Annotated in this window: 59 protein-coding genes, 1 tRNA gene and 5 pseudogenes (2 of these 65 running past the window's edge); 37 read left to right on the top strand and 28 right to left on the bottom strand. The window is 70.9% G+C overall.

Annotation, left to right across the window (positions count from 1 at the left end; translation table 11 throughout):
• The 5 genes from ACQPW6_RS34635 to ACQPW6_RS34655 form a co-directional block, all read left to right on the top strand.
• On the top strand, positions 1–713 hold the 3' portion of the coding sequence (locus ACQPW6_RS34635; RefSeq protein ID WP_433893677.1) for a helix-turn-helix domain-containing protein. It extends 112 nt beyond the left edge of the window; 713 of the gene's 825 nt are visible here — the last part of the coding sequence; the start codon falls outside the window, past its left edge; its stop codon occupies positions 711–713.
• Between the two features lie 3 nt (positions 714–716).
• On the top strand, positions 717–956 hold the full coding sequence (locus tag ACQPW6_RS34640; RefSeq protein ID WP_433893678.1) for a DUF397 domain-containing protein: 240 nt from the start codon (positions 717–719) through the stop codon (positions 954–956).
• 14 nt (positions 957–970) lie between these two features.
• Positions 971–1,789 carry an SAM-dependent methyltransferase gene (locus ACQPW6_RS34645; protein ID WP_433894755.1) on the top strand — a complete coding sequence of 273 codons (819 nt, stop codon included), beginning with the start codon at positions 971–973 and terminating at the stop codon, positions 1,787–1,789.
• 84 nt (positions 1,790–1,873) lie between these two features.
• Complete coding sequence (locus tag ACQPW6_RS34650; protein ID WP_433893679.1) at positions 1,874–2,479, top strand: helix-turn-helix domain-containing protein; 606 nt, start codon at positions 1,874–1,876, stop codon at positions 2,477–2,479.
• A complete protein-coding gene (locus tag ACQPW6_RS34655) occupies positions 2,476–2,688 on the top strand; it encodes a DUF6126 family protein (protein ID WP_433893680.1) in 213 nt (70 codons plus the stop codon). The genes ACQPW6_RS34650 and ACQPW6_RS34655 overlap by 4 nt, the downstream gene beginning before the upstream one ends.
• Before the next feature lie 18 nt (positions 2,689–2,706).
• Here ACQPW6_RS34655 and ACQPW6_RS34660 read toward each other — a convergent pair whose 3' ends face one another.
• Positions 2,707–3,219, bottom strand: coding sequence for a GNAT family N-acetyltransferase (locus ACQPW6_RS34660; protein ID WP_433893681.1), 513 nt, complete (start codon positions 3,217–3,219; stop codon positions 2,707–2,709).
• Positions 3,216–4,244 (bottom strand): saccharopine dehydrogenase family protein, encoded by a 1,029-nt coding sequence (locus tag ACQPW6_RS34665; RefSeq protein WP_433893682.1) that lies wholly within the window; start codon positions 4,242–4,244, stop codon positions 3,216–3,218. Before ACQPW6_RS34665 ends, ACQPW6_RS34660 begins: the two co-directional genes overlap by 4 nt.
• Positions 4,245–4,346: 102 nt before the next feature.
• On the opposite strand from ACQPW6_RS34665, the gene ACQPW6_RS34670 reads away from it, so the two are divergent.
• From ACQPW6_RS34670 to ACQPW6_RS34680, 3 genes are all read left to right on the top strand, one after another.
• Positions 4,347–4,604 (top strand): DUF5302 domain-containing protein, encoded by a 258-nt coding sequence (locus ACQPW6_RS34670; RefSeq protein WP_433893683.1) that lies wholly within the window; start codon positions 4,347–4,349, stop codon positions 4,602–4,604.
• Between the two features lie 166 nt (positions 4,605–4,770).
• Positions 4,771–5,748 carry a GNAT family N-acetyltransferase gene (locus ACQPW6_RS34675; RefSeq protein ID WP_433893684.1) on the top strand — a complete coding sequence of 326 codons (978 nt, stop codon included), beginning with the start codon at positions 4,771–4,773 and terminating at the stop codon, positions 5,746–5,748.
• 105 nt (positions 5,749–5,853) lie between these two features.
• The gene (locus ACQPW6_RS34680) at positions 5,854–7,161 is read left to right on the top strand and encodes an MBL fold metallo-hydrolase (protein ID WP_433893685.1); all 1,308 of its coding nucleotides are present in this window, start codon (positions 5,854–5,856) and stop codon (positions 7,159–7,161) included.
• Here ACQPW6_RS34680 and ACQPW6_RS34685 read toward each other — a convergent pair.
• Together ACQPW6_RS34685 and ACQPW6_RS34690 are read right to left on the bottom strand one after the other, a co-directional pair.
• Positions 7,137–7,766 carry a GNAT family N-acetyltransferase gene (locus ACQPW6_RS34685; RefSeq protein ID WP_433893686.1) on the bottom strand — a complete coding sequence of 210 codons (630 nt, stop codon included), beginning with the start codon at positions 7,764–7,766 and terminating at the stop codon, positions 7,137–7,139. The genes ACQPW6_RS34680 and ACQPW6_RS34685 overlap by 25 nt on opposite strands.
• Entirely contained in the window at positions 7,763–10,864 is a 3,102-nt protein-coding gene (locus ACQPW6_RS34690; RefSeq protein WP_433893687.1) for a glycoside hydrolase family 2 TIM barrel-domain containing protein, read from the bottom strand. The genes ACQPW6_RS34685 and ACQPW6_RS34690 overlap by 4 nt, the downstream gene beginning before the upstream one ends.
• A gap of 329 nt (positions 10,865–11,193) precedes the next feature.
• Between ACQPW6_RS34690 and ACQPW6_RS34695 the strand changes: the two genes are divergently transcribed.
• Entirely contained in the window at positions 11,194–12,012 is an 819-nt protein-coding gene (locus ACQPW6_RS34695; RefSeq protein ID WP_433893688.1) for a hypothetical protein, read from the top strand.
• A 363-nt stretch (positions 12,013–12,375) separates the two neighbouring features.
• On the opposite strand, the gene ACQPW6_RS34700 is transcribed toward ACQPW6_RS34695, so the two are convergent.
• Positions 12,376–13,278 carry a transketolase family protein gene (locus ACQPW6_RS34700; RefSeq protein WP_433893689.1) on the bottom strand — a complete coding sequence of 301 codons (903 nt, stop codon included), beginning with the start codon at positions 13,276–13,278 and terminating at the stop codon, positions 12,376–12,378.
• Between the two features lie 193 nt (positions 13,279–13,471).
• Positions 13,472–14,188 (bottom strand): transketolase, encoded by a 717-nt coding sequence (locus ACQPW6_RS34705; RefSeq protein WP_433893690.1) that lies wholly within the window; start codon positions 14,186–14,188, stop codon positions 13,472–13,474.
• Between the two features lie 56 nt (positions 14,189–14,244).
• Here ACQPW6_RS34705 and soxR point away from each other — a divergent pair, with 56 nt between their 5' ends.
• Positions 14,245–14,709, top strand: a complete 465-nt coding sequence (soxR, locus tag ACQPW6_RS34710; RefSeq protein WP_433893691.1) for a redox-sensitive transcriptional activator SoxR — start codon at positions 14,245–14,247, stop codon at positions 14,707–14,709.
• Positions 14,710–14,862: 153 nt separating this feature from the next.
• On the opposite strand, the gene ACQPW6_RS34715 is transcribed toward soxR, so the two are convergent.
• Positions 14,863–15,153 (bottom strand): YiaA/YiaB family inner membrane protein, encoded by a 291-nt coding sequence (locus ACQPW6_RS34715; RefSeq protein WP_433893692.1) that lies wholly within the window; start codon positions 15,151–15,153, stop codon positions 14,863–14,865.
• 183 nt (positions 15,154–15,336) lie between these two features.
• Between ACQPW6_RS34715 and ACQPW6_RS34720 the strand changes: the two genes are divergently transcribed.
• Positions 15,337–15,410, top strand: a tRNA-Pro gene (locus tag ACQPW6_RS34720).
• A gap of 197 nt (positions 15,411–15,607) precedes the next feature.
• Here ACQPW6_RS34720 and ACQPW6_RS34725 read toward each other — a convergent pair.
• Complete coding sequence (locus ACQPW6_RS34725; RefSeq protein WP_433893693.1) at positions 15,608–15,973, bottom strand: hypothetical protein; 366 nt, start codon at positions 15,971–15,973, stop codon at positions 15,608–15,610.
• A gap of 97 nt (positions 15,974–16,070) precedes the next feature.
• Positions 16,071–16,145, bottom strand: a pseudogene (locus tag ACQPW6_RS34730) (hypothetical protein); the annotation flags it as partial.
• A 241-nt stretch (positions 16,146–16,386) separates the two neighbouring features.
• Here ACQPW6_RS34730 and ACQPW6_RS34735 point away from each other — a divergent pair.
• Positions 16,387–16,863 (top strand): hypothetical protein, encoded by a 477-nt coding sequence (locus ACQPW6_RS34735; RefSeq protein WP_433893694.1) that lies wholly within the window; start codon positions 16,387–16,389, stop codon positions 16,861–16,863.
• Between the two features lie 10 nt (positions 16,864–16,873).
• On the top strand, positions 16,874–18,208 hold the full coding sequence (locus tag ACQPW6_RS34740; RefSeq protein WP_433893695.1) for a carotenoid oxygenase family protein: 1,335 nt from the start codon (positions 16,874–16,876) through the stop codon (positions 18,206–18,208).
• Positions 18,209–18,257: 49 nt separating this feature from the next.
• Here the strand turns inward: ACQPW6_RS34740 and ACQPW6_RS34745 are convergent, their stop codons facing one another.
• The 3 genes from ACQPW6_RS34745 to ACQPW6_RS34755 all read right to left on the bottom strand — a co-directional run bounded on the left by ACQPW6_RS34745 (position 18,258) and on the right by ACQPW6_RS34755 (position 20,342).
• Entirely contained in the window at positions 18,258–18,896 is a 639-nt protein-coding gene (locus ACQPW6_RS34745) for a TetR/AcrR family transcriptional regulator (RefSeq protein ID WP_433893696.1), read from the bottom strand.
• Between the two features lie 121 nt (positions 18,897–19,017).
• Positions 19,018–19,569: a carbonic anhydrase gene (locus ACQPW6_RS34750; protein ID WP_433893697.1), complete on the bottom strand. Its 552-nt coding sequence runs from the start codon at positions 19,567–19,569 to the stop codon at positions 19,018–19,020.
• Positions 19,570–19,583: 14 nt separating this feature from the next.
• A complete protein-coding gene (locus tag ACQPW6_RS34755) occupies positions 19,584–20,342 on the bottom strand; it encodes an alpha/beta fold hydrolase (protein ID WP_433893698.1) in 759 nt (252 codons plus the stop codon).
• A gap of 79 nt (positions 20,343–20,421) precedes the next feature.
• Here ACQPW6_RS34755 and ACQPW6_RS34760 point away from each other — a divergent pair, with 79 nt between their 5' ends.
• Together ACQPW6_RS34760 and ACQPW6_RS34765 are read left to right on the top strand one after the other, a co-directional pair.
• The gene (locus ACQPW6_RS34760; RefSeq protein ID WP_433893699.1) at positions 20,422–20,985 is read left to right on the top strand and encodes a TetR/AcrR family transcriptional regulator; all 564 of its coding nucleotides are present in this window, start codon (positions 20,422–20,424) and stop codon (positions 20,983–20,985) included.
• Positions 20,986–21,333: 348 nt separating this feature from the next.
• On the top strand, positions 21,334–21,531 hold the full coding sequence (locus ACQPW6_RS34765) for a hypothetical protein (protein WP_433893700.1): 198 nt from the start codon (positions 21,334–21,336) through the stop codon (positions 21,529–21,531).
• 8 nt (positions 21,532–21,539) lie between these two features.
• On the opposite strand, the gene ACQPW6_RS34770 is transcribed toward ACQPW6_RS34765, so the two are convergent.
• Both ACQPW6_RS34770 and ACQPW6_RS34775 read right to left on the bottom strand, forming a co-directional pair.
• Entirely contained in the window at positions 21,540–22,880 is a 1,341-nt protein-coding gene (locus ACQPW6_RS34770) for a GDSL-type esterase/lipase family protein (protein ID WP_433893701.1), read from the bottom strand.
• Positions 22,881–22,999: 119 nt separating this feature from the next.
• Positions 23,000–23,668: a LuxR C-terminal-related transcriptional regulator gene (locus ACQPW6_RS34775; protein ID WP_433893702.1), complete on the bottom strand. Its 669-nt coding sequence runs from the start codon at positions 23,666–23,668 to the stop codon at positions 23,000–23,002.
• 502 nt (positions 23,669–24,170) lie between these two features.
• Here ACQPW6_RS34775 and ACQPW6_RS34780 point away from each other — a divergent pair.
• Positions 24,171–24,530, top strand: coding sequence for a nuclear transport factor 2 family protein (locus ACQPW6_RS34780; RefSeq protein WP_433893703.1), 360 nt, complete (start codon positions 24,171–24,173; stop codon positions 24,528–24,530).
• Positions 24,531–24,574: 44 nt separating this feature from the next.
• Here the strand turns inward: ACQPW6_RS34780 and ACQPW6_RS34785 are convergent, their stop codons facing one another.
• On the bottom strand, positions 24,575–25,423 hold the full coding sequence (locus tag ACQPW6_RS34785; RefSeq protein WP_433893704.1) for a helix-turn-helix domain-containing protein: 849 nt from the start codon (positions 25,421–25,423) through the stop codon (positions 24,575–24,577).
• 370 nt (positions 25,424–25,793) lie between these two features.
• Here ACQPW6_RS34785 and ACQPW6_RS34790 point away from each other — a divergent pair, with 370 nt between their 5' ends.
• The 6 genes and pseudogenes from ACQPW6_RS34790 to ACQPW6_RS34815 all read left to right on the top strand — a co-directional run.
• Complete coding sequence (locus tag ACQPW6_RS34790) at positions 25,794–26,342, top strand: class I SAM-dependent methyltransferase (protein ID WP_433894756.1); 549 nt, start codon at positions 25,794–25,796, stop codon at positions 26,340–26,342.
• Between the two features lie 620 nt (positions 26,343–26,962).
• Positions 26,963–27,268, top strand: coding sequence for a hypothetical protein (locus ACQPW6_RS34795; protein ID WP_433893705.1), 306 nt, complete (start codon positions 26,963–26,965; stop codon positions 27,266–27,268).
• Positions 27,255–27,782 carry a sigma-70 family RNA polymerase sigma factor gene (locus ACQPW6_RS34800; RefSeq protein ID WP_433893706.1) on the top strand — a complete coding sequence of 176 codons (528 nt, stop codon included), beginning with the start codon at positions 27,255–27,257 and terminating at the stop codon, positions 27,780–27,782. Before ACQPW6_RS34795 ends, ACQPW6_RS34800 begins: the two co-directional genes overlap by 14 nt.
• Positions 27,783–28,370: 588 nt before the next feature.
• Positions 28,371–29,336 carry a hypothetical protein gene (locus ACQPW6_RS34805; RefSeq protein WP_433893707.1) on the top strand — a complete coding sequence of 322 codons (966 nt, stop codon included), beginning with the start codon at positions 28,371–28,373 and terminating at the stop codon, positions 29,334–29,336.
• Between the two features lie 85 nt (positions 29,337–29,421).
• Positions 29,422–30,372 carry an SAM-dependent methyltransferase gene (locus tag ACQPW6_RS34810; RefSeq protein ID WP_433893708.1) on the top strand — a complete coding sequence of 317 codons (951 nt, stop codon included), beginning with the start codon at positions 29,422–29,424 and terminating at the stop codon, positions 30,370–30,372.
• An 80-nt stretch (positions 30,373–30,452) separates the two neighbouring features.
• Positions 30,453–30,640, top strand: a pseudogene (locus ACQPW6_RS34815) (GNAT family N-acetyltransferase); the annotation flags it as partial.
• Positions 30,641–30,649: 9 nt separating this feature from the next.
• Here ACQPW6_RS34815 and ACQPW6_RS34820 read toward each other — a convergent pair.
• Positions 30,650–30,805, bottom strand: a complete 156-nt coding sequence (locus ACQPW6_RS34820) for a hypothetical protein (RefSeq protein WP_433894809.1) — start codon at positions 30,803–30,805, stop codon at positions 30,650–30,652.
• Here ACQPW6_RS34820 and ACQPW6_RS34825 point away from each other — a divergent pair.
• A pseudogene (locus tag ACQPW6_RS34825) lies at positions 30,795–31,104 on the top strand (IS701 family transposase); the annotation flags it as partial. The gene ACQPW6_RS34820 and the pseudogene ACQPW6_RS34825 overlap by 11 nt on opposite strands.
• A gap of 135 nt (positions 31,105–31,239) precedes the next feature.
• Positions 31,240–32,250, top strand: a complete 1,011-nt coding sequence (locus ACQPW6_RS34830) for an aldo/keto reductase (RefSeq protein ID WP_433893709.1) — start codon at positions 31,240–31,242, stop codon at positions 32,248–32,250.
• A gap of 83 nt (positions 32,251–32,333) precedes the next feature.
• On the opposite strand, the pseudogene ACQPW6_RS34835 reads toward ACQPW6_RS34830, so the two are convergent.
• Positions 32,334–32,762 (bottom strand): annotated as a pseudogene (locus ACQPW6_RS34835) (SDR family NAD(P)-dependent oxidoreductase); the annotation flags it as partial.
• 936 nt (positions 32,763–33,698) lie between these two features.
• On the opposite strand from ACQPW6_RS34835, the gene ACQPW6_RS34840 reads away from it, so the two are divergent.
• The 6 genes from ACQPW6_RS34840 to ACQPW6_RS34865 all read left to right on the top strand — a co-directional run bounded on the left by ACQPW6_RS34840 (position 33,699) and on the right by ACQPW6_RS34865 (position 38,456).
• Positions 33,699–34,925, top strand: a complete 1,227-nt coding sequence (locus tag ACQPW6_RS34840; protein WP_433893710.1) for a cytochrome P450 family protein — start codon at positions 33,699–33,701, stop codon at positions 34,923–34,925.
• Between the two features lie 247 nt (positions 34,926–35,172).
• The gene (locus tag ACQPW6_RS34845) at positions 35,173–35,565 is read left to right on the top strand and encodes a hypothetical protein (protein WP_433893711.1); all 393 of its coding nucleotides are present in this window, start codon (positions 35,173–35,175) and stop codon (positions 35,563–35,565) included.
• A 331-nt stretch (positions 35,566–35,896) separates the two neighbouring features.
• Positions 35,897–35,986: a hypothetical protein gene (locus ACQPW6_RS34850; RefSeq protein WP_433893712.1), complete on the top strand. Its 90-nt coding sequence runs from the start codon at positions 35,897–35,899 to the stop codon at positions 35,984–35,986.
• 121 nt (positions 35,987–36,107) lie between these two features.
• Positions 36,108–36,887 carry a class I SAM-dependent methyltransferase gene (locus tag ACQPW6_RS34855; RefSeq protein ID WP_433893713.1) on the top strand — a complete coding sequence of 260 codons (780 nt, stop codon included), beginning with the start codon at positions 36,108–36,110 and terminating at the stop codon, positions 36,885–36,887.
• Between the two features lie 11 nt (positions 36,888–36,898).
• Positions 36,899–37,537, top strand: coding sequence for a TetR/AcrR family transcriptional regulator (locus tag ACQPW6_RS34860; RefSeq protein ID WP_433893714.1), 639 nt, complete (start codon positions 36,899–36,901; stop codon positions 37,535–37,537).
• Positions 37,538–37,916: 379 nt separating this feature from the next.
• Positions 37,917–38,456 carry a sigma-70 family RNA polymerase sigma factor gene (locus ACQPW6_RS34865; protein WP_433893715.1) on the top strand — a complete coding sequence of 180 codons (540 nt, stop codon included), beginning with the start codon at positions 37,917–37,919 and terminating at the stop codon, positions 38,454–38,456.
• Between the two features lie 178 nt (positions 38,457–38,634).
• Here ACQPW6_RS34865 and ACQPW6_RS34870 read toward each other — a convergent pair whose 3' ends face one another.
• Together ACQPW6_RS34870 and ACQPW6_RS34875 are read right to left on the bottom strand one after the other, a co-directional pair.
• Positions 38,635–38,901: a hypothetical protein gene (locus ACQPW6_RS34870; RefSeq protein WP_433893716.1), complete on the bottom strand. Its 267-nt coding sequence runs from the start codon at positions 38,899–38,901 to the stop codon at positions 38,635–38,637.
• A gap of 2 nt (positions 38,902–38,903) precedes the next feature.
• The gene (locus ACQPW6_RS34875; RefSeq protein ID WP_433893717.1) at positions 38,904–39,329 is read right to left on the bottom strand and encodes a MarR family transcriptional regulator; all 426 of its coding nucleotides are present in this window, start codon (positions 39,327–39,329) and stop codon (positions 38,904–38,906) included.
• Here ACQPW6_RS34875 and ACQPW6_RS34880 point away from each other — a divergent pair.
• Together ACQPW6_RS34880 and ACQPW6_RS34885 are read left to right on the top strand one after the other, a co-directional pair.
• Positions 39,232–39,681, top strand: a complete 450-nt coding sequence (locus ACQPW6_RS34880; protein WP_433893718.1) for an MFS transporter — start codon at positions 39,232–39,234, stop codon at positions 39,679–39,681. The genes ACQPW6_RS34875 and ACQPW6_RS34880 overlap by 98 nt on opposite strands.
• 169 nt (positions 39,682–39,850) lie before the next feature.
• Entirely contained in the window at positions 39,851–40,468 is a 618-nt protein-coding gene (locus ACQPW6_RS34885) for an MFS transporter (RefSeq protein WP_433893719.1), read from the top strand.
• A 97-nt stretch (positions 40,469–40,565) separates the two neighbouring features.
• Here ACQPW6_RS34885 and ACQPW6_RS34890 read toward each other — a convergent pair whose 3' ends face one another.
• The 3 genes from ACQPW6_RS34890 to ACQPW6_RS34900 all read right to left on the bottom strand — a co-directional run bounded on the left by ACQPW6_RS34890 (position 40,566) and on the right by ACQPW6_RS34900 (position 43,220).
• Positions 40,566–41,387, bottom strand: coding sequence for an SDR family NAD(P)-dependent oxidoreductase (locus ACQPW6_RS34890; RefSeq protein WP_433893720.1), 822 nt, complete (start codon positions 41,385–41,387; stop codon positions 40,566–40,568).
• A 68-nt stretch (positions 41,388–41,455) separates the two neighbouring features.
• Entirely contained in the window at positions 41,456–42,421 is a 966-nt protein-coding gene (locus ACQPW6_RS34895; protein ID WP_433893721.1) for a LamG-like jellyroll fold domain-containing protein, read from the bottom strand.
• Positions 42,422–43,076: 655 nt separating this feature from the next.
• Positions 43,077–43,220 carry a hypothetical protein gene (locus ACQPW6_RS34900; RefSeq protein WP_433893722.1) on the bottom strand — a complete coding sequence of 48 codons (144 nt, stop codon included), beginning with the start codon at positions 43,218–43,220 and terminating at the stop codon, positions 43,077–43,079.
• 140 nt (positions 43,221–43,360) lie between these two features.
• On the opposite strand from ACQPW6_RS34900, the gene ACQPW6_RS34905 reads away from it, so the two are divergent.
• Positions 43,361–44,641: a ScyD/ScyE family protein gene (locus ACQPW6_RS34905; RefSeq protein WP_433893723.1), complete on the top strand. Its 1,281-nt coding sequence runs from the start codon at positions 43,361–43,363 to the stop codon at positions 44,639–44,641.
• Positions 44,642–45,040: 399 nt separating this feature from the next.
• On the opposite strand, the gene ACQPW6_RS34910 is transcribed toward ACQPW6_RS34905, so the two are convergent.
• Entirely contained in the window at positions 45,041–45,730 is a 690-nt protein-coding gene (locus tag ACQPW6_RS34910) for a DUF4232 domain-containing protein (RefSeq protein WP_433893724.1), read from the bottom strand.
• A gap of 279 nt (positions 45,731–46,009) precedes the next feature.
• Complete coding sequence (locus ACQPW6_RS34915) at positions 46,010–46,363, bottom strand: hypothetical protein (protein ID WP_433893725.1); 354 nt, start codon at positions 46,361–46,363, stop codon at positions 46,010–46,012.
• Between ACQPW6_RS34915 and ACQPW6_RS34920 the strand changes: the two genes are divergently transcribed.
• Entirely contained in the window at positions 46,362–46,658 is a 297-nt protein-coding gene (locus ACQPW6_RS34920; protein ID WP_433893726.1) for a hypothetical protein, read from the top strand. The genes ACQPW6_RS34915 and ACQPW6_RS34920 overlap by 2 nt on opposite strands.
• 487 nt (positions 46,659–47,145) lie before the next feature.
• Here the strand turns inward: ACQPW6_RS34920 and ACQPW6_RS34925 are convergent, their stop codons facing one another.
• Entirely contained in the window at positions 47,146–47,502 is a 357-nt protein-coding gene (locus ACQPW6_RS34925) for a hypothetical protein (RefSeq protein ID WP_433893727.1), read from the bottom strand.
• Between the two features lie 587 nt (positions 47,503–48,089).
• Positions 48,090–48,608, bottom strand: a complete 519-nt coding sequence (locus ACQPW6_RS34930; protein WP_433893728.1) for a cupin domain-containing protein — start codon at positions 48,606–48,608, stop codon at positions 48,090–48,092.
• A gap of 339 nt (positions 48,609–48,947) precedes the next feature.
• Here ACQPW6_RS34930 and ACQPW6_RS34935 point away from each other — a divergent pair, with 339 nt between their 5' ends.
• From ACQPW6_RS34935 to ACQPW6_RS34945, 3 genes are all read left to right on the top strand, one after another.
• Positions 48,948–49,985: a helix-turn-helix domain-containing protein gene (locus ACQPW6_RS34935; RefSeq protein ID WP_433893729.1), complete on the top strand. Its 1,038-nt coding sequence runs from the start codon at positions 48,948–48,950 to the stop codon at positions 49,983–49,985.
• A 61-nt stretch (positions 49,986–50,046) separates the two neighbouring features.
• Positions 50,047–50,775 carry a TMEM175 family protein gene (locus ACQPW6_RS34940; RefSeq protein ID WP_433893730.1) on the top strand — a complete coding sequence of 243 codons (729 nt, stop codon included), beginning with the start codon at positions 50,047–50,049 and terminating at the stop codon, positions 50,773–50,775.
• Positions 50,776–51,469: 694 nt separating this feature from the next.
• The gene (locus tag ACQPW6_RS34945; protein ID WP_433893731.1) at positions 51,470–51,988 is read left to right on the top strand and encodes a GNAT family N-acetyltransferase; all 519 of its coding nucleotides are present in this window, start codon (positions 51,470–51,472) and stop codon (positions 51,986–51,988) included.
• On the opposite strand, the gene ACQPW6_RS34950 is transcribed toward ACQPW6_RS34945, so the two are convergent.
• Positions 51,955–52,641, bottom strand: a complete 687-nt coding sequence (locus tag ACQPW6_RS34950) for a hypothetical protein (RefSeq protein WP_433893732.1) — start codon at positions 52,639–52,641, stop codon at positions 51,955–51,957. The genes ACQPW6_RS34945 and ACQPW6_RS34950 overlap by 34 nt on opposite strands.
• Before the next feature lie 71 nt (positions 52,642–52,712).
• Positions 52,713–52,917: pseudogene (locus tag ACQPW6_RS34955) on the bottom strand (DUF6884 domain-containing protein); its annotated part runs 218 nt beyond the window's last position; the annotation flags it as partial.

Below are 52,917 nucleotides of genomic sequence, written 5' to 3' on the forward strand. Positions count from 1 at the left end.
CCGAAGTCGGGCTGAAAATCCCATACGTCGAGAAACTCCTCATCACGTACGGCATCACGTCCCCCGAGGAGATAGGCGGATTTCTCGCCCTCGCCCGTGAGGCCAACCGCCCGGGCTGGTGGCACAACTTCCGCGATGTGCTGCCCGACTGGTTCAGCGCTTTTGTCAGCCTCGAAGGCGAGGCGTCGATCGTCCGCGCCTACGAACCGCACTACGTCCCCGGACTGCTGCAGACCGGCCCCTACGCCCGCGCCGTGCTGCGGGCGGGCATGCCGCACGCGGCGGCCGAGGAGGTGGACCGGCTGGTCGCGCTGCGCCTGGAGCGGCAGTCGCTGCTGACCAGGGCCGACGCCCCGCTGCTCTGGGTGGTGATGGACGAGGCCGTGCTGCGCCGCCCGATCGGCGGCCGCCGGGTGATGCGGGACCAGATCGGCGCGCTGATCGAGGCCGCCGACCGGCCCAACGTACGGCTCCAGGTGATCCCGTTCTCCGCCGGTCCGCACCCGGCGATGTACGGGCCCTTCCACCTCTTCCGGTTCCAGCTGCAGGAAATTCCGGACATCGCCTACACCGAAAGCCTCGTCGGGGGCGTCTACTTCGATGAACGGGACGACGTGTCCACGTTCCTCGAAGCGCTCGACCGGCTGTGCGCCCAGGCAGCGCCCGCACAGAGCACCAAAGCCATCCTCGATGGCCTGCGCAAGGAGATCTGAACGATGGATCGCGTCATCTACAACGGGATGCCCGCCAACGAACTCGGAGCGGACGGCTGGCGTAAACCCTGGAGCGGCGGAAACGGCGGCTCCTGTGTCGAGGCGAAGAAACTGAACGACGGCCGGGTGGCGCTGCGGCAGTCCACCGACCCCCATGGGCCCGCGTTGATATACACCAATCACGAGATCACCACGTTCATCCAGGGCGCCAAAGCCGGCGACGCGGATTTCCTCCTCGGATGAACGGGACAAGCGGAATGGAGGACGGTGTGACCGATCAGGGGTTTTCCGCCGACCAGATAGACACCAGCCGGCCGCACCCGGCCCGGATGTACGACTTCTACCTCGGCGGCTGGGACAACTACGAGGTCGACCGGGAAGCCGCCCAGACGGTGATCGACATCCTCCCCGACATCGTTCCCGCCGCCCGGGCCAACCGGGAGTTCCTGCAGCGCGCGGTGCGCTTCCTGGCCGAGAGCGGGATCCGGCAGATCATCGACATCGGTACCGGCATCCCCACCTCGCCGAACACCCATGAGGTCGCCCAGGCGGTGTCGCCCGACATCCGGATCGCCTACGTGGACAACGACCCGATCGTGGCCACCCACGCCGGCGCCCGGCTCACCGGCACCGGGAACACCGGCTTCTTCCTCGGCGACGTGCGGCAGCCGCGCAGCATCCTGGACCACCCCACCATCGGCAAGCTGATCGACTTCGACCAGCCGGTGGGCCTGATGCTGGTGGCGGTGCTGCACTTCATCAAGGACGAGGAGGATCCGGCCGGCATCGTCGCGCAGCTGCGGGACGCGCTGCCCGACGGCAGCTACCTGGTGCTCTCGCACACCACGGCCGACTTCCACGGCGGCAACTTCGCCGAGATCGACAAGATCTACACCAAGGCCACCGCCACCCTGAACAGCCGCCCGCACGCCGAGATCCTCAGCTTCTTCGAGGGGTTCGACCTGCTCGACCCGGGCCTGGTCCAGGTGCCGCTGTGGCGTCCCGACGGCCCGCCGCCGCCGCCGGAGGAGCTGCGCCGGGTCGGCTTCTACGGGGCCGTGGCGACCAAGCACTGACCGCGCGCTGACCGTCCTGACCGTGGTTTTTGCCTGAGAGGCAAGCTTTTTGCCTCTCAGGCAGAAGTGCTGTTCCATGAAGCCATGGACGCCACCGACATCGCACTCGGCCCGCGACTGCGGGAACGGCGGCACAGCAGCGGCCTCACCCTGGAGGCCGCGGCGCACCGGCTGGAACTCTCGCCCGCGCACCTGTCCCGGATGGAGTCCGGGCTGCGCCAGCCGTCGCTGCCGGTACTGCTCGGCCTCGCCAGGCTCTACGGCAGCACCGTCTCGGACCTGCTGGGCGAGACGGCCGCGGAGCCCGATCCCATCGTACGCGGCGACAAGATGGCCGCGGTGCCCGCGGGCGGCTGGACGTACTGGCGGGCCGGCGGCACCGGCCGGGCCATGCAGGCGCTCCGGGTGCACGTCCCGGCCGGCGTCCAGCGCGCCGTGGTGCGCGTTCATCCCGGCGAGGAGTGGCTGTACGTCACCTCAGGCGGCCTCGAACTGACCCTCGGCGACCGCGTCCACGTACTGGCCGTCGGCGACTCGGCCCACTTCGACTCGCTGATCCCGCACCGCCTCGCCGCCACCGACGCCACGGGCACCGACCTGCTCTTCCTGCACACCCTCATGCAGAGCGAGCGCTCGGCGCTGTGCGTGGCACCCGCGGACACCACCCCGATCCGAGGAGACCGGCCATGACCACCAGCCACATCGAACGGCCCACCGAGCCGGTCGCCCCCCAGCCCCTGACCGTGCGGCCGCTGCCCGCGGTGCCTGCCGCCACCACCAACGGCAGCGAGAGCCGCAAGGAGCGCGGTGTCGTCCTGCGGGTGCTGGTCTACGTCGTGGTGGCGCACCTGCTGGCGTTCTTCATCTGGCTGCTGTTCCTGGTCGGCGGCGGCCGCTAGGAGCGGGGCGCGGTCCGCTCAGCCGTCGGACGCGATGACGTCCACCGCCATCAGCGGCAGCGTGCGGCCGGGGATCGTGCCCGACGGCACCCGGCCGACGGTGACCGCGCCCATCGCCGCGTAGAACGGCTCCGCGTTCGGGTCCGCGTCGATCGTCAGCCGGTCGAAGCCGAGCCGCCGGGCCGTCGCCAGCAGGTGGCCGAACAGCAGCCGCCCGACGCCGAGCCCGATCGCGTCCGGCTCGACGAACAGCATGCCGACCGCGCCCTGCGGCGGCTCGCCTTCGAGCGTGCCGAAGCCGAGCACCCTGCCGGTGCCCGGCTGTTCGGCCAGCACCGTCCGGTGGGCGGTGATCTCGCTCCCGGTCATGGTCAGTTCGGGCCGGCAGGCGGCCATGAAGGTTTCGTCGTAACCCCAGTGGGCCTTGGAGCGCATCGCCAGCTCGGTCAGCGGGCCGGCCTCGGCCTCGACGGCGGCGCGCAGCCTGACCTCGTCCCTGACCACCGCGCCGGACCCGTCGTCGGCGCTCATCGCAGCGCCTCCACCGTCACCGTGACCCCGTCGAGGGTGCCCGCGAAGTCCGCGCCCAGCGCCCGCGACGGGGTCTGGAAGCCGTCGGGCAGGCCGGGCAGGTCGCCGACGATGCGCAGCACCGAGTCGGCGGTCAGGCTGTACGGGTTGGGGCCGACGAGGGTCGCGGTGACCGTGTTGCCCGCGGCGTCCGCCGCCCGGCCCCACACCTCGCAGCGGCCGGCGGCCACCGAGCGCTCGCCCGGCCCCCGTATCGCGCGGCCCGCCACCGCGGCCAGCGCGCCGCGCAGCGGGGTGATCCGCAGCGCCAGGCTCGCGGTCAGCGCGGCACGCGGCACCGCCGTGTAGGTGGTGATGTCCGGGATGCCGGTGGAGTGGTACGCGGTGCTGACATCGCCCCACGGCACCGACCGCACCGTCCGCGCCCCGGACGGGAACGCGGCCTGCAACTGCCGGGAGCCCAGCGGCACCGTACGGATCTCGCCGCCGACCCGGATCCTGCCGCCGTCGGTCGCGCCTTCGAGCGCGGTGCGCGCGGAACCGGGGCTGGCGCCGCCGCCCACGATGAAGGCCAGGTCGAGCTGGGTGGCGTCCGGCAGCCGGCCGGCGAGCAGTGCGGCCACGCAGTCGGTCGGCACCACGTCGAAGCCGGCGCCGGGCAGCAGGGTGATGCCGGCCTTCGCGGCCTCGGCGCTGCGCGCGTGCAGCGCCTCGAAGACATCGATCTCGCCGGTGATGTCCAGGTACTGCGTCCCGGTGGCGAAGCAGGCCGCCACCATCGGCAGCGCGGTACGGGAGAACGGTCCCGCGCAGTTGACCACGCTGTCGGCGCCGTCCAGGCCCCGGCGTACGGCGGCCGCGTCCTCCAGGCCGAACACCCGGTGCTCCAGGCCGAGTTCGGCCGCCAGCGGGACCAGCTTGGCGGCGCTGCGGCCGGCCAGCACCGGACGCTGACCGAGGGCGGTGGCGCGCCGGGCGATCAGCCGGCCGGTGTAGCCGGAGGCGCCGTACAACAGCCATGTCATGGGTCTGTTCCTCCTCGGAGGTGCTGATCGGAACCGTACACGCCCTGTCCCAGGGGCAGATATCTGGTGGGCGGCGGGCGTCCGGCGTGCGACTCTGGAGACATGACCGACCAAGAGCATGAGGCCGCCGACACCGCCGAGGCCGCTGAAGCGTCAGCACAGGACCCCGCCGAGGTCCCCGAGCCGGAGGTTCCGGACGAGGACGAGGTGAAGCGGAAGTTCCGCGAGGCCCTGGAGCGCAAGCAGGGTGCCCGCCGCGGCACCGGCGGCGCGGGCACCGGCCCTGACCCGTCCAAGATCCACGGGGCCCACGGCCGGGCCGGCGGCCCGCGCGAGTTCCGCCGCAAGAGCGGCGGCTGATCCCCGGGTCGACCCGCCGCCCCATCGCGCCCGCCCAGGCCCAACGGCCTCCGGCGGGCGCCTGTCATCTCCCGCCCGGGCGCGGCCCGGCGGCAATTGCGCGGGCCCGCCGTCGAGGTGCGTTAATCCGGTGCGCGGGCGGCACCGCCGGGGCGATCATGGGCCGATGGGATGGACGTTCACGGAGTCGATCGACCGGTTCGAGGCCGCGACGGCCAGCTTCCTGCGGGCGGCGCCGGTGGAGAACTCGGTGCCCCTCACCGTCACGGCCGCGCTGCGGCGCAGGGGCGCCGACGCGTACGGCGACCAGCCGCCGCGCTTCGGCTGGTGGCGGCCCGACCCGGCGCGGCCGGACGGTGCTGAGCGGCACCGGCAGGAGCCGGGCGAGCAGGAGCTGGACGGCCGAGGGCCCGTCGAGGCCGTCGTGTTGTGCACGCCGCCGCGGCCGCTGCTGCTCACCCGGGCCCCTGAGGCCGCCGCGCGGGAGCTCGCCGCGGCCTGGGAGGGGGCGGTGCCCGGCCTGACCGGGGATCGCGAAGCGGCGCTCGTCTTCGCCGAGGCGTGGCGCGAACGCACTGGTGAGGCCGCCGACATCAGGCGCGAGATGCGCATCTACCGGCTCGGCGAGCTGACCGCCCGCACACCGGCGCCGCCCGGCCGGTCCCGGCCGGCGGGTCCCGACGACCGGGAGCTGCTGCTGCGCTGGCACCACGCCTACAGCCTCGACGTCGGCGACCTGCCGATGGGCGGCGAGCGCCTGGTGGACGACGCGCTCGCGCACGGCGGGCGCCGGCTGTGGGAGACCCCCGACGGCGTGCCCGTGGCGATGGCGGGCAGCACCGTACCGGTCGACGGCATGGCCAGGATCCTGTCCGTCTACACTCCGCCCGACCACCGCGGCAGGGGCTACGCGGGCGCGGTCACCGCCGCGGTGTCACAGGCCGCGCTCGACGCGGGGGCGGGCGTCGTGCTGCTCAACGCCGACCTGGCCAACCCGGTCACCAACGGCCTCTACCAGCGGCTCGGCTACCGGCAGGTGCGCGACCACGTGTCGCTGGCCTTCATGGCCGCCGAAGGACAGGCGGAACCGGCTGATCGGTCCGATCGTTCCGAACAGGCGGAACCTTCCGAGCAGGCCGGGTAGGGGACGGGCAGCGGCCGGCCGCCCGTCCCCGCGGCCCGCCGGGAGGTCGCCGCATAATGGAAACGGCGGAAACCCCGCCGTTCGACAAACCGCCTGGAGGACCCCGTGACCGGCGCAGGCCGACAGTCGTCCCGACTCGTGCAATTGCGCCCCGCGCCGTTCGGCGCGGACCCGGTGGGCGCGCGTCTCGACCGCATCCATCGGTCGCCCAATTACAAGGACGGCGCCTTCGTCAACCCGGTGGGCGCCCGCACGGTGCCCACCGGCGGCCTGATCAAGTCGCTGCCGGAGAACATGCGCAAAGAGGCCAGGCTGTCCCGCAAGCCGGCCAGGCCCGTCCCGCTGCACCCCACCACGCTCGCCGACATCGCCAGGCCGCCGGCCTCCGGGCTGCGGCTGACCTGGATGGGGCACTCCTCGGTGCTCGCCGAGATCGGCGGCCGGCGGGTGCTGTTCGACCCGGTCTGGGGCGAGCGATGTTCGCCGTTCTCCTTCGCGGGCCCCAAGCGGGTGCACCCCACCCCGGTGCCGCTGGAGTCGCTGACCGGTCTTGACGCGGTGGTGATCTCGCACGACCACTACGACCACCTGGACATGCCGTCGATCCTGGCGCTGGTGCGCAGCGACGTCGTCTTCGCGGTGCCGCTGGGCGTCGGCGCGCACCTGGAGCACTGGGGCGTACCGCCGGAGCGGCTGCGCGAGCTCGACTGGAACGAGTCCACCGAGATCGCCGGGCTGACCCTGACCGCCACCCCCGCCCGGCACTTCTGCGGGCGCGGCCTGCGCGGCCGGCAGCAGACCCTGTGGGCGTCCTGGGCGGTCACCGACGGCACCCACCGGATCTTCCACAGCGGTGACACCGGCTACTTCCCCGGCTTCGCCGAGATCGGCGCCGAGCACGGGCCGTTCGACGCCACGATGATCCAGATCGGCGCCTACAGCGAGTTCTGGCCCGACATCCACATGACCCCGGAAGAGGGCATGCGGGCGCATGTCGACCTGTCGGGCGGCGAGCCGGCCGGCACGATGATGCCGATCCACTGGGGCACCTTCAACCTGGCGCAGCACCCGTGGGCCGAGCCGGCCGAGGGCACGGTGGCCGCCGCCCGCGAGGCCGGCGCGAAGATCGCCACCCCGCGGCCGGGCGCGCCGTTCGAGCCCGCCGACCCGCAGCCGGACGACTGGTGGTGGCGGGAGGTCGCGGTCCGCCCGGCGGGTGGCTGGCCGGCGCAGCCGCAACCGGTGCGGGTACCGGCGACGGCAGCGGCGCCGGAGGCCCCGGCCGGCGGGACGGGCGCGGCCGCCGCGAAATCCCCGGCCGGCGGCGACAGTTCGGCCGACGCGAACGCCGCCGCCGACTCGGACGGTTCCGACGGTGTGGGCGGCGACTACGAGGTGGCGCGCCCCACGTAACGTCCCAGGTAGGTCAGTTCGCCCGGGTCGGGCACCGGAATCTCGTGGAAGCCGAGCCGGTCGTAGAAGGCCCGGGCGCGGGTGTTGGCCGTCAGCATCCCCAGGTGCACGGCCGGCACCCCCTGCTCCGCCAGCGCGCCCACGAACACGTTGATCAACTCCCGCCCGTGGCCCGACCGTTGGAACTCCGGCAGCACATCGATGTGCAGGTGCGCCGGGTAGCCGGCCAGCTCCGGGTCCACCATCCGCTCCGGGTGGTGCAGCAGCACCGCCATCCCCTCGCTGGCGGTGGCCGGTTCGCCGGCCGGCTCCGGATAGCGGCCGCCGACCTGCGGCAGCCACTCGTCGCGGAACCGCTCCGCGAAGCGCGCGGTGTCGGCCGTCCCCAGCACGTAGCCGACCGCCTGCCCGGTCCCGTCGTCGACCACGAAGGCCAGTTCGGGCTCCAGCACGGCGTACGGTGCCGCGAAGATCGTCCCGAGCAGGTCGTGGTCGGCCCGCGGGTACGCGTCGCTGGCGTCGTCGCCGGCCGCGCCGGTGCGCAGGCAGATCTCGTACAGGGCGGGCAGATCGCTGGGCCGGTACGGCCTGATGGCGCTGGTCACTGCTGCTCCAGGTGCGTGAAGTCGATCGGTCCCGCGGCGGCGTCGAGCGGATCGCGCGGATCGGCGGGGCCGCCGTCGTGCCGCGAACCGCCGTCGCCGCGCGGGCCGTCGAGGTGCTCGGTGTCGCCGAGTACGTCGGCAGCGCCGGGGCGGCGCGCCAGTTGGGTGAAGGTGAAGGAGAACGCGGCCGGTGCGGCGGCCAGTTGGTGCTGCGGCAGCACGCCGGGCCCGCAGGACTTGGTGCCGATGCCGTGCAGCGCGTGGTCCAGGTGCAGCCACAGCGTGTCGGACCTGGCCAGGTCGTAGGTGTGCTCGGCCGCGTCGAGCTCCGGTGTGCTCAGCGTCCGCGCGGTCAGCCAGAACGGCGGCGCGCCCTCCACCCGCATCCCGGTGCCGTCCGCCCTGCGCAGCTCCGCCCAGCGGACGTCGGCCCGGGCGCCGTTCTCCTGCGGCCTGACGTACGGGGTCTGGAGCGCGTCCACGGTGCTGGAGTAGCGGCCGATCCGGGACGCGGCACGGGTGTCCGGGTACGCCTCGCCGGGGCCGCCGCCGAACCAGTCGATCGCGTCGAGCGTCGGGCACAGGCCCATCCGCACCCCGAGCCGGGGCAGCGGCAGCCGCCAGTCGCCCACCGGGACGACCTCGACGTCCAGCCGCAGCCGTTCGCCGGTCGCGGACCAGTGGTAGACGGTGCGCAGCGCCAGGTCGGAGGATGCCGGCCCGACCCGGGTGGCCACGGTCAGCCGGTCCTCGCCGACGGTCACCGACTCGATCCGGTGCCGCATCCGGTGCAGCCCCGCCTCCCGCCACCGCTCCTCGAGCGAGCGCGGCGGATTCCCGTCCAGGCCGCGGTCGTTGTCGGTCGGCGCGCGCCACACGTCGAGCGCGGGACCGGCGACGGCGGCGCCGCCGAGGTAGTTGAGGGCGCCGGACGCCGCGTCGAAGGTGCCGGGGCCGAGCACCACCATGCCGCCCTCCACCAGCCGCGGCCGGTGCACGGTGCCGCGCCGCACCCGGGTCCCGGTGCCCGCGCTCGCGGTGGACCCGGGCGCGGGCGCGAACTGCGCCCAGGCGACCTCGTGTCCGGTCGGCGCCCACGCGGTGTCCTCGGCGAGCACCGCCCGCACCGTCCACCACGCCTCCTCAGCCACGGCCGACTGCGGCATCCGGGGCATCAGCGGCAGTTCGAGCTCGGCGCTCTCACCGGGCGCCAACTGCGGTGCCTCCAGCTTCCCCTGGTCGCTGACCACGCCCGCCACGGCGTACGTCCAGCGGAAGGCGATCCCCGAAAGGTCCGCGAAGTCATGGAGGTTGGTGACGGTGACGACGCCGCGCCGCGGGTCGCCCTCGATCCTGACCGGCTCGATGACCTTCTTGTACTCCACCAGGCCGGGCGACGGCGTGCGGTCGGGGAACACCAGCCCGTCGCAGACGAAGTTGCCGTCGTGCAGCTCCTCGCCGAAGTCCCCGCCGTACGCGAAGTACGGTGTGCCGTCGGCGGTGCGGCGGCGCAGCCCGTGGTCGATCCACTCCCAGACGAAACCGCCCTGGCAGCGCTCGTACGACGCGAAGATCCGCTGGTACTCCGACAGCCCGCCGGGCCCGTTGCCCATCGCGTGCGCGTACTCGCAGAGAATGAACGGGAGTCGGCGGCGCCGCGCGTCCGCCTTCTCGTCGTCCAGCGGGAGTTCGGCGCGCTGCCCGATCAGCTCGGACTCCTCGTGGTCGGCGTACATCCGCGAGTAGACGTCCGTGTCGGCGCACGACCAGTCGCCCTCGTAGTGGATCGGCCGGGCCGGGTCGCGGTCCCTGATCCAGCCGGCCATCGCGGAGAGCCCGGCACCGGTGCCGCACTCGTTGCCCAGCGACCACATGACGACCGACGGGTGGTTCTTGTCCCGCTCCACCATCCGGGCCGCCCGGTCCAGCAGCGCCGGCGTCCAGCGCTCGTCGGCCACCGGGTTGCCGCGCCAGCCGACCTCGATGAAGCCGTGCGTCTCCAGGTCGCACTCGTCCACCACCCACACGCCCAGCTCGTCGCACAGGTCGAGGAACGCCGGATGCGGCGGATAGTGGCTGGTGCGCACCGCGTTGATGTTGTGCTGCTTCATCAGCAGCAGGTCGCGGCGCATCGTCTCCAGGTCCAGGGTGCGGCCGTGGTCGGGGTCGAACTCGTGCCGGTTGACCCCGCGCAGCAGGATGCGGCGGCCGTTGACCTTGAGCACCCCGTCCTCGACGGCCACTGTGCGGAAGCCGATCCGCAGCGGTATCCGCTCGCCCTCGGTGGCCAGTTCCGCGTCGTACAGCCGGGGCAGCTCCGCCGACCACGGCTGCGCGGGGACGGTCACCTGCTCGCCGGTCGGGATGTCGAGGCCCAGCTCCGGCACGGTGACGGTGCCGCCGGGCTCGCAGTCCACCCGCAGCGTGCCCTCGCCGGTGGTGTGGTCGTAGCCGCAGTGCACGAAGAAGTCGGTGACCGCGCCCTCCGGCCGCTCGATCAGGGTGACGTCCCGGAAGATGCCGGGCAGCCACCACATGTCCTGGTCCTCCAGGTAACTCCCCGACGACCACTGGTGCACGCGCACCGCCAGCACGTTGCCGCGCGGGCGCAAGCGCTCGCCGACCTCGAACTCCACCGGCAGCCTGCTGCCCTTGAACGTGCCGAGCTCGATGCCGTTCAGCCACACCCGGGCGCAGGACTCCACGCCGTCGAAGCGCAGCACCGCCGCGCCGCCCGGCCAGTCGTCAGGCAGGTCGAACATCCGCAGGTGGTCGCCCGTCGGGTTCTCGGTCGGCACGTGCGGCGGGTCGATCGGGAACGGATAGCGGACGTTGGTGTAGGCGGGCTGCCCGTGCCCCTGCAACGGCCAGTGCGAGGGCACCGGCAGCACGTCCCAGCGCCCGGCGTCGAAGCCGGGGCGGGCGAAGGAGTCGTCGGCGGCGTCCGCGGTGGGCGACAGCCGGAAGCGCCAGGCGCCGCCGAGGTTGACCCGGCGGGCGTCGGAGACCGACCACCAGGCGCGCGGCGGGAGCGCTCCCGTCCCCGGGGACACGTCCTCGTAGTACGGGAGTGCCTCGGTCGGTGCCGCCTGCTGCATCGTGGTGCTCCTCGGTCTGCTGGCAACGCTGGTGTCCGGGCGCCCGGGGTGCCCGCGGAACCGATTCTGCTGATCCGGGGGGCGGGCCGCCAGGTGCTCTGATCACCGAATCATGTCCGGGCGGGGTGCCGTGGGGCGGGGTGGTGCGGCGGCCGGGCCCTCCACGGCGCGGACCCCGTGGCCCGGGACGGCTGCCGGGCCGCCTCGGCCAGCCGAACGGCCGTTCTACGCACCGGACTTGGGCCGCGCGCTTCGGGCGATCCGACTTGACCGGCCGGTCGCGCCGCTGCGATCCTGCCCGCCCCGACAGGCACAGGGGGGACCTCGTGATGACGTACGCACCCGCTCACGCCGTGGCGGATCTGGCGGCGGAGCCGATCAGCGGACTCAAGGGCGGCTCGGCCTTCTTACTGATCGCCGTAGTGGTGGTGGTGATCGCGGTCATCGCGGTGATCCCGATGATCATGGACGTCCGCAGGGCCACGGCGTGGCGGCAGCAGCTCACCGACAAGCTGATCGACCAGGCCGCGACCGACAGCGAGGTCAGGGACTTCCTGCGCGACCTCCGCGAGCCGCGCGGGGTGCGCGGGCTGACCCGCAGCATCATCGCAGTGCTGATCCTCACGCTGGTCGGCTTCGCACTGGCGGTGGCCATGCTCTCGTCCGGCGCGGACTCCGGCGACCTGCGCAAGACGATCGTGACCTCACTGATGACGGTCCTCGCCACCGTGGCGGGCTTCTACTTCGCCTCCCTGGGCGCCCAGAACAGCGCGGACGACGCGCGACGCCACGCGGCATCGCGCAGCTCGGCGACAGTGACGACGGGCGTGGGCCCGCCGTCCACGTCCCCGGCGGACGGCGCCCCGGCCGACGGTCCGGGCGCCGGCGCGACGGCGGGTGCGGCGGCGGACACGGGCGAGGACCCCGGGGCGCAGGCGGCGGTCGGAGTGACGCTGGAGGAGCCGGCTCCCGGCCCGGGGAAGCCGGCGGCCGGGCCGGGGCCGGGCGCGGGTGCCGGCAAGCCGGGTGCCCGGCCGAAACACGATCCCGGCCCGAGGAAGCCGGCCGGCGAGCCGGAGCCGGATCCCGATCCCGATCCCGATCCGGGGAATCCGGCGGGCGGCCCGGGCGCCGAGCCGGCAAAGTAGCCGGGCTCCCGGCCCGGCGAAGTAGCTCGCGGCCAGGCGAGGGGCAGCCGCATAGCCCGGGACGGGGCGGGCGGGCGGACGTACCGTTCCAGCGGGGTGCTCGCGCTGCGGCTCCGTGCCCAGGGTGCAGTGTGCGCCCCGGCCGTGGGGCCCGGCCGCCGCTCGGGCCCGGGGTGTGCCTTCCGCGTCCGGGCACGGCGTCCGGGTGCCGAGCCCTGCCTCGGGGCGTGTGCCCCAGCGTCCGCATCGTGGCGCGGCGTCCGGGTGCCGCGCCGTGCCCCGGCCGGGGGCCCGGCCCACACCCCGGACCCCGGGGTGTGCCCCCTCGCCTCCGCGTCGCCGCCCGGCGTACCCACCCCTCGGCTACGCCCCCAGAAAAGCGTCGACTCGCTCCCGCAGCCCCGCCGCGTCCAGCCCGTGTGCCGTCACGTGCTCCTGCCAGCTGCCGTAGTGCCGCAGCTCGGCTCGCCTCGTGCCGAGGGACAGCACCCGGTGCGGGGAGCCGGCCAGGGCCTCGTTCGCGAAGGCCGCCGACGTGCCCGTGAGGTACGGCTCCACGATCACGAGGTCGGCCGCTGCGGTCCTGGCCGTCGCCTCCCGGACGGTCGCCGCGTCGAACGGCCGTACCGTCGACGCGTAGAGCACGGTCACGTCCCGCTCCGCCATCGCCTCGACCGTGGCGTCCAGCATCGGGCCGACCGCGAGCACCACCCCGGTCCGGCCCTCGCGCAGGACCTCGAAGCGGCCGGGGGACACCGGCCGGGCTGCCACGTTCGACTGCTCGCTGAGCCGCAGGTAGACGCGGCTGTCGCCGTCCGCCGCCGCGTGCCGCAGCAGCGCCTCCGCCTCGTCGGGGTGGCCGGGCACATGCACCGTCCAGCCGTCCAGCGTGTCGAGCAGCGCCACGTCGCCGGGGGACTGGTGGGTGCGGCCGCCCGCGGCCACGTCGTAGGACGCCCCCGCGCTGACCAGCACCGCGCCGACGTCCTGGTGCGTGATGTCCAGCTTCACCTGCTCGAAGGGCCGCTCGACCAGGAACGTCGCGAAGCTGTGCGCGATCGGCCGCAGCCCGCTGAGCGCGACCCCGCCGGCCGCGCCCACCAGCAGCTGTTCGCGGATCCCGACGTCGATCACCCGGTCCGGATGAGCACGCGCGGCGTCCTTGAAGCGCTCGCCGGAGATCACCGCGAGGACGACCGCCAGCCGCGGGTCGTCGTCGAGCAGCTCGGTGGTGACGGTGGCGAATCGGTCCCGCATCGTGTCCATGGAGGTGGCCCCTGTTCTGTGCTCTGGTCTCGGCGTGGCGTACGGGGAGGTGCGGCGGCCTGCGCCTGCCGCTCGTGGGGGAGGTGCGGCGGCCTTGCGCCTGCCGCTCGTGGGGGAGGTGCGGCGGCCTTGCGCCTGCCGCTTGCGTCGGTGCGGGGGCCCGCGCCGGGTACGGCGGCGCGGCCCGGCGGGCTCAGTCCTTCGGCGGGACGACCGCCACGACGGCGTGCGGCCGGCCCGGGTGCGGCGCGCTGAACGCCTCGTAGAGCGCCTCGTGGTCCCGGCCGTCCACGGTCGTGGCCGACCAGCCCTCGGCGGCGAAGCGCGAGGCCAGCCCGCCGGGCCAGCCGTAGGTGGCCGACTGGTTGTCCACCGCCACCACGTTCAGCTGGTCCAGGCCCACCGCGCCGGCGAACTGCACCGCCTCGTGGTTGCTGCCCTCGTCCATCTCCGCGTCCCCGACCAGCACCCACACCCGGGGGTCGGTGAGCCCCTGCGCCCGCAGGCCGAGCGCCGTGCCGACGGCCAGCGGCAGCCCGTGGCCGAGCGACCCGGACCCGATCTCCACGCCCGGCACCAGCGTGCGGTCGGGGTGGTAGCCGAGCGGGGAGTCGAACGCGCCGAAGCCGTCGAGCCAGTCCTCCGGGATGAAGCCCTTCGCCGTGAGCACCGCGTAGTACGCCATCGGCCCGTGGCCCTTGGACAGCAGGAACCGGTCCCGCTCCGGGCCCTCCGGGTCGGCCGCGGACACCCGCAGCACCCGGTCGTAGAGCACCCACAGCACGTCGAGGGTCGAGGTGGCGGCCGGGCCGTGCTTCTCGTCGCCGGTCATCCGGGACATCAGGGTCCGCAGGTCGGCGTATCCGTACGCGGTGTCCGCCGCGGCGGCCGGCATCGGTGTCTTCGTCATGCTCCCGACTGTGCAACCTCAAGCCGACTTGAAGTCAAGCGCTATCCTCTGACCGTATGACGCTCTCCAGCCGCGACCTGCTGCCGATCGGCGAGCTCGCCGCCCGCAGCGGCCTCGCCGCGTCCGCGCTGCGCTACTACGAGGAACTCGGCCTGATCGGCTCGGAGCGCACGTCGGGCGGCCAGCGCCGCTACCGGCGGGCCACCCTGCGCCGGCTCGCCTTCATCCGGGCCGCCCAGCGGATCGGCCTGACGCTGGAGGAGGTCGGCGAGTCGCTCGCCCGGCTGCCGGTGGACCACGTCCCGCACGCCAACGAGTGGAGCCGGGTCGCCCGCACCTGGGAGCACCGGATCGACGACCAGATCGCCGAGCTGCAACGGCTCAAGGACGCGCTGACCGGCTGCGTCGGCTGCGGCTGCCTGTCCCTCACCCGCTGCGGCCTCTACAACACCCAGGACACCGCGGCCGAGCGCGGCTCCGGGGCCCGCTACCTGCTGGGAGACGAGCCGGCGAAACGATGAGTGGGCTGGGAGACGAGCCGGCGAAACGATGAGCGGGCTGGGCGACGAGCCGGCGTACCGGTGCCCGAGCTGGGCGGCCGGCCGATGAAACGATGACCGGACGTGACGCCGTGCGCCCGTCCGGTCACCGATCCGTACCCCGTACCCCTCGGCTCACACGCCCTCGACCTTGAAGGGATCGTGCTCGGCGAGCAGCTTGTCCAGCCGCGCCTGATCCACCCGGCTCACCACCTGCCCCACCTCCTGCCGGTCCCGAACCACTTTCGACAACGTGAACGTCGCCGACACCAGATACAGCAGCCCCACCCCCAAGAACGCCCGAACCCACCCGTTGACCGGCAGGTAGGCCACGCCCACCACCATCGCTCCCAGCGCCAACCCGAACGAGATGGCCGCCTGCGCGGCATAAGCCGCGGTCGTCTGCTGATGAATCGGCTTCGTCATGCCCCCACCATCCCGCCCGCGGCGCGCCCCCACATGAGTACCGCTACTCACCCCGCCCGTCCCCGGTCCTCACCCGGCCCCCACCCCCGGACCGCGAACCGGGTGCGAGCGAACATCACTCCCGGTGCGGTATTGTTCTGCTGCGCGGTCAAACGGGTCTCACCCCGCAATCCGACCGGGCATCGGGACGTGGCGCAGCTTGGTAGCGCACCTGACTGGGGGTCAGGGGGTCGCAGGTTCAAATCCTGTCGTCCCGACGGTACGAGAAGGACCCGCTGCACTGGCATTCAGCCAGGTCAGCGGGTCCTTTTATGTTGTCGGTAGCCATTCCCAGGTGATGGCACGTCAGGGTCCTGGGGACCAATTGGGGACCACGCCTCGGAAAAAGCCGCAGGTCAGCCTGTTTTCAGCTCGATTGGAAGCCGCCCTCGTCCGGCGCTCGGTTGTCTATTTCCTACAATCCCCGGAGTCTCGTCGAGGACGTCGGCGGGGGCGGTGGCAGGTCGGGCTTGGGGGTCAGGTGGGCGCTGAGGGTGTGGCTGGCGCGGACGACGGAGTGCAGGTCGGGGTGGAGGTAGCGCTGGGTGGTGGTGAGGAAGCCGTGTCCTGCGATCAACCGCAGGACGTGCAGGGGGACTCCGGCGTCGGCCATCCACGTCAGGCCGGTGTGGTGCAGGTGCTCGTAGCCGGGATCGCTGACGACCTCGTCCCAGTGGGTGGCGTCGCGCAGCACGGCGGTGGTGATGCGTCCGCCGCGTGGTCCGGTGAACAGCCGGGCATCCGGCCGGCTGCGGGCGGCGAGGACGCGCTGGGCGATCATCGGTCGTACTTCCTCGATGAGCGGAACGCGGCGGCCGGTCTTGCCCTTTCAGCCGAAGCGCGGCCGCCTCGGCGACCGACGTGACCCCGAGCCGGTCGGCGCCGTTGCCCAGCGCGGTCCGGGCCACCGCGCAGGCGCCGTGGCCGAAGCCGTCCGCCTTGACCGCGGCCATCAGTTCGGCGTCGTCGTGGATGCGGCCCCGGAAGAGATCTCGCGAACCCCGATTCCCACCGCGATGGCCAAGGGGTGTCCGCGCCGGTTCGCGGGACCCCCTTGGACGCCCGAACAGGGGCGTGGCCAGAAGCGCCCGGCCGTCCTCGTGTCAGCGGCCTGCGACACCGGAGGCCCGGCATCGTGACCGCGGAATCATTGTTGACATAGTGATTGCTATCTGAGTACGTTCTCCTACGTAAGTGACGGATCCGCGCCCGCCGTCCTCTGGTGGGTGGGAGGAGGTGCTGCGCACCGTGGCCGTCTTCACGGTCCTGATGGCGGTGCTGAAGGCCAGGCTCAAGCGCAGGTCCGTCGAGGTGCACCTGGTCGCGCTGGTCGCGTCGAAGGGGGCTCTGGTCGTGGTCGCGGCCGTGGTTCAGGACCGGACCAAGGACTCGGTCGGCAACGCCCCGCTGCACGTCGCGGTTGGTCTCGGCCTGGCAGTCGTGGTGCTGGGCCCGCTGGGCGACAGCCGCTTCGACGATGTCGCCACGGTCGTGATGGCCCTGCTCCAAGAGCTCGTCCAGGTTCGTCGCATCGACCCGGAACTGGTCCCCGAGGCCCTCTACGGCGAAGCCGTCCACTGGCTGTTCACCGGGCTCCACGCCCCGCCCCGCCCCTTCTCGACCTCACGTCGTGACCGGGCGCGCCGTCCCATCCGACCCTGCACCAGCTGAGGAGCCTGTGATGAAACCACCCCCCTATCTGGCGGGAAACTACGCACCCGTCACTGACGAGATCACCTCCTACGAACTGAAGACCGAAGGAACCATTCCGCCGGAACTGGCCGGCTGGTACGTGCGCAACGGGCCCAATCCGCACAGTGCGGCGTCGGGCCACTGGTTCTCCGGCGATGGCATGGTGCACGGGGTGCGGTTGGAGAACGGCCGGGCCGCGTCGTACCGCAACCGGTGGGTGCGCACCTCGCTGCTCCTTCAGGGCCGGCCGCCCCGGACAGCGGACGGGCGTCGGGATCTGACCGCGGGAGCGGCCAACACCCACATCGTCCGGCACGCCGGGCACACCCTGGCGTTGGTGGAGTCGTCGCTGCCCTACGCGCTCGAACCCGACCTTGACACGGTCGGGCCGTATGACTTCGAGGGTCGGCTGAACACGCCGATGACCGCGCACCCGAAGGTGTGCCCGACCACCAACGAGATGCACTTCTTCGGCTACCACGCGACCGAGGCGCCGTACCTGACGTATCACCGCGCGGACGCGGGCGGGAATCTGGTGGTCAGCCGGCCGGTGGAGGAGGTCGGGCCGACGATGATGCACGACTTCGCGCTGACATCGCGGCACGTGGTGTTCATGGACCTGCCGGTGGTGTTCGACCGGGAACGCGCCCAAGGGGGCGGCGCGATGCCGTACCACTGGAGCGACACCTACGGAGCACGGCTGGGTGTGCTGCGCCGCGACGACCCGCACGGCGCGATCCGCTGGTTCACCGTCGACCCCTGCTATGTCTTCCACACGCTGAACTCGCACGAGGTCGGCGACCGGATCGTGCTCACGGTGGTGCGGTACCGGGAACTGTGGCGCGACAACCAGAAGTTCGACCAGCCGGGCACGCTGTGGCGGTGGGTGGTCGACCTGGCGACGGGCATTGTCTCCGAGGAGCAGATCGACGACCGGGACTGCGAGTTCCCGCGGATCGACGACCGCCTGGCCGGTCTCGACGCACGCTACGGCCACGCCATCACCACATCCGCCGAACCTGACACCCAGCACACCGGTGTGCTGCTGCGCTACGACCTGCACACCGGAAACGTGGTGCAGCACCGGTTCGAGCCGGGGCAGCGTCCGAGCGAGGCGGCCTTCGCGCCCGCCGACGGCCAGCCCGGTGGCGCGGGATGGCTGATGACCTACGTGTACGACCCGGCCCGCGACAGCAGCGACCTGGTCATCCTCGACTCCGCCGACCCCACCGCCGCACCCGTCGCCACCGTTCACCTCCCACGCCGCGTCCCCTTCGGCTTCCACGGCAACTGGCTGCCCGACCCGGACCCGGCCACCACCTGACCGTCCGGCGTCACCATAGGACCCGGCGCGGGTGGACCGGGGTGCGGTGTCATTCCTCGCGCGTCGCGTTCAGGCCGGCGAACAGCCAGTGGGCGGCATCGCCGTAGAGGTCGTCGGGGACCAGTGCCGGGTCGGTACGGCGCAGTTGGACGAGTCCTTGGAACATGGCCAGCAGGACGGTGGCGACATTGTCGAGGGCCGCGTCGACGACTTGGTCGCGCTTGTCGGCGCGCGCGGCCAGCACGGCGGCGAGCTCGTCCCGGTTGGAGCGGAACTGTGCGGCGAGGCTTTTCTGGAACTCGGGCCGGCGGATCGCGTACAGCCAGAACTCGGCCTGGAGCGCTGCGAGGTCCATGTCCTTGTCGGCGACTTCGATCAGGTACCGGGACATCGCGGTCTGGAGGTCCTGGATGCTGTCGCTGTTCTCGGACACGAGTGCGGCGCCCTCGGTGAGGCGGCTGCTGTTCCGGCTGGAGAGGAGCTCGATGAACACCTCGTCCTTGCCGGAGAAGTTCGAGTACAGCGCGCCGATGGAGAAGCCGGCGCTCTCCGCGATGTCCTCGACGGACGCTCCGGCGAATCCCTTGCGGGCGAACACCTTCGCGGCGGCGTCCAGCAGCAGGGCCCGGGTACGAGCCTTGGTCTCCGCCCGGGTCAGGCGCCGGGGACGCGCTTCATCGTCTCTCATATAGGAAACTTTATTTATATAGTGAGAATTATGTCAAGAAGCGGTGAACGCCACCCCACGCATGAGTGATCCCGAGCGCCCGTGGGTGCGGGCGCCCGGGATCGAGGGGAAGCGGGCTGGCTCAGCTGGGATCGACGACGGTGGTGACCTGGCCGGTGGTCAGGTCGTAGGCGTGTCCACCGATCTTGAAGCTGTCGATGCTTGAGGCCAACTCGGGGGCCGCGCGCAGCAGTTCGATGTCCTGCTGCACGGTCTTGGCGGGGTCCAGGACGGCCATGTCGGCCGCGGTCTGCTCGTCGTGGCCGCCGCGGGCGGCGTACCCGCGGCGCAGTTCCTCGTCGGCGAACAGCCCGGAGCCGCAGTCGGTGTGGTGGATGACCGCGACCTCGAACCAGTCCGCGTCGGGGGTCTTCTCCTCGTGCAGATGACAGATCCAGAGCAGATCCTTGATGACTGACGGGGTGATCCGGCCGCCGATGTTGCGGGCGACGATGGCCTCGCCGAGTTCGACACCCAGGATCGCCGCCGGTTCCACGCGCGGGTCGACGCACGTGATGACATACACCTGCTTGAAGGGGATGAACGGGATCTCGGGGACCTTCTTCTTGGCGTCGGTGGCCGCGAATCGGGCGTTCCGCTCCTGGAAGACGGCGAAGTTCGAGGGGGAGGACATACTGACGGCTCCGATCAGTGGGAGATGGCGTCGGCGGACGCGGACGTGTTGACGGCCTGGAGGATGAGGTCGGTGACGGCGGCGGGTTGGGAGACCGGCGCGGCGTGCGAGGAGTCGACCTTGACGACGTGGGAGCCGGCCCGCTCGGCCATGAAGCGCAGGATCGCCGGCGGCAGCGAACGGTCGCTGGTGGAGACCAGTGCCCATGAGGGAAGGGTTCGCCAGGCCGGTTCGCCTGGCAGCTGCTGGCCGAGCACGCCTGGTTCGACCGGCCGCTGGCTCGCGGCCATGACCGCGGCGTGCGCGCGGTCGACGTCAGCTGCGTAGACCTCGGCGAAGCGTTCGGGGCGCAGTGTCAGGTCCTGGCCACCGTTCGGGTTCGGTACGACGTTGAGGTTGTCGGGGGTGAGCAGGCTGCCGGGGAACTTCTCGTTCAGCTCGCCGGCGGCTTCTCCGGCGTCGGGCTGGAAGGCCGCGATGAAGACCAGCGCCTTGACGTTGTCGCAGGCGGCGATGGCCGGGTGCGAGATGACCGCGCCGGCGTAGGAGTGCCCGACCAGGACCACCGGCCCGGGAATCCGGCCAAGGACTCCCGCGACGTAGGCGGCGTCCTTGTCGAGGCTGCGCATCGCCAGGGCGGGGGCGGAAACCGTGTGGCCGCCGGCCTGCAGTCGGCGAGTCACCTCGTTCCACACCGAGGCGTCGGTGAGCGCGCCGTGCACGAGCAGGATGGATGGTGCGTCGTTGAGAGAAGGAATGTTCGTTCTGGTCATGGCTCCGACCCTAGGAGCAATCGGCGGCCAGTGTCAACAGAACGTTCCTTCTTCTCGTCTCCATCTCTATGCTGGGGACATGGCCACCACCGCTTTGAGTCCTCGGGAACGCCTGCTGGAGACCGCGCGCCGGCTCTTCTACACCGAAGGCATCCACACCGTGCCGGTCGACCGCCTCGTCACCGAGGCCGGAGTGACCCGGGCGACCTTCTACCGGCACTTCCCCGCGAAGGAAGACCTCGTCGCTGCCTATCTGCGCGCCACCGACGCGGACCTGCGCGCGGCCGTCGCCGACGCCCTCGACCAGGGGAGCCCGCGGCAGGGCGCCGCCGCGCTGCTGGAACTCATCGGCCAGGTCACCTGCTCGGCGGGTTTCCGCGGCTGCCACTTCATCAACGCCTCCGCCGAATATCCCGACGCCGCCGTCCCGGTGCGGGTGGCGGTCGCCGAGCACCGCGCCTGGTTCCAGGACACCGTGACCCGCCTCGCCGAGAGGGCCGGGCACTCCGATCCCGACTACGCCGGTCGCGTGCTGGTCCTGCTGCACGACGGAGCACTGTCGGCCGCCGAACTCGACGACCCGCAGAAAGTCCGCGAGACCGTGATCCGCGCCGGCCGCGACCTGCTCGGGCTCACCGACTGACCGCGGCGGACGCACCGGCGGCCGGGCCGGTGCGGTGCCCTGCGGCAGTCGCGGCGCCGCGGCCGACTTGGCCTGAAACAAGCAATGAGTGGGAAATCCAACCGGTCGGGCATCGCGGCGTTGACCCTGGTGGCCGCCTTGGCGGGGGCGTGTCTCGCGGGCTGCTCCGGCACAACCTCGAAACACCAGGACTCGGCGTCCGCATCGCAATCCGCCGCGACGGCGACGTCGGCCACCGCATCGAGCGGGCCACCGACCCACGGGGCTGGTGCTGGCGCTGGTGCAGACGGCCGTGGTCAAGAACCTGCACGCATCGTTCACGCCGGACCCCCCAGCAAACCCGCCACGGTGACCGTGAACGGCATGGTGACGCACGGCAGCACCGGGCAGGTGACGGGAGACCACGTGGTCGTGGACGGCTCCAAGTTGAGCGACATCGTCTCCTCCCGCTCCAAGGGGGTCGACCCGAGCACGTTGCAGATCTCCATCTCCACGGTCCAGATCAACAAGGCGTGGTACGTGGGGGACTTCCACCTCAACGCGTAGCCAACGCGTCAGTTGACGGCCGCGGGCGGCTTGGCCCGCAGAGCGGAGAGCTCGAAGGCGTTGGCCATGGCCTGGTAGCCCTTGTCGCTCGGGTGCATGTGGTCGCCGGAGTCGTAATCCTTGCGCAGCCGGCTGGGCTGGGACGGATCGCGCAGCACCTGGTCGAAGTCGATCAGCGTGTCGAAGACGTGCTGCGTCCGTATCTGCTGGTTGACCTGCTCGCGAACCTGCTGCTGGGCCGACAGGCACTGCCGATGACCCCCGCAGGGGCTCAGCGTCGAGCCGAGCACCCGCAGCCCGTCGGCGTGCGCCCGGGCGGTGATCTGCTTCAGCCCCGATACGACCTGCGCCGCGTCCTTGTGCGAGGAGTCGTCGATGTCGTTGATGCCCAGATCGACCACGAGCGCGATGGCTCCGGCCTGGTCGATGGCCTGGTCCAGCCGGTGCAGCGCGCTCAGGCCCTGGTCGGCGTACTTTCCCTTGGCGTCGGTGAGGATCCGGTTGCCGCCGATGCCCTGGTTGAGCACAGTCAGCCGGGGGGCGCCCTTGGTGGTGCGCAGCCGGTCCTGGAGGTAGTCGGTCCAGCGGTGGTCGGCGTCGGGAGTGGAGGTGATGCCGGCGGTGATGGAGTCGCCGAATGCCACTACCGAGCCGGTGGCGCCGGAGGTCCAGGTGTCCACGCCGGACAGGTACTGCCAGACCGCGGTCTTCGTGGTGAACGCCGAGCCCGGAGTGTCGGAGGCGTGGTCGCCCTTGGCCGTGTACGACGTCTGCCGGGCCTTGGGATGGAAGGTGACCAGCCCGGATGCCCGGGGGGAGAACGTCGTCACCAGCAGGTCGCTGGAGTCCGGGACCCGCAGCCCCACCGGATCGCTGACCACCGTGCCGCCGGCCGGGACGACTACGGAGGCTCTGCCGGCGAAGTCCAGCCCGTGCATGCTGCCGGCGGTGGCAGCGGGCCCACTGCCACCGGGGCCGCCGCTGCTGCCGGGGGCGCTGTTGCCGGCCGCCAGGGCGACGGTGGCGTGGCTGATCTCCAGCGGCTTGAGGCCGAACTCGTTGGACAGGTGGACCCGGACCTTCGAGCCGCCGATGCCGATGTGCGCGACGTTGCGGATCGAGGTCGGGGGTCGTCCGCCGGCGGTGCCCGGCTCACCGGAGGCCGGCGCCGTCGTCCAGGCGCCGACCCAGCGGCCGGAGGAGACGGATCCGGCGGTGCCGCTGACCCCCGAGCCGCTCGCTGCCGTCTGGCTACCGGTGTGTCCGCGGTTGACGAGCACCACGATGGCGATGCCGCACACGAGTGCCGTCACTGCGGCGATGAGGGCATGACCTCGATGCCGGATCATGGGTGCTGCTCCTTGCAGGCGGGCGAATGTTGGCTTCGTCTGACGTCGACGTCACGGATGGAGCCTGGAGTAGGTTCACTTCCAGTCCAGTAGCAGGGCGTTCTCGGTTTGCCGCCGGCCTAGACGTGGTGGGGGGTTCGCCTTGCCCCGTCGTCGGGGCTGTCGTCGAGCAGTCCGAGTTCGATGGCTCTGCGGGTGAGATCGGCCTTGTTTCCCACGTTGAGCTTGTTCCTGATGCGCTTGACGTAGGTACTGACCGTGGCCTCGGTGAGGTTCATTCGGCGGGCTACCTGACCGTGGGTCAGCCCGGCGGCTATCCAGCGGACTGTCTGGATTTCACGGCGTGCCAGCACCGGCGTCGGTCCGGCCGGGGGTTCACGCAGATCGGCGTGGAGGCGCGGAGCGAACTCGGGGGAGAGGTACAGGCCGCCTTGCGCGACGGTGCGGACAGCGGCGATCAGGACATCGTCGTCGGAGTGCCTGGTGACACAGCCGTAGGCGCCCGCGCCGAGCACTTCGGCCGACAGGCCCGGAACACCGGACTCAGCGACGAGCAGCACCCGGCCGGACGCGGTGAGAGACGTCACCGATTCGACGAGTCGGCCCGTGTTCGCCGGCGCGGGACCGTAGGTGATGACGTCCACCGGCGGGTCCAGGGTGAGAAGTTCCTCGGGTTCGGACACCGCCGCGACCACGTCGAGGCCGTCTGCTGTCGACAGGAGGTCTACCAGTCCTCGTCGCATCAGGCCATGGTGCTCGACGACGGCGACCTGGGCTTTGTGAGTCACATCCCGCTCCTGAAGTTGTGATTGCGGCGCGTCGCGCCCAACCGGGCTGCGCGGGCGGCAATGCACGAGTGGCGCGATATGACCGTTGTCATTTCGCGTTACTTTCGATGTGCAACCCGGCCGGGGCCGCCGATGTGGTTTTCCGTGACCTCCGCATGTGCACATCCGGAAGTCGAGGTGAGCGCGAGCAGCAGAGTTGCCACGTGCAGTACACGTGGCCGCGCGCGATCCGGTTCACCACTCCTGGCCGGGCGTCGACTCGCGGTCGGCCCAGCCGCCGTCCAGGTCGTAGGGCCGCACGGGAAGCTTCACGACGCCGGTGGTGAGGATCGAGCCACCCCACCCCGAGGTGTTCGCACGCGGCGATGGTGTCGGACGAGTGCTGGGGGTGAACCGCCGGGTCGGTCCGTCACGTGTACGGCGCGATGGGGGCACCTGATGGCGGGCGTCGTCGCGGGATTCGCGGGATTAGGGGCGCGTCACGGAGAAAGGACAACAACCGATGTCGAAATTCCTTGTCAACCTTGAGTCGGCCATCTCGACCCACGACCTCGACGCACTGGTCTCCTGCTTCACCGAGGACTACCGCTGCGACATCCCGGTCCATCCGGAGCGGAGCTTCGTCGGGCAGGAAGCGGTCCGCAGGAATTGGACCGGGCTATTTGCCCACGTGCCGGAGATGACGGCACGTGTGCTGCGCTTCTCGCAGCAGGGGGACGTGATCTGGAGCGAATGGGAGATCACGGGGACCACTGTCGAGGGCGTGCCGCACCTGACCCGCGGCGTGGTCATCGCGCGAGTCGACGGGGATCGCGCCGCCCAGGCGAACTTCTACCTGGACCCCGTCGACCAGCCTGGGTGAGTGCCGCTCCGCGTGGCTCCGGACGGCCGATGAAGCGACCCCGGTCAGTACGCGCCCTGTGTCTCGGTCCTGGAGGGGCTGGAGACGATCGTACGAAGCCGGCTGGCCTCGGGCGATTCAGGTACCGCGGTGAACACCACCGCGCGCAGGTCGTTGTCGCGAACGTCCATCATGTCGCAGTCCAGCCTCACCGGGCCGATCACCGGGTGGTCCAGGACCATAGAGGTCGCCAGGGGATCTGCCGAGGTCGTGGGGCTGCTCCACATGGTGTCGAACCGTTGGCTCGCTTCTCGCAACGCGGCCACCAGGGCGGCGAGTTCCTTGTCCGCCGGGTAGCGCAGCGACGCGGTGCGCAGTTCGGTCACAAGGAAGCGCTGGAATGCCTCTTCGTCGCGTGGCGACCGCGACACCCGTCCGTCGTCGGCCACGAAGACGCGCCAGGCGAGGTTGCTCGTCCGTTGATTCGCCGCTGTCGGGCCGCAGACCAGAACCTCCCATCCGCGGTTCCAGCCGATCACCGACCAGGTCGCATCACATATGCACACCGCGGTGCCGTCGAGCCTCTCCATGAGCCGGCGCGCGGCAGGGCTGATTGTGCGTGGCACCTGGCCGTCCGCGGCCGCGTAGCCGGCCAGCAGACAGAGGTACTCGTACTCCTCCCTGCTCGTGTCCAAGGCTCGGGTGAGTGCGTTCAGCACACTCAGCGAGGGGTGGCGGCGCCCCTGCTCGAGGCGCTTCAGGTAGTCCTCCGAGACTCCGGCCAGCTCGGCAAGCTCCTCCCGGCGCAGCCCCTGCGCTCGTCGACGGCCGACGCCGTTGAGGCCGACCGCGGCAGGACTGACGCGCTCACGGCGCTCCCGCAGAGCGGCGCCCAGAAGCCTGATGTCCGGCACACCAGGAGTGTAACAACTACGCTTCCTGACCAGGTCGATCCGCCGTTGACCTGTTTGTTTCTGCGGGGGGTCCGGTGGGCGACGTCGGCGCGGGCAGTTCGCCGGCCACCAACATGAGCGCGCAGCTCGATGTCACGGCACGTGTCCTCGGTGAGCGCTTCACCAGCCCAATGGCGGGGGCGCCGCGGAGCCATGAGTCGGCACTTCGGCTCGACTCCTGGGTGCGGCTCCCAGGTCGTGGTCGAGGAGCGGTTCGCGCCGAGCGCGCGGCGGGAAGGCGGATGAACCCGCGAGGTGCACGCACGCGTGACCATGAGAGGACCGAGGGGGTCCGCAAGGCTCGGACGGCCGGCTCCAGATCCAGGCCGACCTGTACGCGCCGCACACCGACCATCTGCTCCGCCTGGCCGGCCTCGGTCCCGGCATGCGAGTGCTGGATGTCGGCTGCGGCCTGGGCGACGTGACGATGCAGGCAGCTCGCCTCGTCGGTCCGGAGGGTCACGTCCTTGGCGCCGATGTCGACGACGACCTGCTTGCGGCGGCGAGGCAGCGAGCCAAGAAGGCCGGCCTGGACAACGTGGCCTTCGCGTACGCGGAGACCCCCGGGATCCCGGTGGACGGATCCGTCGATGCGGTCATCGGGCGGCTGATCCTCATGCATCTCAAGGACCCGGCCTCGGCGGTGCGTTCGCTGGGCACGCTGGTCCGCCCCGGCGGGATCATCTCGTTCCAGGAAGTCGACATCGCCTATGCCACATCGGAGCGGGCAGCCCCACTGGCCGCCGCGTGCACGAAATGGTGCGCGGACGCGTCGGCGACTGGTGGGGAGCCCGATCCAGGGTGGCCGGCTCGCACAGATCCTGCGGGTCGCCGGCTTCGATGCGACCGGAATGGCTCTGGCGACGCCTGTAGTCGCTGACCCCGAGTCACCTGCTTACACCCTGCACGCCGGCTCGGTCGCCTCGGTCCTGCCGGTCGTGCCGGCTCGTGGGCTCGCCACCGAAGCAGAGATCGGTATCGACACTCTCCTCGACCGCCTGCGCGCCGAAGCGCGGGAGACCGGCGCACTGCTCTTCCCACCGGAACTCATCGGTGCGTGGGCGGTCGTGGGAGTCGGAGGCCCGCGGTCTTTGTGAGGTGCCCTCCGCCCAATCACGTGGTCGCTGCTTGTCCCTGCAGTGCCCGGAGCTGTGCTGGCACGGGCGACGACACGGGAGTGCCATGGAGCGTGAGCGACAGCTCGATCCCTTGGGAACCGTGGATCAGGTCGCGCAGGTCAGTGCCCTGGTTGTGGGTGGCGGCGGGGACGGTGTCCGGGCAGACGGGCGGGGCTCTACCTCGTGGGGCGATGAGCAGAGGGTGACTGATCACATTGAAATAGTGATCACTATCTGAGTTGTAATCAACATTGACATATTGTCGATTATCTCAATAGGTTTGGCTCTATGGAAGCGGACGAGGCGCTGACCTCGGCGCCTTGGGCTCCAACAGGGCCGCTCGTCACCGCGTCCTCCCACACAACGTCCCCGGAGCGAAGCCATGTCGTCCTCCCCGAAAGCCCTGCGCTACCTGCCCGGCGGCCTGATCATCGGTGCCTTCTGGAACCGCCATCGGCCGCCGGGGGAAGAGCCATTTCCGATCGTCTTCGCGGCCGCCGTCCAGGACCGGATCAAGGACTCGGTCGGCAACGCCCCGCTCGTCGTCGCGATAGGTCTCTCCCTCGCCGCGATGCTGCTCGGGCCCGCAGGCGACCGCCACTACTTCACCCGCATGGCACCGTCCGCGACCGCCGACCGCCTGCGGCGGGTCCGATATCCGTCCGGGGGTTGGCATGTTTCAGCCTGAGCTGGCAGAGGCTCGCCTTGAGGCTCTGCTGAACGAGCATCGTCATGCGGTATTCGTGCGGACCGTCCGGCTGACCGGTGGCGACACGGGATGGGCGGAGGACGTCGTACAGGAGACGTTCCTGCGGGCGTGGCACCATGCCGAGCAGTTGACGTCTGATCAGGGTTCGGTACGCGGCTGGTTAATGCGGGTCGCCCACAACCTGGTGATGGACGGGTATCGGTCCGCGCGGATGCGGCACGGTGAGGTCCCGCTCGAGGAGGCGGAGGAGGCGGAGACCCCCGAGCCGAGCGACCGCGTGCTGACCGCGCTGCTGGTGCGGGAGGCGCTGAGCCGCCTTCCCGAGGCGCACCGTCACGCGATCGAGGCGACCTATCTGTGTGACTGCACCACCGCGCAGGCGGCCCGTCGGCTGAACGTTCCGGTCGGGACGGTCAAGAGCCGGGTCTTCTACGGTATGCGGATGCTGCGCTCGATCATGGATGAGGACCCGCCTGTGCCCGTCGCAGCGTGACGACCGCCCACCGGGTCACCACCGACCACCTCGATTCCGCGGAGCCCAACCGGGCAGCCCTTTCCCGGAAGGGGCGGGTGGCCGCGTCCCGCCCGGTGCCGGTGAACCGTCCTGGCATCCGGACCGTGCTCCTGAAAGTAGGTGTGCCCGCGTGCGGGCTCAAGGAGCGACACAGATCATCTGGAGGCGTACGCAGTGCAGAAGACATCCGCAGCAGCGAAAGGAGTCCGTCGCCGTTTCGGCCTACGGCTCCGCTTGGCGGCGGCCTTCGTGGCACTTGGGCTGGCCGGCGTCGGTTGCACCTCGTCCGGATCCTCACACCCGTCGCAGTCGCCCAGTACCACCAAGGCGTCGTCGGCCACTTCTGCGAGTTCTCCTCCGGCGGATGCGAGTGCGGCGGCTGCGGTGCGGCCGTTGACGGATGCCGAGTCGAAGGATCCGGGTGTGTATTTCTCCGACCCGTACCCGATTCACACGGCGCCGTCGAACCGTCAGGCGGGAAGTGTGTATTTCTCCGGGACGACGAAGACGCTGTTGCATTGCGTGACCGGGTCGGCGGCGCACTGCACGGCGGGGGAGAAGGTGAAGGTGAGTGCGGGGCCGGCGTTGCGGAAGTCCGCGGCGAAGTACGGATCGCGGACCACGGTCGCGGACAACCTGAACATCTACCAGCTGGATTCCGGCGCTTGGCAGATGGCGGCGACGATGTACGTGAAGAACCCGAAGTTCGACAGTGCGGCGCCGTGGACGGTGGTCGTGCACGCGCACGGCTTGCACGCCGGTGGCGACGGGACGCCGACGTCCTGGGTCGCGGACTCGATCGTGGCAGGCTCCTTCCAGCACCCGGAGAAGGCCAACTACGACGGGAAGTTCTTCGAGGACGGCGGGAAGCTGTACCTGATCTACAGCAAGCTGCTGTCCGACTCGCCGCATCACGACGGGATCGTGGCGCAGGCGATGACGTCGCCGAGCAAGCCGGCGAACTCCGCGCCGTCGGTGCTCCTGGGACCGGAGACCGCGAACGGCGGATACAACTCGGAGCTGTTCTTCGGCATGGGCAGATCCGCGAAGTTCAAGCTGATCGAGACGGGCAACCTCACGAAGGTCGGCGGCAAGTACGTGATGGCGTACTCGACGGGCGCGTACAACCAGAGCGACTACAAAACGGGGCTGGCCTGGTCCGACACGCTGATCCCCACGAAGGGCTCCACCTACCGCCGCATCCTCATGAAGGACGACAAGCAGGTGTGGGCCGGCAAACCCGGCGGCTACGAGGTGGACTACCTCCTTCAGGCGCAGACGAAGGAGTGGCCGAACTACGTCGGGGACAAGGTCCTGGCCCCCGGTGTGCCGTCGGTCGTGGAGTCCGACGGCAAGTGGTACCTGTACTTCGCTGGATACCTGCCCACCGACGCTCCCAAGGACTCCGGTGGGAAGTACGACGCGAGCCACCGGCGTCCGTACGTCATGCCGTTGACGGTGAACGTACCGAAGGGCACCAGCGTGCACGCCGCCTCGAACGAAGACCTCGCCCGCTGGATCACCTGGGCCTGACCCGCGTAGCGCATGGGAGGACCGCCCAGGGCATCGCCATGGCCGTACGGCCGCCGCAACGACCGATCGCACCGAGGAACGGGACATGAACGCCAACTCTGAGCACGACGATCCGATCACCGCGCTGGAAGGGCAGGCGTGGGCGCTCGCCGCGGTCGTCGCGACCCTGCGCGAGGCAGGCGGCGGCTCCCTGGAGCAAGCGCTGGCGGCTGACCCGGCGCGCACGGCGGTGCTGGAGGCCGCCGGGCTGGTGCGCAGGCAGGGGGACGGCATGGTCACCGGTCCAGTGCCGGCCTTCGACCCGGCCATGGCCGACGCCGCCGCCTCCGCGCGGCTCGGCTCCATGCGGCAGGCCGTCGCCGCCGCGGCCGGGGAGGCCGCGCCCGGGTGGGACGCTCAGAGCGACGAGGTGCTGCTCGACCAGGGACGCGCCTCCGCCGCCACCGGGCACGCCCTGGCCGGGCGGCTCGCCCCCTCCCTGCCCGGCCTCGCCGACCGGCTCGCCGCCGAAGGCAGCCGCGTGCTCGACATCGGCACCGGGACCGGGGCACTGGCCCTCGCCCTTGTCCAGGACCTGCCGCAGGTCCAGGTCACCGGGATCGACAGCCTGGAGCGGGCGAGCCGGCTCGCCCGCCGGGAACTCGCCGACGTGGGCCCCGAACTCGCGAGCCGGATCGAACTGCGCCACCAGGACGCCGTCGATCTGCGCGAACGCGACCGGTACGACCTGATCTGGCTGCCCGCGCCCTTCCTGTCCGACGACGCGCTGCACGCCTGCCTGCCGCACGTGGCGGCCGCGCTCACCGACGAGGGGTGGCTGGTGGCCGGCACCAACCCGGCGCCTTCGGAACCGCTGCTCGCGGCCGTCGCGCAATGGACCGCGACGCGCAACGGCGGCAGCGCTGTGACCGCGGACCGGATGGCCGAGGAACTCGGCGACCTGGGCTTCCGCGACCTGCGCCGGATCCCCACGGTGCCCGGCGGGCCCGTGCTGGTCGCCGGCCTCGGCCCTGAGCGTGTCGAGGCCGCGCCATGAGCGCCCGGCCGGACCCCGCCGCCTGTTGAGTGCCACTGAAAATGACCATGGCCGGTGCCGTTGTCCGCGTCCGCCGGTAGGCCATGGACGACGTGGGTTTGCATCGCCGCGGATCACCCACTCCGTCGCCAACACCGCTTCCTGCCGGGTGGCGGAGAAGGCGGGGTTCGCTCTGGAGGGCACGATGCGAAGCGCGCTGCTGCACTCGGCCGGCTGGCATGACGAGCATCTGCATGCGCGGGTCCAAGGTGACGCCTGGCCGGGGTAAGGACGCTGGTCATCCGGCGGTGACTTCGGCGACGGCGGTTCTGGCGCTGGCCTCGTCGACGATGGACTTGCCGTCAGCGTAGGCGGACAGCAGGGACTGGACGGCGAGGTTGTTGACCGCGCGGGGGTAGCCGCGTGCGGTGTCGTGGATCAAGGTCGATGACACCGGCTTCCTGAAGAATGGCACCGTCCGCCGGGGTGCAACGGCAATACTCCGGCACCGCCGGGCGGACCGAGAACTGCCAGATCGGGGTGTTCGCCGCCTACGCCTCCGCGAAGGGCAGGGCCCTGGTGGACCGCGAGCTCTACCTGCCCAAGTCCTGGACCGAGGACCCCGACCGGTGCCGCGCCGCCCGGATCCCCGAGGGCAGATCCTTCGCGACCAAGCCGGAACGTGCACGCGCCATGGTCCGGCGGGCGCTGGACTCCGCACTGCCGATCACCTGGGTGACCGCGGATGCGGCCTCGCTACCACTGGGTTCTCTGGTGCGCCTGGCCGAAACGGTCGAAAACTGACAGGGCGCACATGCCACACGCCTCCGAATTCCGGACCGAGACGCACTTGCGTTAGAGCGCACTCCAATTCCTAGGCTCGGAAGCATGCGATACATCAAACTCGGAGCCACCGGACTGGAAGTCTCCGCCATCGCTCTCGGCTGCCTGAGCTTCGGCGAGCCGGACCGGGGCGGCGACCCCTGGTCGCTGGGCGCGGACGCCAGCCGGGACATCATCAAGCAGGCCCTTGAGAGCGGCGTCAACTTCCTCGACACGGCCAATGGGTACAGCGCTGGAAGTAGCGAGGAGATCGTCGGCCAGGCGGTCAAGGACTTCACCCGGCGCGAGGAGGTCGTTCTCTCCACGAAGGTCTGGATGCGGATGCGCCCCGGTCCGAACGGCGCCGGGCTGTCCCGCAAGGCGATCTTCGCCGAGCTCGACGCCTCCCTGAAGCGACTGGGGACCGACTACATCGACCTGTACCAGATCCACCGCTGGGACTACGGCACCCCGATCGAGGAAACCCTCGAGGCGCTGCACGACGTGGTCAAGTCCGGGAAGGTCCGCTACATCGGAGCCTCTTCCATGCACGCCTGGCAGTTCGCCAAGGCCCTGTACCTGGCTGACCTGAACGGCTGGACCCGGTTCGTGTCGATGCAGGACCACTACAACCTCATCCACCGAGAAGCAGAGCGGGAGATGTTCCCGCTCTGTGCCGACCAAGGCGTCGGCGTGATCCCGTGGAGCCCGCTGGCGCGGGGCAGGCTGACGCGGGCCTGGGACACCGCCACGGCGCGTGCCCAGACCGACGCGAGCGGCAAGATTCTCTACCGCGACGGGGACCAGGCGGTGGCCGAGCGCGTCCACGAGATCGCGGGCAAGCGGGGTCTGTCCGCGGCCCAGGTCGCCCTGGCCTGGGTCATGCGCAACCCGACGGTGACCTCGCCTATCGTTGGGGTCACCAAGCCGGCCCAGCTGGCCGACGCGGTCGCCGCGGTGGACGTCGAACTCGACGAAGACGAGGCCGCCTACTTGGAGGAGCCCTACCAGCCGCACGAGGCTGCCTACCTGGAGGAGTCCTTCTACAAGTCGCGGCCTGTGTCGGGCTCCCGGTAGTGCCCGCCAGCGCGGTGAGCAGGATGCCCGCCACCGCGGCCAGCAGCAGGGCCACGCGCAGCGGAACGTGCACGTGGGCATCGAAGGACCGCGGCCGTCGAGGAGACGTTGATCACCGCGCCCCCTCCTGTGGCCCTCATGTTCCGCACTGCGGCCGGGGTGAGCCGGAGCACTGCCTCGCAATGCACCTTCATCATGCTCATCTCTTCCTCGATCGGAGCGTCGAGGAAGAGGCCCTTCTGTTCGAACCCGGCTTTGTTCACGAGCAGTTCGACAGGCCGCGAGGAGTCGCCGAGCCTCTGCTCGACCGAGTCGATTCCCGGGTTCGCGGACAGGTCCGCCGTCAGGATCTCGGTGCGCACGCCGTAGCGGTGGTGAAGATCGGTCGCAGTCTCCGTCAGGCGCCCGGTGTTCCGGCCCACCAGGACGAGATCGTGCCCGTCGGTGGCGAGACGCCGCGCGAAGGCCGCACCGATTCCGGGACTGGCACCCGTGATCAGGCTTGTTGTCATCTCTGCACGCTCCTCCTCGTGATGATGGGGTCCTTGTCAGGTGCGGGGCCGGCTGCGTGGAATGGAGAGGCCGCGGCGGCTTCGATCACGTTCCACGCCCCGTCCCGGTCGCCGTCGCGGATGAGCGCGCGGGCGTCCGCCAACGCCCGTTCGAACGCGGGGACTCCGGCAGCACCGGTGGGACGAAGGCAGTCGCCCGCGCCGGTCGCATCGTCGAAGGCACGCGGTCGTTCGGGCAGGACAGGGCCAGGAGTTCCTCCGCGCCGTCGGGCCGCCCCCGGCGGCCGTCGTGGCCCGAAAGCTGCTCGAACGACTCCCGTTCCGCGGCGACCAGTTCGGCGAAAGCGGAGTGCCGGTCCCCCAGCCCCGGATACCGGCTAGCCCAGATGTGGGCGGCCCACTCCCGTCCTCCGACACGTCGCCCGGGTGCGGAAACCAGTACTGGGCGTCGCCCTCGTCGGAGACGAGAAGTGCCCGGTCCATGAAGGCGCGGTCGTCCCATCTGTCGTCGGGGTCGCCGCGCACGTTGCTCCACAGGTCCGGGTCGGCGGTTCGCAGCCAGTCGACCTTGTCGGTGGTTCGCATCTCGTCCATGAACGGGCCATGCGTTGCTCCTGACGTGTCGCGGTCCGGGCCGCCACGCGGCCGGATGTGCTCGGTGGGAGTGCTCGGGCCGGAGGCCACCGCTCCCCGATGTCGTTCTTCACGGTTGTGGCCGGCCCGCAGGTTGATCCGGGCGGTGATGACGCCCGTCCGGTGCGTGTGCCGGTGGGACACCTGAACAGGGGCCTCGCCGACGGTCGACGGCCGTCCTACAGTCAACGACCTGCGGCACGCGGGCGGGCGGTGTGCCGGCTGCCGGCGGGTTGTTCGACCCGTTGCCGCCCCTCCGGTCCGAGCCGAGCGGCCGGCACAGAGAGCACGAGGAACACGATGATGTCCCCCACCCCGGGCGACGACCTCCGCGTCGTCATCGACGCCGACTTCAAGCGCGAGTCGCAGACCCGTTACGCCGAACTGCGCACTCAAGGGCCCCTGCACCAGGTGCGGCTGTCCTCCGGGCTGGACGCCTGGCTCGTGGTCGGCCATGCCGCCGCGCGCGAGGCGCTGACCCACCCGGATCTGCGCAAGGACCCGGAACCGGCGTCCGGCGCACTCGCCGCTGCTGGTTTCGTCCTGCACCGGGCCGGTGCAGGACTCGGCGGCAACATGCTGGAGTCCGACCCGCCCGAGCACACCCGGCTGCGCCGTATCGTCTCCGGCGCGTTCACCCCGAAGCGGACCGCCGGGCTCTTCCCGAGCGTCGAGCGGATCGCCGACGAACTCCTCGACGCGCTGCCGCCGTTGGGCCAGGCCGACCTGGTGCCGTCCTACACGGCACCGCTGCCCGCCCGGGTGATCGCGCGGCTGCTCGGCGTGCCGGAGGAGGAGCACGAGAACTTCCGGGTCTGGAGCCGTGCCGCGCTCCAGGTCTCCCTCCCGGAGCACAAGGACGCGCTGGCCAACGTCCAGGCGCTGCTGCGCGGCCTGATCGAGGCCAAGCGCGCACGGCCGACCGACGACCTCCTGTCCGACCTCGTCGCGGCCCGTGACAAGGACGACAGCCAGCTGTCGGAGGACGAACTGATGGGCACCGCACTGCTGCTGATGATCGCAGGGCACGAGACGACGGTGAACCTGCTGGGCAACTCCCTGCTCGCGCTGCTGCGCCACCCCGACCAGCTGCAGCTACTGCGCGAGCGGCCGGACCTCGTGCCGGGCGCCGTCGAGGAGTTCCTGCGCTACGACCCCTCGGTGGAGTTGACCACCTACCGGTACGCCGCGCAGGACCTGGTCCTGGCCGGGTCGACCCTCCCGCGCGGCAGCCTCGTGGTGGTCTCCCTGCCTTCCGCCGCCCGCGACCTTCCGCTGCCCGACGGCCGCCCCACCGACGAACTCGACGTCACCCGGTCCGCCGCGCGCCACCTCTCCTTCGGCCACGGCATCCATCACTGCCTGGGGGCGCCGCTGGCCCGGCTGGAGGCCGTCATCGCGCTGCAGACCCTGCTGCGCCGTCTGCCCCGGCTCGACCTCCTCGCGCTGTCCTCCGACCTGCCGTGGATCTCCACCGGCATGATGCGCGGCGTCCTGACCCTCCCGGTGCGGTACGAGCAGTCCGCGTAGGGACGTGACGCGCGCATCGCCGCGCGTCATACGGCTGTGCGGTGTTCCACCACCGGGCCCGGACTCATCAGATTGACATTGTGCTCGCTATCTGAATAGCATAATCTATGTGAATGGTCGATCGGGCCGCGCCGTTCGTCCGGGGCCCGGTTGCGGCCTACGTCTAGCCGCGACCCGTTACTCACTGTTCGCTCTGCATTCCCCCTCATCTCCCCACTCGCTCCCGCACATTCCTCGGAGGGAAGTCATGTCGCCGTCCCCGAAGTTCGTTCGCTATCTCCTCGGTGGGCTGATCATCGGCGGTTTCTGGTACATCAACCGCGGCAGGCCGGCCTGGGAGGAAGCGCTGCGCACCGTGGTCGTCTTCACGGTGCTGATGGCACTGCTCAAGGCCAGGCTCAAGCGCAAGAACGTCGAGGTGCACCTGGTCCGGCTGGTCGCCTCGAAGGCGGTCCTGGTCGTGATCGCGGCCGTGGTCGAAGACCGGATCAAGGACTCGGTCAACAATGCCTCGCTCGTCGTCGCGATCGGTCTCGGACTGGCCGTCGCCCTGCTCGGGCCGGTCGGCGACAACCACTACTTCACCCGCATGACCCCCACCGCGCCCCTGACCGGTCCCGCACCCGTGCAGCGCTACTAGAGCCTGTCGGCAAGCAGGGCGGCTGTCGGCGAGCCGGCGCGCCGGCACGGGGACCGCGCCGGCGCGCCGCCACACTGCCGGCCGACGCCGCGCCGTACCCGTCCGTGCCCCTGGGCGCGTTGGCCGACCTGCGCGAATTCGTCGTGGCCAACCTTCGCCACCACCACGACACCGAGGACGAGTTGCTGTGGCCGCGCCTGGCCGAGGTGGCCCCGGAGGCTGCACGACGCGGCCGAAGCCGTCACCGCGCGGATCCGGATCCAGAGCGAGGCGCTGGTCGCGGCCGCGCGATCCCCTGCTGCTGGCCAAGCAGGCCGCGGCGCTGGACCGGATGTCCGGCGGGCGGTTCACCTTGGGGCTGGGGGTCGGGCCGCGCGAGGACGACAACCGTGCGAGGGGAGCGGACCACCACCGGCGCTGAACCGTTGTGACCCTTCCTCACGTGCAGCTCTTGATGAAATGTCCGCGTCCGGAGGCCGGGTCCGCCCGTGACCGTCCGGCACGCGTGCCCGCGAGATGTCACGGAAGGACGTGTGGTGTTGATGAGGGACGTGCGAGCGCGGAGCGGCTGCGGCCCGCGCCGTGGGCCGAGCTTCCCGGGAGGCGGCCGTGACCGGATACGCGATGGGCCGTACGGCTTCGGAACGCGAACGGCTCGCGGTCCAGGGCCGGATCTTCGCCCCGCACTCGGCCGACCTCTTCCGTCAGGCGGGCAAAATCGGGCCCGGCAGCCGTGTGCTCGATGCCGGATGCGGTACCGGGGACTCCACCCGTATGAAGAGGGTGACCTCACCGACCTCGTGCTCGACGAGCCCGTGGACGCGCTGGCCGGGAGGATCGTCCTGCTGCACCTCCACGATCCCGCGGCGGTGCTTTCCCGCCTCGCGCGGTGGGTGCGACCGGGCGGCGTCGTGGTGTTCCAGGACATCAGCTGTAGTCGAGTGCGGGCCGTGCCCCAGGTGCCCGCGATGGAGGACTGGCTCCGCTGGATGCGCACCCCGTCCGCGCACGCCGGCCTGGACCCCGATATCGGCGAGCACCTGGGCGTGATCTTCTCGCGGGCCGGGCTCACCGGCGTGGACGCCGTCGCCGTTTCGGTCATCGGTGACGGCGACAGCCTGGTTCCGCACTACCTCGCTGAGACGCTCATGTCGGTGGTCCGTTGTCCGTTGGCCGTTGCCTCCGGTGCGGGGACGGCGGAGGAGATGGGCGGGTTTCCCGACTCGCTCCTCGCGCAGGTGCGGGCCGGCGGGGCGATGCCCTGTGCCCAGGAACTGACGTGTGCCTGGGCCCGTGTCCGGGCGGATGGCGCGGTCATATGAAGGGCCGTGGCATGTCTCGTCGTCTGACTCGGGTGGAGAATAGGGCGCGCACGCGGAGTCTGCTGCTGGAGGCTGCCGCGGAGGTGTTCGCGCGTAAGGGGTTCGCCGGTGCGTCGGTCGAGGACATCGCTGAGGCGGCCGGGTTCTCCACCGGCGCGTTGTACTCGAACTTCGCGAGCAAGGACGAGCTGTTCGTGGAGTTGCTGACCGCCCGCAGTGGCGAGCGGCTGGCGGGCGCCGCTGTTGTGGTGGCCGACCGGAGCGGAGGCGTGGGGGAGATCCGGCTCGCGCTGTCCCGGCGGCTGCTCGATGTGGCCGCCGAAGAGGTCGACCTGGCGGCGCTGCAGGCGGAGTTCTGGCTGTATGCGATCCGCCGGCCGCAGTTCCGGGCGCGCATGGTCGGGCAGCTTCGTGCCAATCGGGAGGTGCTGGCTGCGGCGCTCGCCGAGCGGGCGGACGGGCCGGCCCGGCCTGCCGATGTGCCCTTCGACGATGTCGCCACGGTCGTGATGGCCCTGTTCCAGGGGCTCGTCCAGGTTCGCCGCATCGACCCGGAACTGGTCCCCGAGGCCCTCTACGGCGAAGCCGTCCACTGGCTGTTCACCGGGCTCCACGCCCCGCCCCGCCCCCCTCTCGACCTCACGTCGTGACCGGGCCCCCGATCCGCCGTGTCCCGTTCGGCTTCCACGGCCACTGGCTGCCCGACCCCGCCACCAGCTGAACCACCGCCGAGGGCCGCGTGCGGTCGGCCGCGCGGGTGGGGGAGTGGGGGGGACAGCCTGGCCCAGGCTGCCGGCGCTCGGGGCTGGCACTGTCGGGTTGTACCGCCTGACGCGGACAGCAGCCACAACGCCCCACCGGCCGTCGCGACGCTGTCGATGCCCTCGACCGCTGCCTTCAGCCGGCTCAGGCGGTCGCCGTCGCTGCTCCGCCCGCTCGGGACCCACCATTCACCCGCGCAGCACGACCGCGTCGGCCGGGACATTGCGACAGGTCCGAGAGCCCAGCGGCCGCGGGGAGAGGATCCACATGTTCCAGCCTGCGCCGGCAGAGGCTCGACTCGAAGCACTCCTGGACGAGCACCGGCGCGCCGTGTTCGCGAGAACCCTCCGACTGACCTGCGGCGACAGCGGGTGGGCGGAGGACGTCGTGCAGGAGACCTTCCTGCGGGCATGGCGGCACTGGGAACACCTGACACCTGACTACGGCCCGGTCCGCGGCTGGTTGATGCGCGTCGCACACAACCTGGTCATGGATGAGTACCGATCGGCGCGCATGCGGCGCGGCGAGATGCCGCTCGAAGGGGCGGAAGAGCTGGAAACGCCCGAGCTGACCGATCAGGTGCTGACCGCGTACGTCGTACGGGAGGCGCTGAGCCGCCTGCCCGCGACCCATCGCCGGGCGATCGAGGCCACCTACCTGTGCGACTGGACCACTGAACAGGCCGCTCGTCGGCTGAACGTCCCGGTCGGTACCGTCAAGAGCCGCGTGTTCTACGGCTTGCGGATGCTGCGCTCGGTCATGGACGTGCCCGCCACGACCGCCGCGGTGACGCCCGTGGCGGCCTGACGGCTGACGGCAGGACCCGTTGAGATCGCCACCGGGGGCTCCCGGTGCCACGCGGTGAGGGTGTCACTCCTCGCGCGTGGGGTTCAGGCCGACGAATCCCTTGCGGGCGAACACCTTCGCGGCGGCGTCCAGACGGCGGTTGAGTACCGCGTGGACCGCGGCAGCCGGCACGCCTCGCTCACTGCGAGATGCGGCCGAGCCACTCCAGCAGCAGAGCGTTCTCGGTGCTGGTCAGTTCGGCGGGCGGTTGCCGCTTGAGGTGGGCGGCGGTGGAGGCGATGGCTTCGTGCTGCTGATCGGGCTCCACGACATCGTTGATTTCGGTGGGGAGTTGGTGCAGCACGGCGGTGAACACGGCGTCCCGCACCCGGGTCGAGACGTTCGGGTCGGGGAAGAGCGCCGGCCGCAGCGCGAGCGAGAGCCCTACTCCGGTAGTGGCCGCCATGATCATCTCTGCGCCGGCCGCGTCAGTCGCCGGCGGTGCCGATCCTGCTCAGCCGCTCGCAGAGGGTGCCGAGTTCGGATGCGCTCAGTGCGGAGAACGCGGGGGGCGGGGTGGCGTACTCGCGCTGCGCGTGCTCGGCGGTTGGCCAGCCCGCGCCGTTCGAGGCTGTCGACCAGCGGGGTCACGTAGGAGTTGTCACAGCCCATACGGGCGGCGAGCTGGCGCATCGACAACGGCTCGTCCAGCGGCAGGCAGCGCAGGGCCCGCATCGGGCCGCCGGTCAGCCCGCTCTCGTGCATGAAGCGGTGCTCGCCCGCCAGCGTGGCCGGGTTGCCGCTGATCGAGCGGATACGCCGCCACGCGTCGATCGCCCACTCGTCGGCGGCCGCACCGGTCCGGCCGCCGCTTGCCGCGGTCGTCCTTCGCATGGGTGTTGGCGAGAACCGTTCTCAGAAAGTGGTGGTCGCGGTCGTGCACGTCGCCGCGATGTTCATGGCAATCGGTGGCCGGCGGGCGTTGCTCGGTGCGATCGCGGTGTTCACGATCGCCTCGACGCTGTGCGGCACGGCGACCGGCCTGGACGAACTCGTCGTCCTCCGCGTGGTCCAGGGTCTTGGCGGAGCGGTCATGACGCCGGTGGGTCTTGCGATGCTGTTCCGGGTCTACCCGCCGGACGAGCGGGTCAGGATCTCCGGCGTCCTGGCGGTGTTCACCGCGCTGGCCCCCGCCCTCGGGCCGGTGATCGGCGGCCTGTTCACCACCGAGTTGTCCTGGCGGTAGGTGTTCTTGGTGAACGCGCCCGTCGGCGTGGCCACGTTCGCCTTCGGCGCCGCGCTGCTGGCCGTCATGGTCCTCGTGGAGCTGCGGGCCGAGAGCCCGCTGGTCGACCTGCGCCTGTTCGGCAACCGGCTGTTCACGGCCGCGACCAGCCTGTACGGGCTCGGCGCGGGTGGCCTACCTCGGCTCCCTCTACCTGGCTGCCCTCTTCTTCCAGGACGCCCTCGGCCTGTCGGCTCCGCAGGCGGGGCCCGTCACCTTCCCGTCCGCTCTCGGCGTCATGGTCGGTGGCCAGATCGTCACACGCCTGCTCTACGGCCGGTACGGTCCGCGCCGGATCGTCACCACAGGGCTGCTCGGAGTCGCCGCGGCCACCGTCCTCATGGCGCAGGTCGGCACGGGTACGAACCTGTGGCTCGTCCGGCTGGTTATGCTGGGGCTGGGTGTGGGCACATCGTTCGTGTTCATCCGCGCCCAGGCCTTCTCGACGGCAGCCGTCAGCAAGGCCAGGATCAGACGGGCCTTGTCTGTCTTCAGCGCGTGCAAGCAGTTCGGCGGCGCCGTGGGCGTGGTCCTGCTGTCCACCGTCCTCGCCGCTGTCGGGCCCGACCGCCGGGCGCGCGGACGCACCACCGTCGGCCTCTTGGCCTTCCGCGCGGGCTTCCTCGCAGCGGCGGCCGTCGCTGCGGTCGCTGTCACGGTAGCCCTCACCATCAACGACGCAGACGCCGGAGCCGCCACGGCCGGTGTACCGCGCGGGAGCACCGCGAGGCAGACTCCGACCAGGTAGGGCGGTCGAGTCTCCGTTGACCACCGCCGAGCCGAGTCGCACCGCGGTGCCGGGGCAGGCTGCGGCTGCCCTGCACGGGCCGGCCGCCCGGCCTGCCTCAGTACGCCCGGACTGTCGTGACCTCGATGTTGACCGCGTTGATGGAGGAGGCGGGCGGGCGGGTGACGATGAGGGCCACCGCTGCCGCGATGTCGTCGGGGGAGGGGGTGATGAACGAGGCGTGCCCTTTCCGCTCGCGCGGCGGCACGGAGCCGGTGGCGTGGACGGCGAGCGCGCCGGGGCTGACCGCGCTGACACGCACCCGCTGGTCGGCGAGTTCGCGCTCCAGGGCTTGGAGCCAGGGGGCGTACGAAGGCGTCGTCGCGGGGGCGGCATCGGGCGTGGACACCGCCAGCGAGTGGATGCTGACCAGGTCGGCCACCGCCCGGTGGTGGCGCTGGGCGGCGCTGGCCAGGTGCGGCAGCGCGGCCTCGGTGAGGTGGAGCACGCCGGACACGTAGCGGCGGACATGGTCGTGGAGGATGGAGGCGTATCCGGGGGTGGGGCGGCTGCGTTCCATCAGGGCCGCGGTGTTCAGCTCGATGACGCGGTCGCGCTCGGGCAGGGACGCACCGGAAGCCGCGAGCGGCAGCAGCAGGCCGGCGGTGTTCACGAGGATGTCCAGACGCTCCGACCGCACCACGGCCCGCTCGACCGCGTGTTCGGCGTCGATCTCGTCGGTGAGGTCCGTCGGGTAGGTGCGGGCGAAACCGCCGCCCTCGCGGATCTTCTCCGCGAGCGCCGCCAGGCTGTCGCTGTCGGGGCCGACGAGCGCGAGAGCGGCGCCCTTGGCGGCGAGCGCACGCGCTGTCGCCGAGCCGATGTCGCTGCCGGCACCGGTGACCATGGCGACGGTACCGGCCAGGGGTGGGCGGGTCATGCCCATGGCGTACTCCTCGAAGGGGCTTGCGTGGGGGGTGTCCGGCCGGTGTCCGGCAGCCGATCCGGTCAGAGCTTCTTCACCTGGGCCGCGCTGAGCGCAGAGGAGAAGACCTTCACGTCGTTGATGTCGCCGGGGAAGTAGTCCACCTGCTCGTTGTTGAACTTCGCCCGGCCGATCTCGAAGTCTCCGGTCGCGGCGAAGGCTGAGGCGTAGTGCGTCATGCCGGTCTCGTTGCCGTTGACGAACAGCCGCAACTGCCCGTCGGACGCGTCATAGACGCCGACCAGGTGGGTCCAGGTGTTCAGCCGGGGAGCGCCGGCGGACAGCGCCCGGACGCCGGGTGCGTTCTTCACGTCCGAGACCACCCAGGAGAACGCCCAGCGGTGGGACGGCTGGTAGTACTGCAGGTAGAAGCCGCTGTTCTGCACCGCATCCTGGCTGAGGATGGTGGCGGTGTGGTCGCCATTCGTGAGATGCACCCACGCGGAAACGGTGAAGCTGTGCCTGGCCGCGGTGTTGAGCACCGGGCCGTGCGTGTAGACCTTGCTGCTCTTGCCGTTGAAGGTCCTGCAGCCGCCGTGGCTCGAGCAACTGCCGATGTCGATCGGGACGCTGGGGTGCGCGCCGGTGCTGTCCGACCACTGCAACCCGGACGCCGAGCCCAGCGGCCAGGTATCCAGCGGGCGAGGCGTCGTGACGGACCCGACGGGCGGGCGCCCCGGAGTCGGGGCGTTCGGCGGCTGCGCCCTCGTGGCCGCTGTGCCGGTGTCCGGCTGCTCCGGCACGAGCGGTTGGCCCGTCCGGGAGACGAAGGGCGTTCCGGCCGGGCTCGACCGGGTGGTGGCGGGGACGGCGGCGGGCCATGCGTCGGACGCGGGATCGGTGAGCGGAACCAGCGGGCTGGTGGACGGGGCGGGCCGGCCGCTCGTGACGTCCCGCGTGTGCGGCGGCGTCTGCTTGCCCATGTCCTGGGGCTCGGCGAGGGAGAGGTCGTGCTGGGGCGTTCCGTTCACCACGAGCGAGACGCCCACCAGCACCGCACCGGCGACGGCCGCGACCGCGGCGACCGGCGCGCCGGTTCGAACGGGTCGCCGTCCGCGCGCGAGGCCGAACCGACGGCCCCCGTCGCGGCCTGCGGGCTCCTCGTTTTCCGGCGGCTCAGGGGCCGACCCGTCGCCGGAGCGGCCGCTGCCAGACGGTTCCTCGACGGAAGGCCCATTTCCGGAGGGGGGTTTCCGGTCGGGCCTTCTCCCGACGGCGATTTGCCCTTGGGGTCGTTTCCGGAAGGCGGGACCACGGTCGGCGCAACCGGGTCCGTGACGGCGACCGGTTCCTCTTCGACGTCGGCCTCACCGGCGGCGACCGGCGGGAAGGGGGGTGTGGTGCCGCCGGATGCGGAGGGCAGGACCATCGGCTTGCGTATACCGAACCCGCTCGGGTCGCCATTCGCCTGCGGCATGGTGTCACTCCTTCGTGAGCTGCTCGGGTCGGGTAGGGCACATCCGCGGAAGGGTGCTCCTGCCTCGAAATCGCGGGGAACGGAGTCCCCTCACTGGGGCATACGCACGCCGTGCGGTTCGGTTCATGCACGTGGGGAGGGGGTGCGTCGGTTCACTGCCCGCCAGGCCGAATGCGTCGGTGAAGGGATGGAGTTGAACGGCGGCCCGCTCTCCTCAAACTCCGGGATCAGCAGCCGGTACGCCCTGCGTCGGAGAAGACCGTCTCGGCCTCGCCGAGGTCGTTGAGAGCTTCGCCGGCTATCCGCCGCTTCGCGGCGGTGTGCGCGGTGGACCGCTCGGTGAAGGACGTCTCGAACGCCGCGTTCTCCACCGGATGGGCGCCGCCGTCGGTTCGACCCTGCGCTGAACCATCGGGCCGGGCACCCACGTGCAGAACACGACGAGGACACCTGCCGGCGGTGCCGGTCACCGTCGCGGGTGCGAACTGCTTCCACTTCGGACAGGAATGTCATGAAACTCTCTCCCGCCGTACGTACCGCAGCCGCCTCCGCTGTGGCGCTGTCCGCGATCGCCTTGTTCGTGCCGGGGGCGGCGAGCGCGGCGACCGGACTCGTGACCACCGCGCACCGCTCCCTGGCCGCAACGACCGCCACGAACGGGTCCTCCTCGGCCGCGAGCAGGTCGGCCGCCGACACGAGCGACCCGTCGACCAAGGTGCTGGCGAGCGGGCTGAACGCCCCGAAGTACATCGCTCTGCACCCTGACGGCGTGTACGTGGCAGAGTCGGGGACCGGCGGGCCGCACTGCGTGAGCGGGGTGGCCAATGTCAGCGTCACGAAGGTGTGCGCGGGTTCGACCGGGTCGATCGTGCGCGTCGCCGACGGCCACGTGCACACCGTGGAGAGAGGGCTGGCGTCAGCCTCGGTGGCGTCCACTCACGGGGTGAGCGGGGTGACCGACGTCGGCTTCTCCGGTGGCCGGATGTCGGTCCTCTTCGACGACGGCGGCGTCGGCCCGACGGGCGTATCCGGCATCGCAAGCCCATACGGCGCGAAGTTCGGCAAGCTCGACCGGGCCCAGAGCGACAAGGGCGGGTGTTTGACGACGGTCGCCGACATCGCGGCCTACCAGGCCACCCACCCGCAGTCGCCGGTCGAGCTCGGCGGTCTGCCTGGCGAGACGCTGTACGACGCCGATCCGCATGCGATGGTCGCCTACAAGGGCGGCTTCGCGGTCGCGGACGCGGCGGCCAACAACGTGGTATGGGTGCATGCTTCGGGGGAGGTGACGTTGCTGGGACGGCTGGCGACCCGTCCGGAGACGGCGCCGGCCGGCTCGCTGGGCCCGGGCACGCCCGCGATGACGATCAAGGCGCAGGCGGTGCCGTCATCGGTGGCGGTCGGCCCCGACGGCGCCCTGTATGTCGGGCTGCTGCGCGGCGCGCCCGCGCTGCCGGGTACGGCCGAGGTGGACCGGATCGTGCCGGGTCATGACCCGCAGCCGGTCGTCACCGGCCTGACCCGGGTCAGTGACATCGCTTTCGACCCGCAGGGCCGGCTGGACATCCTGGAGTCCAGCACCGCAGGCGGTGGGGACGGCTCGACCTCGTCCGGCGCGCTGCTGCGGGCGAGCGTGCACGGCTCGCAGCAGGTGAAGCCGGTCAACCTCGGTGTCCCCGACCTGAACTCGCCGGTCGGGATGGCAATCGGCAAGGACGGGACCACGTACATCACCAACAACACCGCCGCTGTCGGCAAGGCCGAACTCATCGCCGTCGCCGGACTGAAGTAACGGCCTGAACAGAGCCGATCGAAGGAGCCGCGGTGCCTGCGCCCGCGGCTCCTTCTGAGTCGTGACGTACAGCGTCGGAGTCCGCTTCCCCTCCGCCGTGGTCGAGGCCATCGCGGTGGCCGCCGATCTCGCGGTCGCTCCGGAGACCGTCCGGTGCGACCTGGGCGTGCTGGTGCGCCGCTCCGCAAGGGTGGTTCTCGCGGCGCAACGGGCAGTATCGGTGGCGGCGATCTGCTGGCGGCGCCCGACTGGAAGGAGGCCACCCCCATTTGACCCGCAACGGCTGGATCCGCGCTGCCCATCGCCGCGGCCGGGAGGAACCCGGGGCCGGAGAAGCCGCGGACCGCCGCCCAGGAGTGGGAGAGATGTCTTGGCACCCCTGCGCGGCGGTAGGTGCGGCTACCTGCTGCTGTGCACCGGGCCCACCCGGAGGTTCTGGACGGAGGAACCGACGCATTCCTGCTTGTTCCACGGGATGTTCGTGGACTCGGTCTGATTGGGCGGGTAGACGCGCAGGGTCGGGACGGTGGTCAGGTCACATCGCGAGGGGGAGTAGCCGCCAGTGCCGTTGGTGGTCTGGACGTCGGCGTAGGCGTGCGCGTTGGGGATGAGGGTGACCTTGGTGGTGGGGGCGCCCGCGGTGTGGGTGGCGGCCTTGCCGAGTTGGATGTTGTGGATCTTGACGAAGGAGACGCCGGGGTAGCCGGTGAGGGTGCAGGGTGCGGTGCCGGTGTTCTGGAAGGCGATCTGGAAACCGGTGGTGCCCGCGCCCGAGGAGAAGTTCGCGGCGGTGGTGTCGAGTTGGTCGGTGGTGCAGTCCGAGGGGGAGGAGCCGCCGGGCAGGGTGGTGGTGCTGGAGCCGCCGGACGTGCCGGAACGGCCGGCCCCGCCCTTGCCTCCTGTCCTGGCGCGTCCGTTGGAGCCGGTCGCCGCGGTGCCGCCGGGTGCGGAGGCGGTCGCGGAGGAGGACGTCGAGGCCGAGGAGGAGTCCGACGCGTTGCTGTCGTCCGGCCCGCACGCGGCGAGCGCGAAGCCGGTGGTGGCGAGCATGACGGCGAGCGTTCCGGTCCGGACGATCCTGGTGCGCATGGTGCGTGCCTTTCCTGAATGACTATGGGGATGTGCGAGGGGGGCAGGCTCGAGTTCGGGGAGTACACGAAACGAGGCCCTGCGCTTCCTCGCGAATCTCACAGGTGCCGGATTCCGGCGTTTCCCGAGATTTCGTACGGCGTCTATCGCCGCCCTGCCGGCCGCCGGGGATGACGGGCCCGTCGATCTGTGCGGCGTACCGCCGGGACCGAGCACGTCCTCCACGGCCGGGCACGTGCGCTCGACCCTCCGGTGGAGTCGTCCGCGCCCGTCGCGAGACTAGAAGTCGAGCTGGGAATCTCCCATGTACCAGTCCGACTTGATCATGATCGCCTTGATCGTGAGATCGCTCGTCCCAGACTTGCCTCCCGTGGAGTGGGAGTTGACGATGTCGCTCAGTTTGGAGCCGTCCACGACGATGTGATCTCCCGTCACCTGAGCGGTGCTCCCTTGCGTCACGACCCCGGTCACGGTGATCGTGTGAGGCTCGGTGGGATGAGCAGGCGTGAACGACGTGTGCAGACCCTTCACCAGAGCGGTCTGCCCGTCACGTTGGGGATTGGTCGGGCCGCACTGCGCCATGGTGGCGGGGGCGGCGGGCCTTCCCCCGGTCGCCGGCTGGGCAGTTGCCATGCACACCCTCGTGACGTTGTCCGCCAGGATGGCCCGCACCCAGCCGATCACCGCGGCGTTCGCGGTCGCCCGCCCGTCGCCGGCGCGTCGGGTCGGGGACGGGCTGGAAGGTGCGGACGAACTCGCCGCGGTGGTGGTCGCCGAGTCGTCGTGTTTCGACCCGGTGCCGGAGCACCCCGCGACACACGCCACCGCCAAGGCGGCGGTGAGGCTCCACGCCGTCGCGGCCGACCGGTTCGGGATCCGCATCATCGCTTGCTCTCCATGTGATTCATCGCGTGCCGTGCACGGCTGAGGGTCGGCACCGTGGGTCTCAGCGACACGGCGCCCAACGGGAACGTGCAGCGGTGACCCGCCGCGGACGACGTCCTCCGCTGTAAGGAACACGGCGGTGTGGTCTCGCGGGTTCACGTGCCACCGCACCTGTCCGAGCGCCGCCGCACCCATGGGTACGGGCGGGTCCCTCCGCGGAGGGAAGGTCACGCGGGGGGCTACTCCTCGGCGAGGAGGTGCGCGGGTTCGACCCTCCATTGCCGGAAGCTGCTGTGGACGGTCGGCCGGGCGCCGAACTCCTGGGCATCTCCCGCCACTGCCGCCGGTCTTGGACCGTCAGATCACGTCCTCGAACTACTGCCGCAGCCGAACGGGGTACGGGCCGTACTCGCCATGCGGATTCACCCGTCGCTCGCATCCGGAGAAGGCCGACCAGATCCGCAATCGCAAGAGGCTCCAGTCCCGGGCGGACTGGGGTGGCAGCTTGCTTCGCCCGCTGGGCGGGTGAGCTACATCTGCACGGTGATCCACGACTTGAGTTGGGTGGAGGTGGCGTTCGCCACTGCTGTGCCGTGCGGGATGTCGACGTGCAGGGGGACGTAGTACGGCTGGCGGTGGGAGGGGTCGAACGTGCCTTTCTTTCCGGTCGGTTTCTCGGATGTGGCGTAGCCGGCGAAGAAGAGGTACCAGGTGTGATCGCGCTCGACCATCGAGGGCACACCTGGCGCGAGTACCTGCGCGTGCACGTAGTTCGGCCATTCTGCCTTCTCCGACTGGAGCAGGTAGTCGACCTCGTCGGCTCCCGGCCGTCCCCACGTCCCCTTCGTGTCGGGTTCTGTGATCTTGCGGTAGCCGGTCCCGTTCACGGGGAGGAAGGCGTTGGAGTACGCGACGCTTCTTCCGCGCGTGCCTGCTCGGTGAGACGACGGCGCAGAACACCATGTCCCAAGTACCGTCGGGCTCCTGGCTGATGGGGTGTGACTTGGTGGAGTCGACCGTCAGGCCGTTTGTGCTGAAGGCCGACTCCTGGGTGGAGTCGAAGCCGACCGAGGTGGGCGAGGGGGCGAAGCATCCGGCCTTGATCTCTCCGCTACACGTGATGATCTCCTTGAAGGTGCCGGAGAACGAGAGCGTCGATGTCGAACGGGATGAGATCGGGTGCCGAGTTGGGAGAGCAGCCGCAGGCCGCCAGGATGCCCACGACACCCCACCCGAGCATCGCGCTCCTCGTCATCCGGCGCTTCCGGGGGCGTCCGCGGTGAGTGACGAACGGTCCCGGTGTACTGCCGGCCACCGCGTCACCAGAGCCGTGCGTGCGAGGGACGACTCGCGCCCGAACCGTGGCGACGGCGCTGCCCCAATCTCGGTGTGGTTGATCATGTGCCCTACGTAATTCGTACCCACCCAAGTAGCCGAAAACCCAGCAAACCGATTCCACGAAAGTCAGGTCGCATCAGGGTGTAGCGGGCGGCAGTCCTGTGTCGTACTTCTGGAGGAGGCCGAGCATGCGCTCGTCGATCCGTTCCGGGCCCCAGGGCTGGACCTGGACTCCGGGCAGCGGCTTGTCGCCGCCTTCGACGAAGAGGCCTTCGGCGCCGCCCGGGCTGTAGACGAAGAGCAGCTTGGCAGGCAGGATCCCCGGGTTGACGAAGCGGTGGACGGTGCCGCGCGGGATGTGGACGACGTCGCCGGTACGTGCGGTGAAGACGCGCTCTCCGTCAAGGAATTCCAGCTCGCCGGCGATCAGGTAGAAGGTCTCGTCGGTGGCGGCGTGGACGTGTGGTGCAGGGCCGCCACCCGGGGGAACGGTCGCCTCGATCACGCCGATCACGCCGCCGGTCTGCTCGGCGGTGAGCCTGACCCCGTAGATGTCGCCGTTGAACCAGGTGGTGGTACCCCCTCCCGCCGGTACATGGATACCCGAGGTGGACTGACCTGTGTGGTGATGTCCCTCAGGGACGGAGAAGCTCATGAGCTGGGACTCCTTGGTGCGTACGGTGCGCGGGCGCCGCTGGGACGTGCTCCGGGCTGCCCTTGGCCCGGTGGCCCCGGGCACGCAAATGGCTCGGAGGGCATCGCTGGGAATCACTCCTCGATCGAGCAGTACGCTACGGGCCACGCTCTGCGCGGGCGGTGGACATGCGTGCCCACTTCGCTGTACGCGCGTGCCACCGGTGGAGCCGACACCGGCCTTGCGTGACAGGAGCCTTCGCGATCCAGGGAGTGTGCCGGCGTTTCCTGGATGCTTGAACAGTCAATCGGCGAGCAGACAGGCGCAGCCGACCAAGACCAAGGATGAGCAGGGCCAAGGATGAGTTCGACCAGGCCGACACCCCCCGGGGCGGCGCTTCCCAAGGGCCGTAAGTTCCTCGTTGACGTCTCAGTGCCCGGCCATGCCCCCGACGCCCCCGATCTCCTGCGACGAGGCTGGGACGAGCAGGTCGGTGAGACGATTCCGATCCCGCCATCGCGCCCGATTGACGGGGGCGCCGGCGACTACCGGATTCGGATCCGCCACTCGAAGGTTGACGACGCGGTGGTCGAGGACATCTACAGCGAAGCCATCGTCGGCGGCACCGGCGGAGCGTTCAACCACCTCAACGAGCGCGTGGTCCTCCATCTCGTCCACCGCGGCAGCTGGCACTTCAGTCGCTCGCAGGGCCGCGGCAGCCCGGTGACCGTTCCCGCAGGCCGCTTCATCGCCCGCTACAACGATCCGTCGTGGGATTTCGGCATAGCCCCGCGCACAGCCTCCCAAGTACTCATCTTGCCCGCCGGCGATCTGCGCTCCCTGCTCGGTGACCACCACATCGACGGCCCCGCCGGCGCCCCTGCGCTCCGCCTGCTCACCGCCTACCTCGACAGTCTCGATCCCGTCCTCGCTGAACTCTCCCTGAGCAGTGTGCGCTCGGCCCGCAACGCGTTGCTGGAACTGGTCAAGGGCGTCCTCACCGAAAACATCGACGGCGACGAACCGCACTTCGCCCAGGCATTGGTCCGCGCCGCCATGCAACTGGCCGACGAGCACCTGGCCGAACCCGGCCTCAGCCCGCAAACGCTGGCCCGTGAACTCAACATCTCCGTACGGACCCTCCACCGTGTGTTCGCCGCACAGGGCGAATCCGTGATGGCGCAGGTGCGCCGCCGCCGCCTCGACTCCGCTCTCGACGACCTGGTCTCCTCCCCTACGCGCCTGAGCATCACCGAGGCGGCCGCCCGCTGGGGCTTCTCCGACGGCAGCCACCTGATCCGCGCGTGCCGACGGCAGTACGGGCAGACACCGACCGCGTACACACGGACGGACCGGCGGACGGAACGTCGAGGTAGGCGCGATCCTGGGGACACCTGAACTGGGACGGGCTCCGGACCGCAGTCACGAGTCCCAAGATCCTTCCCCGAGAGGTTCATGAATGAGTGTCAGTGGTCCCGGCGACGAGCCTGGCGCGAACTGGCCGGGTGCGCCGGGGCCCGCGATGCCTCCAATGCCACCGACGCCGCAGAGCTCGCCGTCGATCGGCAAGGCGCCCCGCTTGTCGGCTGAGCGGCTGCTGCTGTTCACCGACGCGGTGACGGCCATCTCCATCACCCTGTTGATCCTGCCGCTTGTGGACCTTGTGCCCGAGGGCGCCGCTGCTCACGACAGCGCGCGGAAGGTCATCACCGACCACTGGAGGCAGATCTGGAGTTTCCTGCTGAGTTTCGTGGTGGTGGCGCGGTTCTGGCTGTCCCATCACCGGACGTTCTCGGTGGTCGGTTCGCTCAACGGTCGGCTGATGACCTGGAGCATGGGCTGGCTGCTCTCCGTAGTCGTGCTGCCTTTCCCCACCGAGATCGTCGGCTCGTTCGGCCACGACCGGTTCACGGCCACGGTGTACTACGCGAACATTCTGGTCAGTCTGGTCTGCCAGGCGGCGATGCCGGCCGTCATCAAGGGACATCCCGAGACGCTCGCCGTCGACGATCCGAGTACCCGGGCCCGCGTCGCGAGCGACTTCACCGAGGGCTGCCGCAACATCATGGCCTTGTTCGTCGCGTTCGCGCTCGCGCTTGCGGTGCCCGCGCTCCAGTACTACAGCCTGCTGCTGCTCGCCGTTTTCCCGAACGTGGACGTCCTGCGCAAGCACAAGGGCGCCCGGTGACGGCACCGGGGCGGATCAGGGCGGAGCCGGTGAGATCTCCGGCCCTCGTGTGGGGCCGGGTTGGATTGCCCCGCGTGAACAGTCGTGCGAACCTGGGCGATTTCCTGCGCCGCCGCCGTGACGAGGGTGCGACGAGGGCCGGGATCTGCACGATCTCCCTCGACGCGCGGTGAACCGTCCTTGCGTCACCACCGTGGTCTCGGTGTACGGCGGGGTTCCTCGAGGGCGCTGCGGACAAGGACAGTTCACCGACTATCCGGAGGAGTGCGCAGTGCAGGAGATATCCACAGTGCGGAAGGGGGTCCCCTATCGGCACGGGTGGCTTCGCCCGGATCGTGTAGGGGCGATGAACGACCCTGGACCGGTTGATTTGGACTTCGCGGTCCCCGACGGTCACGCCGTCCGACCCGGATCGGCCACATCGTGCGGTAGGCGGTCTCCCCGCCCTCTGCGGCCCGCCACATGTCCTTCGGCCACGGCATCCACCACTGCCTCGGGGCGCCCCTGGCCCGCCTGGAAGTCGTCATCGGCCAACTTCCCTCCCCGCCTCCCGGCAGGGAACGCTTACCCTTCCGCCGGGTCGTCTTCTGAACCGGTTCCTGAACCGTGCGCGTGCGGCCGCACGTATCCCTGAGGGGGACGTGTGTCGCCGCCCAGGAGGGGGCGCCGCCCGCGCGCCAGGAGGAGCAAGCCCATGAACCACGCCGGGCCGGACCGTGCGAAGGATCGCGGTCACACCGCGCCGGTGCACGTCGAGATCACCAACCCGCGCAGTGCGGACGCCCAGTACTGCCTGCGGTGCTTCTTCGAGGAGCTGGACGAGCGGTTCGACACGGGCTTCGACCCGTCGCGGAGCGTCTCGGCCGGCCACGGGGAGATGACTCTCCCCGCGGGGCTGCTACTGGTGGCGACGGCCGAGGGCTCGCCGGTGGGGTGCGGCGCCGTGAAGTTCCACCGCGACACGGGAGTCGGCGAGGTCAAGCGCATGTGGGTCGCTCCCGTGGCCCGCGGGCTCGGCCTGGGACGGCGGCTGCTGGAGAGCCTCGCGGATGAGTCGTCGTCGCGCGGGATGCGGATGCTGCGGCTGGAGACGAACCGCGCGCTGTCCGAGGCGCGACGCCTCTACCGGGCGGCCGGTTTCACCGAGGTCGAGCCGTACAACGACGAGCCGTACGCGGACTACTGGTTCCAGCGGAACCTGCCCCGGACCTGAGGGGCTGGGCCTTCACCAGCCGTGTCCTTGCCGAAAACCTCATCCGTGCTGGTCATGCGGCATGTTGGTACTCGTGGAGGATGCCGCCGAGTCGGTCGCGTTTTCGTATGTCGAGGCGGGCGATCTGCTGTGGATCGGTGATTGGCGCGGGCAGGGGGCGCAGTGGGCGGGCGTTGGAGGTAATTGATGATGCCGCCGAGGCGGATGCGGGTCTGGCCGGGGCGGGTTCGTATGGCGGCTGCGGGTTGGGCGCCGAGGTGGGTGAGGTGGTCGCGGAGGTGGTGGACGGGGTGGGGGCCGGTGGTGGCGCCGGTCTCGGCCAGGTCGGCCAGGGTGGTCTCGCGGGCGGTCATGGCGGGCAGTTCGGGCGCGTCGGGGAGGGTGCCGAGGCCGGGCAGCACGGGCTGCCGGTGAGTGACGTGGGCGCCGGCCCGCCAGATCGCCTCCCGCCGGCCGGTGCCCAGGGACGCGAAAGCACCGGCGGTGGCGAGCTGTTCGAGGAGCCGGGCGTTGAGCCCGGCGCGCCGGGCGACGTCGTCCAGATCCCGGAACGGCTGTTCGGCGTGGGCGGCCGGTAGCGTGGCGTCTGCCCGACGCGGGCCGTCGGCCTGTGCTGGGGGTGGCCGCCCAGGTCGGCCGCGGCCAGCCACCATGCGCGGACCAGATCGGGTGACCGGCTCACAGCGTGGCACTGGGCCCGCTGGCTGCCCAGACTCCCGGTGAGCGGTGCCAGGGCGTGCGGTACGGACTGTTTGAGCAGGTTCGCGTAGTCCCGGCCGCCGAGGACAATCACGTGGGCGTCGTCCAGGTCGAGGGCGGCGGTGCGATGGGCTATGTTCTCCGGGGTGATGGCGTCCTTGTCCCTGAGCCTCGTGTCGTAGGGGAACAGCGGGCGGTTCAGGAGCACCAGGCGGTGCCGCGCTGACAGG

The organism is Streptomyces sp. CA-111067 (assembly GCF_050956065.1).
In the GTDB taxonomy this organism is placed as follows: Bacteria; Actinomycetota; Actinomycetes; order Streptomycetales; family Streptomycetaceae; genus Actinacidiphila.

What these genes read in the sequence shown, in the direction of transcription:
- ACQPW6_RS34795 (WP_433893705.1), top strand. Translation starts at nt 26,963, where the DNA reads ATGTCGTCCTCCCCGAAAGCCCTGCGCTACCTGCCCGGCGGCCTGATC.
- ACQPW6_RS34855 (WP_433893713.1), top strand. Translation starts at nt 36,108, where the DNA reads ATGAGGGACGTGCGAGCGCGGAGCGGCTGCGGCCCGCGCCGTGGGCCG.
- ACQPW6_RS34945 (WP_433893731.1), top strand. Translation starts at nt 51,470, where the DNA reads ATGAACCACGCCGGGCCGGACCGTGCGAAGGATCGCGGTCACACCGCG.
- ACQPW6_RS34645 (WP_433894755.1), top strand. Translation starts at nt 971, where the DNA reads ATGGAGGACGGTGTGACCGATCAGGGGTTTTCCGCCGACCAGATAGAC.
- ACQPW6_RS34780 (WP_433893703.1), top strand. Translation starts at nt 24,171, where the DNA reads ATGTCGAAATTCCTTGTCAACCTTGAGTCGGCCATCTCGACCCACGAC.
- ACQPW6_RS34670 (WP_433893683.1), top strand. Translation starts at nt 4,347, where the DNA reads ATGACCGACCAAGAGCATGAGGCCGCCGACACCGCCGAGGCCGCTGAA.
- ACQPW6_RS34675 (WP_433893684.1), top strand. Translation starts at nt 4,771, where the DNA reads ATGGGATGGACGTTCACGGAGTCGATCGACCGGTTCGAGGCCGCGACG.
- ACQPW6_RS34950 (WP_433893732.1), bottom strand. Translation starts at nt 52,641, where the DNA reads ATGGTGGCTGGCCGCGGCCGACCTGGGCGGCCACCCCCAGCACAGGCC.
- ACQPW6_RS34770 (WP_433893701.1), bottom strand. Translation starts at nt 22,880, where the DNA reads ATGATCCGGCATCGAGGTCATGCCCTCATCGCCGCAGTGACGGCACTC.
- ACQPW6_RS34845 (WP_433893711.1), top strand. Translation starts at nt 35,173, where the DNA reads ATGTCGCCGTCCCCGAAGTTCGTTCGCTATCTCCTCGGTGGGCTGATC.
- ACQPW6_RS34655 (WP_433893680.1), top strand. Translation starts at nt 2,476, where the DNA reads ATGACCACCAGCCACATCGAACGGCCCACCGAGCCGGTCGCCCCCCAG.
- ACQPW6_RS34915 (WP_433893725.1), bottom strand. Translation starts at nt 46,363, where the DNA reads ATGGCAACTGCCCAGCCGGCGACCGGGGGAAGGCCCGCCGCCCCCGCC.
- ACQPW6_RS34740 (WP_433893695.1), top strand. Translation starts at nt 16,874, where the DNA reads ATGAAACCACCCCCCTATCTGGCGGGAAACTACGCACCCGTCACTGAC.
- ACQPW6_RS34890 (WP_433893720.1), bottom strand. Translation starts at nt 41,387, where the DNA reads ATGACCCGCCCACCCCTGGCCGGTACCGTCGCCATGGTCACCGGTGCC.
- ACQPW6_RS34715 (WP_433893692.1), bottom strand. Translation starts at nt 15,153, where the DNA reads ATGACGAAGCCGATTCATCAGCAGACGACCGCGGCTTATGCCGCGCAG.
- ACQPW6_RS34690 (WP_433893687.1), bottom strand. Translation starts at nt 10,864, where the DNA reads ATGCAGCAGGCGGCACCGACCGAGGCACTCCCGTACTACGAGGACGTG.
- ACQPW6_RS34860 (WP_433893714.1), top strand. Translation starts at nt 36,899, where the DNA reads ATGTCTCGTCGTCTGACTCGGGTGGAGAATAGGGCGCGCACGCGGAGT.
- ACQPW6_RS34660 (WP_433893681.1), bottom strand. Translation starts at nt 3,219, where the DNA reads ATGAGCGCCGACGACGGGTCCGGCGCGGTGGTCAGGGACGAGGTCAGG.
- ACQPW6_RS34920 (WP_433893726.1), top strand. Translation starts at nt 46,362, where the DNA reads ATGCACACCCTCGTGACGTTGTCCGCCAGGATGGCCCGCACCCAGCCG.
- ACQPW6_RS34810 (WP_433893708.1), top strand. Translation starts at nt 29,422, where the DNA reads ATGAACGCCAACTCTGAGCACGACGATCCGATCACCGCGCTGGAAGGG.
- ACQPW6_RS34695 (WP_433893688.1), top strand. Translation starts at nt 11,194, where the DNA reads ATGACGTACGCACCCGCTCACGCCGTGGCGGATCTGGCGGCGGAGCCG.
- ACQPW6_RS34725 (WP_433893693.1), bottom strand. Translation starts at nt 15,973, where the DNA reads ATGATCGCCCAGCGCGTCCTCGCCGCCCGCAGCCGGCCGGATGCCCGG.
- ACQPW6_RS34930 (WP_433893728.1), bottom strand. Translation starts at nt 48,608, where the DNA reads ATGAGCTTCTCCGTCCCTGAGGGACATCACCACACAGGTCAGTCCACC.
- ACQPW6_RS34940 (WP_433893730.1), top strand. Translation starts at nt 50,047, where the DNA reads ATGAGTGTCAGTGGTCCCGGCGACGAGCCTGGCGCGAACTGGCCGGGT.
- ACQPW6_RS34840 (WP_433893710.1), top strand. Translation starts at nt 33,699, where the DNA reads ATGTCCCCCACCCCGGGCGACGACCTCCGCGTCGTCATCGACGCCGAC.
- ACQPW6_RS34755 (WP_433893698.1), bottom strand. Translation starts at nt 20,342, where the DNA reads ATGACCAGAACGAACATTCCTTCTCTCAACGACGCACCATCCATCCTG.
- ACQPW6_RS34745 (WP_433893696.1), bottom strand. Translation starts at nt 18,896, where the DNA reads ATGAGAGACGATGAAGCGCGTCCCCGGCGCCTGACCCGGGCGGAGACC.
- ACQPW6_RS34650 (WP_433893679.1), top strand. Translation starts at nt 1,874, where the DNA reads ATGGACGCCACCGACATCGCACTCGGCCCGCGACTGCGGGAACGGCGG.
- ACQPW6_RS34800 (WP_433893706.1), top strand. Translation starts at nt 27,255, where the DNA reads ATGTTTCAGCCTGAGCTGGCAGAGGCTCGCCTTGAGGCTCTGCTGAAC.
- ACQPW6_RS34865 (WP_433893715.1), top strand. Translation starts at nt 37,917, where the DNA reads ATGTTCCAGCCTGCGCCGGCAGAGGCTCGACTCGAAGCACTCCTGGAC.
- ACQPW6_RS34905 (WP_433893723.1), top strand. Translation starts at nt 43,361, where the DNA reads ATGAAACTCTCTCCCGCCGTACGTACCGCAGCCGCCTCCGCTGTGGCG.
- soxR (WP_433893691.1), top strand. Translation starts at nt 14,245, where the DNA reads ATGACGCTCTCCAGCCGCGACCTGCTGCCGATCGGCGAGCTCGCCGCC.
- ACQPW6_RS34700 (WP_433893689.1), bottom strand. Translation starts at nt 13,278, where the DNA reads ATGGACACGATGCGGGACCGATTCGCCACCGTCACCACCGAGCTGCTC.
- ACQPW6_RS34705 (WP_433893690.1), bottom strand. Translation starts at nt 14,188, where the DNA reads ATGACGAAGACACCGATGCCGGCCGCCGCGGCGGACACCGCGTACGGA.
- ACQPW6_RS34870 (WP_433893716.1), bottom strand. Translation starts at nt 38,901, where the DNA reads ATGGCGGCCACTACCGGAGTAGGGCTCTCGCTCGCGCTGCGGCCGGCG.
- ACQPW6_RS34935 (WP_433893729.1), top strand. Translation starts at nt 48,948, where the DNA reads ATGAGTTCGACCAGGCCGACACCCCCCGGGGCGGCGCTTCCCAAGGGC.
- ACQPW6_RS34830 (WP_433893709.1), top strand. Translation starts at nt 31,240, where the DNA reads ATGCGATACATCAAACTCGGAGCCACCGGACTGGAAGTCTCCGCCATC.
- ACQPW6_RS34640 (WP_433893678.1), top strand. Translation starts at nt 717, where the DNA reads ATGGATCGCGTCATCTACAACGGGATGCCCGCCAACGAACTCGGAGCG.
- ACQPW6_RS34750 (WP_433893697.1), bottom strand. Translation starts at nt 19,569, where the DNA reads ATGTCCTCCCCCTCGAACTTCGCCGTCTTCCAGGAGCGGAACGCCCGA.
- ACQPW6_RS34665 (WP_433893682.1), bottom strand. Translation starts at nt 4,244, where the DNA reads ATGACATGGCTGTTGTACGGCGCCTCCGGCTACACCGGCCGGCTGATC.
- ACQPW6_RS34850 (WP_433893712.1), top strand. Translation starts at nt 35,897, where the DNA reads ATGTCCGGCGGGCGGTTCACCTTGGGGCTGGGGGTCGGGCCGCGCGAG.
- ACQPW6_RS34875 (WP_433893717.1), bottom strand. Translation starts at nt 39,329, where the DNA reads ATGCGAAGGACGACCGCGGCAAGCGGCGGCCGGACCGGTGCGGCCGCC.
- ACQPW6_RS34760 (WP_433893699.1), top strand. Translation starts at nt 20,422, where the DNA reads ATGGCCACCACCGCTTTGAGTCCTCGGGAACGCCTGCTGGAGACCGCG.
- ACQPW6_RS34910 (WP_433893724.1), bottom strand. Translation starts at nt 45,730, where the DNA reads ATGCGCACCAGGATCGTCCGGACCGGAACGCTCGCCGTCATGCTCGCC.